Source organism: Arthrobacter sp. Leaf69 (genome assembly GCF_001422645.1).
Classification (GTDB): Bacteria; Actinomycetota; Actinomycetes; order Actinomycetales; family Micrococcaceae; genus Arthrobacter.
Map to the genome: position 1 here is coordinate 170,613 of NZ_LMLR01000001.1, position 55,643 is coordinate 226,255.

Annotated in this window: 54 protein-coding genes and 1 pseudogene (2 of these 55 cut by a window edge); 32 read left to right on the top strand and 23 right to left on the bottom strand. The window is 66.6% G+C overall.

Annotation, left to right across the window (positions count from 1 at the left end; genetic code table 11):
- Positions 1 to 1,243, top strand: partial view of an McrB family protein gene (locus tag ASE96_RS00800; RefSeq protein WP_056424667.1) — the 3' portion only. 989 nt of this gene lie to the left of the window's left edge; the window shows 1,243 of its 2,232 coding nt (coding positions 990-2,232); the start codon falls outside the window, past its left edge; the stop codon is at positions 1,241 to 1,243.
- Positions 1,230 to 2,498 (top strand): 5-methylcytosine restriction system specificity protein McrC, encoded by a 1,269-nt coding sequence (locus ASE96_RS00805; RefSeq protein WP_082492569.1) that lies wholly within the window; start codon positions 1,230 to 1,232, stop codon positions 2,496 to 2,498. The genes ASE96_RS00800 and ASE96_RS00805 overlap by 14 nt, the downstream gene beginning before the upstream one ends.
- A 22-nt stretch (positions 2,499 to 2,520) precedes the next feature.
- On the opposite strand, the gene ASE96_RS19425 is transcribed toward ASE96_RS00805, so the two are convergent.
- The 3 genes from ASE96_RS19425 to ASE96_RS00820 all read right to left on the bottom strand — a co-directional run bounded on the left by ASE96_RS19425 (position 2,521) and on the right by ASE96_RS00820 (position 3,857).
- A complete protein-coding gene (locus ASE96_RS19425) occupies positions 2,521 to 2,901 on the bottom strand; it encodes a hypothetical protein (RefSeq protein WP_235500060.1) in 381 nt (126 codons plus the stop codon).
- 27 nt (positions 2,902 to 2,928) lie between these two features.
- Positions 2,929 to 3,360: a very short patch repair endonuclease gene (locus tag ASE96_RS00815; protein WP_056424669.1), complete on the bottom strand. Its 432-nt coding sequence runs from the start codon at positions 3,358 to 3,360 to the stop codon at positions 2,929 to 2,931.
- Between the two features lie 62 nt (positions 3,361 to 3,422).
- Positions 3,423 to 3,857, bottom strand: coding sequence for a pyridoxamine 5'-phosphate oxidase family protein (locus ASE96_RS00820; protein ID WP_056424672.1), 435 nt, complete (start codon positions 3,855 to 3,857; stop codon positions 3,423 to 3,425).
- Positions 3,858 to 4,126: 269 nt separating this feature from the next.
- Between ASE96_RS00820 and ASE96_RS19040 the strand changes: the two genes are divergently transcribed.
- Both ASE96_RS19040 and ASE96_RS19045 read left to right on the top strand, forming a co-directional pair.
- Positions 4,127 to 4,717 carry a DUF6318 family protein gene (locus tag ASE96_RS19040; RefSeq protein ID WP_268753737.1) on the top strand — a complete coding sequence of 197 codons (591 nt, stop codon included), beginning with the start codon at positions 4,127 to 4,129 and terminating at the stop codon, positions 4,715 to 4,717.
- Positions 4,718 to 5,159: 442 nt separating this feature from the next.
- Entirely contained in the window at positions 5,160 to 5,660 is a 501-nt protein-coding gene (locus ASE96_RS19045; RefSeq protein WP_056424675.1) for a PKD domain-containing protein, read from the top strand.
- Between the two features lie 33 nt (positions 5,661 to 5,693).
- Here the strand turns inward: ASE96_RS19045 and ASE96_RS00830 are convergent, their stop codons facing one another.
- The gene (locus ASE96_RS00830) at positions 5,694 to 7,031 is read right to left on the bottom strand and encodes a GAF domain-containing protein (RefSeq protein ID WP_056426512.1); all 1,338 of its coding nucleotides are present in this window, start codon (positions 7,029 to 7,031) and stop codon (positions 5,694 to 5,696) included.
- A 203-nt stretch (positions 7,032 to 7,234) separates the two neighbouring features.
- Here ASE96_RS00830 and ASE96_RS00835 point away from each other — a divergent pair, with 203 nt between their 5' ends.
- From ASE96_RS00835 to ASE96_RS00845, 3 genes are all read left to right on the top strand, one after another.
- On the top strand, positions 7,235 to 9,025 hold the full coding sequence (locus ASE96_RS00835) for an NAD(P)/FAD-dependent oxidoreductase (RefSeq protein ID WP_056424678.1): 1,791 nt from the start codon (positions 7,235 to 7,237) through the stop codon (positions 9,023 to 9,025).
- A 136-nt stretch (positions 9,026 to 9,161) separates the two neighbouring features.
- Positions 9,162 to 10,217: a 2,3-butanediol dehydrogenase gene (locus tag ASE96_RS00840; protein WP_056424681.1), complete on the top strand. Its 1,056-nt coding sequence runs from the start codon at positions 9,162 to 9,164 to the stop codon at positions 10,215 to 10,217.
- 82 nt (positions 10,218 to 10,299) lie between these two features.
- A complete protein-coding gene (locus ASE96_RS00845; RefSeq protein WP_056424684.1) occupies positions 10,300 to 11,370 on the top strand; it encodes an alkene reductase in 1,071 nt (356 codons plus the stop codon).
- Between the two features lie 303 nt (positions 11,371 to 11,673).
- Here ASE96_RS00845 and ASE96_RS00850 read toward each other — a convergent pair whose 3' ends face one another.
- Entirely contained in the window at positions 11,674 to 12,111 is a 438-nt protein-coding gene (locus ASE96_RS00850; protein WP_056424687.1) for a hypothetical protein, read from the bottom strand.
- 312 nt (positions 12,112 to 12,423) lie between these two features.
- Here ASE96_RS00850 and ASE96_RS00855 point away from each other — a divergent pair, with 312 nt between their 5' ends.
- Positions 12,424 to 13,134: a GntR family transcriptional regulator gene (locus tag ASE96_RS00855; RefSeq protein WP_056424690.1), complete on the top strand. Its 711-nt coding sequence runs from the start codon at positions 12,424 to 12,426 to the stop codon at positions 13,132 to 13,134.
- 181 nt (positions 13,135 to 13,315) lie between these two features.
- On the opposite strand, the pseudogene ASE96_RS19430 reads toward ASE96_RS00855, so the two are convergent.
- Positions 13,316 to 13,480, bottom strand: a pseudogene (locus ASE96_RS19430) (DUF6480 family protein); the annotation flags it as partial.
- Between the two features lie 26 nt (positions 13,481 to 13,506).
- Positions 13,507 to 13,947, bottom strand: a complete 441-nt coding sequence (locus ASE96_RS00860) for an SRPBCC family protein (protein WP_056424693.1) — start codon at positions 13,945 to 13,947, stop codon at positions 13,507 to 13,509.
- A gap of 83 nt (positions 13,948 to 14,030) precedes the next feature.
- Here ASE96_RS00860 and ASE96_RS00865 point away from each other — a divergent pair, with 83 nt between their 5' ends.
- A complete protein-coding gene (locus tag ASE96_RS00865) occupies positions 14,031 to 14,639 on the top strand; it encodes a GNAT family N-acetyltransferase (RefSeq protein ID WP_056424695.1) in 609 nt (202 codons plus the stop codon).
- Here ASE96_RS00865 and ASE96_RS00870 read toward each other — a convergent pair.
- Positions 14,636 to 15,478: an SGNH/GDSL hydrolase family protein gene (locus ASE96_RS00870; RefSeq protein ID WP_082492506.1), complete on the bottom strand. Its 843-nt coding sequence runs from the start codon at positions 15,476 to 15,478 to the stop codon at positions 14,636 to 14,638. The genes ASE96_RS00865 and ASE96_RS00870 overlap by 4 nt on opposite strands.
- A gap of 211 nt (positions 15,479 to 15,689) precedes the next feature.
- On the opposite strand from ASE96_RS00870, the gene ASE96_RS00875 reads away from it, so the two are divergent.
- Positions 15,690 to 16,427, top strand: a complete 738-nt coding sequence (locus ASE96_RS00875; protein ID WP_235500062.1) for a tyrosine-protein phosphatase — start codon at positions 15,690 to 15,692, stop codon at positions 16,425 to 16,427.
- A 2,674-nt stretch (positions 16,428 to 19,101) separates the two neighbouring features.
- On the opposite strand, the gene ASE96_RS00880 is transcribed toward ASE96_RS00875, so the two are convergent.
- The 3 genes from ASE96_RS00880 to ASE96_RS00890 form a co-directional block, all read right to left on the bottom strand.
- Positions 19,102 to 20,310, bottom strand: coding sequence for a globin domain-containing protein (locus ASE96_RS00880; RefSeq protein ID WP_056424704.1), 1,209 nt, complete (start codon positions 20,308 to 20,310; stop codon positions 19,102 to 19,104).
- 200 nt (positions 20,311 to 20,510) lie between these two features.
- The gene (locus ASE96_RS00885) at positions 20,511 to 21,227 is read right to left on the bottom strand and encodes a DUF4397 domain-containing protein (protein ID WP_056424707.1); all 717 of its coding nucleotides are present in this window, start codon (positions 21,225 to 21,227) and stop codon (positions 20,511 to 20,513) included.
- Between the two features lie 148 nt (positions 21,228 to 21,375).
- On the bottom strand, positions 21,376 to 21,792 hold the full coding sequence (locus ASE96_RS00890) for a PaaI family thioesterase (RefSeq protein ID WP_056424710.1): 417 nt from the start codon (positions 21,790 to 21,792) through the stop codon (positions 21,376 to 21,378).
- A 162-nt stretch (positions 21,793 to 21,954) separates the two neighbouring features.
- Between ASE96_RS00890 and paaZ the strand changes: the two genes are divergently transcribed.
- A complete protein-coding gene (gene paaZ / locus ASE96_RS00895; RefSeq protein ID WP_056424712.1) occupies positions 21,955 to 24,066 on the top strand; it encodes a phenylacetic acid degradation bifunctional protein PaaZ in 2,112 nt (703 codons plus the stop codon).
- Positions 24,067 to 24,210: 144 nt separating this feature from the next.
- Positions 24,211 to 24,618, top strand: coding sequence for a VOC family protein (locus ASE96_RS00900; protein ID WP_056424715.1), 408 nt, complete (start codon positions 24,211 to 24,213; stop codon positions 24,616 to 24,618).
- A gap of 537 nt (positions 24,619 to 25,155) precedes the next feature.
- Here the strand turns inward: ASE96_RS00900 and ASE96_RS00905 are convergent.
- Genes ASE96_RS00905 through ASE96_RS00915 form a run of 3 tightly spaced genes read right to left on the bottom strand, consistent with a single transcriptional unit; the run spans position 25,156 to position 26,739 of the window.
- Positions 25,156 to 25,551 (bottom strand): Asp23/Gls24 family envelope stress response protein, encoded by a 396-nt coding sequence (locus ASE96_RS00905; protein ID WP_056424718.1) that lies wholly within the window; start codon positions 25,549 to 25,551, stop codon positions 25,156 to 25,158.
- Complete coding sequence (locus ASE96_RS18685) at positions 25,544 to 26,152, bottom strand: Asp23/Gls24 family envelope stress response protein (protein ID WP_082492508.1); 609 nt, start codon at positions 26,150 to 26,152, stop codon at positions 25,544 to 25,546. Before ASE96_RS18685 ends, ASE96_RS00905 begins: the two co-directional genes overlap by 8 nt.
- Complete coding sequence (locus ASE96_RS00915) at positions 26,143 to 26,739, bottom strand: RNA polymerase sigma factor (protein WP_056424723.1); 597 nt, start codon at positions 26,737 to 26,739, stop codon at positions 26,143 to 26,145. The genes ASE96_RS18685 and ASE96_RS00915 overlap by 10 nt, the downstream gene beginning before the upstream one ends.
- Positions 26,740 to 26,994: 255 nt before the next feature.
- Here ASE96_RS00915 and ASE96_RS00920 point away from each other — a divergent pair, with 255 nt between their 5' ends.
- The 5 genes from ASE96_RS00920 to ASE96_RS00940 are packed head-to-tail and all read left to right on the top strand — an operon-like array spanning position 26,995 to position 29,372.
- On the top strand, positions 26,995 to 27,435 hold the full coding sequence (locus ASE96_RS00920) for an Asp23/Gls24 family envelope stress response protein (protein ID WP_235500108.1): 441 nt from the start codon (positions 26,995 to 26,997) through the stop codon (positions 27,433 to 27,435).
- A gap of 58 nt (positions 27,436 to 27,493) precedes the next feature.
- Positions 27,494 to 27,673, top strand: a complete 180-nt coding sequence (locus ASE96_RS00925; RefSeq protein ID WP_056426515.1) for a hypothetical protein — start codon at positions 27,494 to 27,496, stop codon at positions 27,671 to 27,673.
- Positions 27,670 to 28,122 (top strand): Asp23/Gls24 family envelope stress response protein, encoded by a 453-nt coding sequence (locus ASE96_RS00930; protein WP_156367468.1) that lies wholly within the window; start codon positions 27,670 to 27,672, stop codon positions 28,120 to 28,122. The genes ASE96_RS00925 and ASE96_RS00930 overlap by 4 nt, the downstream gene beginning before the upstream one ends.
- Positions 28,119 to 28,706: a DUF6286 domain-containing protein gene (locus ASE96_RS00935; protein WP_056424728.1), complete on the top strand. Its 588-nt coding sequence runs from the start codon at positions 28,119 to 28,121 to the stop codon at positions 28,704 to 28,706. The genes ASE96_RS00930 and ASE96_RS00935 overlap by 4 nt, the downstream gene beginning before the upstream one ends.
- A gap of 48 nt (positions 28,707 to 28,754) precedes the next feature.
- On the top strand, positions 28,755 to 29,372 hold the full coding sequence (locus tag ASE96_RS00940; protein WP_056424731.1) for a hypothetical protein: 618 nt from the start codon (positions 28,755 to 28,757) through the stop codon (positions 29,370 to 29,372).
- Between the two features lie 161 nt (positions 29,373 to 29,533).
- Here the strand turns inward: ASE96_RS00940 and ASE96_RS00945 are convergent, their stop codons facing one another.
- The 3 genes from ASE96_RS00945 to ASE96_RS00955 all read right to left on the bottom strand — a co-directional run bounded on the left by ASE96_RS00945 (position 29,534) and on the right by ASE96_RS00955 (position 32,076).
- Positions 29,534 to 30,139: a TetR/AcrR family transcriptional regulator gene (locus tag ASE96_RS00945; RefSeq protein ID WP_056424734.1), complete on the bottom strand. Its 606-nt coding sequence runs from the start codon at positions 30,137 to 30,139 to the stop codon at positions 29,534 to 29,536.
- 85 nt (positions 30,140 to 30,224) lie between these two features.
- Complete coding sequence (paaK, locus tag ASE96_RS00950; RefSeq protein ID WP_056424737.1) at positions 30,225 to 31,553, bottom strand: phenylacetate--CoA ligase PaaK; 1,329 nt, start codon at positions 31,551 to 31,553, stop codon at positions 30,225 to 30,227.
- 16 nt (positions 31,554 to 31,569) lie between these two features.
- The gene (locus ASE96_RS00955) at positions 31,570 to 32,076 is read right to left on the bottom strand and encodes a hotdog fold thioesterase (protein WP_056424739.1); all 507 of its coding nucleotides are present in this window, start codon (positions 32,074 to 32,076) and stop codon (positions 31,570 to 31,572) included.
- Positions 32,077 to 32,297: 221 nt separating this feature from the next.
- Here ASE96_RS00955 and pta point away from each other — a divergent pair, with 221 nt between their 5' ends.
- A complete protein-coding gene (gene pta / locus ASE96_RS00960) occupies positions 32,298 to 34,409 on the top strand; it encodes a phosphate acetyltransferase (protein WP_056424742.1) in 2,112 nt (703 codons plus the stop codon).
- Between the two features lie 30 nt (positions 34,410 to 34,439).
- Here pta and ASE96_RS00965 read toward each other — a convergent pair whose 3' ends face one another.
- Positions 34,440 to 34,688, bottom strand: coding sequence for a hypothetical protein (locus tag ASE96_RS00965; protein ID WP_056424744.1), 249 nt, complete (start codon positions 34,686 to 34,688; stop codon positions 34,440 to 34,442).
- A 122-nt stretch (positions 34,689 to 34,810) separates the two neighbouring features.
- On the opposite strand from ASE96_RS00965, the gene ASE96_RS00970 reads away from it, so the two are divergent.
- Both ASE96_RS00970 and ASE96_RS00975 read left to right on the top strand, forming a co-directional pair.
- A complete protein-coding gene (locus ASE96_RS00970) occupies positions 34,811 to 35,980 on the top strand; it encodes an acetate kinase (protein WP_056424747.1) in 1,170 nt (389 codons plus the stop codon).
- Between the two features lie 60 nt (positions 35,981 to 36,040).
- The gene (locus tag ASE96_RS00975) at positions 36,041 to 36,601 is read left to right on the top strand and encodes a GNAT family N-acetyltransferase (protein WP_056424750.1); all 561 of its coding nucleotides are present in this window, start codon (positions 36,041 to 36,043) and stop codon (positions 36,599 to 36,601) included.
- Positions 36,602 to 36,688: 87 nt separating this feature from the next.
- On the opposite strand, the gene ASE96_RS00980 is transcribed toward ASE96_RS00975, so the two are convergent.
- From ASE96_RS00980 to ASE96_RS00995, 4 genes are all read right to left on the bottom strand, one after another.
- Complete coding sequence (locus tag ASE96_RS00980; RefSeq protein ID WP_082492509.1) at positions 36,689 to 39,109, bottom strand: hypothetical protein; 2,421 nt, start codon at positions 39,107 to 39,109, stop codon at positions 36,689 to 36,691.
- Positions 39,110 to 39,117: 8 nt separating this feature from the next.
- Complete coding sequence (locus tag ASE96_RS00985; protein WP_056426521.1) at positions 39,118 to 39,771, bottom strand: hypothetical protein; 654 nt, start codon at positions 39,769 to 39,771, stop codon at positions 39,118 to 39,120.
- Positions 39,772 to 40,014: 243 nt separating this feature from the next.
- Positions 40,015 to 42,231, bottom strand: a complete 2,217-nt coding sequence (locus tag ASE96_RS00990; RefSeq protein WP_056424752.1) for a S9 family peptidase — start codon at positions 42,229 to 42,231, stop codon at positions 40,015 to 40,017.
- Between the two features lie 81 nt (positions 42,232 to 42,312).
- The gene (locus ASE96_RS00995; RefSeq protein WP_235500063.1) at positions 42,313 to 43,380 is read right to left on the bottom strand and encodes an LCP family protein; all 1,068 of its coding nucleotides are present in this window, start codon (positions 43,378 to 43,380) and stop codon (positions 42,313 to 42,315) included.
- 186 nt (positions 43,381 to 43,566) lie between these two features.
- Here ASE96_RS00995 and paaA point away from each other — a divergent pair, with 186 nt between their 5' ends.
- From paaA to ASE96_RS01025, 6 genes are read left to right on the top strand one after another with little or no spacing between them, the layout of a single operon-like run.
- Complete coding sequence (gene paaA / locus ASE96_RS01000) at positions 43,567 to 44,598, top strand: 1,2-phenylacetyl-CoA epoxidase subunit PaaA (RefSeq protein WP_056424756.1); 1,032 nt, start codon at positions 43,567 to 43,569, stop codon at positions 44,596 to 44,598.
- Complete coding sequence (paaB, locus tag ASE96_RS01005) at positions 44,595 to 44,900, top strand: 1,2-phenylacetyl-CoA epoxidase subunit PaaB (protein WP_024367847.1); 306 nt, start codon at positions 44,595 to 44,597, stop codon at positions 44,898 to 44,900. The genes paaA and paaB overlap by 4 nt, the downstream gene beginning before the upstream one ends.
- Positions 44,897 to 45,832, top strand: coding sequence for a 1,2-phenylacetyl-CoA epoxidase subunit PaaC (gene paaC / locus ASE96_RS01010; protein ID WP_056424760.1), 936 nt, complete (start codon positions 44,897 to 44,899; stop codon positions 45,830 to 45,832). The genes paaB and paaC overlap by 4 nt, the downstream gene beginning before the upstream one ends.
- Positions 45,833 to 45,843: 11 nt before the next feature.
- A complete protein-coding gene (paaD, locus tag ASE96_RS01015; protein WP_056426524.1) occupies positions 45,844 to 46,413 on the top strand; it encodes a 1,2-phenylacetyl-CoA epoxidase subunit PaaD in 570 nt (189 codons plus the stop codon).
- A 15-nt stretch (positions 46,414 to 46,428) separates the two neighbouring features.
- Complete coding sequence (gene paaE, locus ASE96_RS01020; protein WP_056424763.1) at positions 46,429 to 47,661, top strand: 1,2-phenylacetyl-CoA epoxidase subunit PaaE; 1,233 nt, start codon at positions 46,429 to 46,431, stop codon at positions 47,659 to 47,661.
- Between the two features lie 39 nt (positions 47,662 to 47,700).
- Entirely contained in the window at positions 47,701 to 48,480 is a 780-nt protein-coding gene (locus ASE96_RS01025) for an enoyl-CoA hydratase/isomerase family protein (RefSeq protein ID WP_056424766.1), read from the top strand.
- 9 nt (positions 48,481 to 48,489) lie between these two features.
- Here ASE96_RS01025 and ASE96_RS01030 read toward each other — a convergent pair whose 3' ends face one another.
- The gene (locus ASE96_RS01030; protein ID WP_056424769.1) at positions 48,490 to 48,954 is read right to left on the bottom strand and encodes an Lrp/AsnC family transcriptional regulator; all 465 of its coding nucleotides are present in this window, start codon (positions 48,952 to 48,954) and stop codon (positions 48,490 to 48,492) included.
- Between the two features lie 159 nt (positions 48,955 to 49,113).
- Here ASE96_RS01030 and pdhA point away from each other — a divergent pair, with 159 nt between their 5' ends.
- From pdhA to ASE96_RS01060, 6 genes are all read left to right on the top strand, one after another.
- Complete coding sequence (gene pdhA / locus ASE96_RS01035) at positions 49,114 to 50,289, top strand: pyruvate dehydrogenase (acetyl-transferring) E1 component subunit alpha (RefSeq protein WP_056424771.1); 1,176 nt, start codon at positions 49,114 to 49,116, stop codon at positions 50,287 to 50,289.
- Entirely contained in the window at positions 50,286 to 51,398 is a 1,113-nt protein-coding gene (locus tag ASE96_RS01040) for an alpha-ketoacid dehydrogenase subunit beta (RefSeq protein WP_056424772.1), read from the top strand. Before pdhA ends, ASE96_RS01040 begins: the two co-directional genes overlap by 4 nt.
- 2 nt (positions 51,399 to 51,400) lie before the next feature.
- Positions 51,401 to 52,972, top strand: coding sequence for a dihydrolipoamide acetyltransferase family protein (locus ASE96_RS01045; RefSeq protein ID WP_056424774.1), 1,572 nt, complete (start codon positions 51,401 to 51,403; stop codon positions 52,970 to 52,972).
- A gap of 135 nt (positions 52,973 to 53,107) precedes the next feature.
- Entirely contained in the window at positions 53,108 to 53,923 is an 816-nt protein-coding gene (locus ASE96_RS01050; RefSeq protein ID WP_056424777.1) for an MBL fold metallo-hydrolase, read from the top strand.
- A 236-nt stretch (positions 53,924 to 54,159) separates the two neighbouring features.
- Positions 54,160 to 55,482, top strand: coding sequence for a MinD/ParA family ATP-binding protein (locus ASE96_RS01055; RefSeq protein WP_442853873.1), 1,323 nt, complete (start codon positions 54,160 to 54,162; stop codon positions 55,480 to 55,482).
- 79 nt (positions 55,483 to 55,561) lie between these two features.
- Positions 55,562 to 55,643, top strand: the start of a protein-coding gene (locus tag ASE96_RS01060) for a GAF and ANTAR domain-containing protein (protein ID WP_056424782.1). The gene runs 653 nt beyond the window's last position; 82 of the gene's 735 nt are visible here — the first part of the coding sequence; its start codon is at positions 55,562 to 55,564; the stop codon falls past the right edge of the window.

Sequence of the window (55,643 nt, forward strand, 5' to 3'; positions counted from 1 at the left end):
GCACCTCGGCTACGTGGAACGCGAGGACACCAAAACCGCCGTCTTCGCCTTCCTGACCGTGATGAAGCCCGGAGACCTGACCCTGTACCAGAGCTCGGGCACCGTCCGCGTGGGGGTGGTCCTCGGTGAGCCTGAGCACCACGAGGACAACCGCCGGCTGCGCCGCAAGGTCCGCTGGTTCGACGAAACCCACAACATGACCGAGCTGCCCCGCCACGTGCAGCGCCAGCTGGCCACCTCCGGCATCGTCGTGGACATCACCCGCGTCATCCAAGCCCTGGAAGCGCTTCTGCCCGCCGAGGCGGAAGCCGAGCCCGACGACGGTACGGAGCCGGCCGCCGTCGTCGCACCCGCCTGTGAAGGGTTCCGCCCGCTGACGCCGGAGTTCGCCGCGTCCCTGCACATGGACCTGGAACCGCTGCAGGAGATCGCCGAACTGCTGGAGGAGAACCGCCAGCTGGTGCTCTACGGCCCGCCCGGAACCGGCAAGACGTACCTGGCCAAGCACCTGGCGGCCCAGCTCGCCGGCGACACCACCGATGAACGCGTCAAGCTGGTGCAGTTCCACCCCTCCTACGCCTACGAGGACTTCTTCGAGGGTTTCCGGCCGGACAAGACTGAGGAAGGCCAGGTGTCCTTCAAGCTGGTCGCCGGGCCGCTGCGCCGGATCGCCGAGGAAGCCGCCAAGCCGGGGAACGAGAGCAAGCCGTACTTCCTGATCATCGATGAGATGAACCGGGCGAACCTCGCGAAGGTTTTCGGTGAGCTGTACTTCCTGCTCGAATACCGCGACGACCGGATCTACTTGCAGTACAGCCCCAACGAGCCGTTCACGCTGCCGGACAACCTCTACATCATCGGCACCATGAACACAGCTGACCGGTCCATTGCGATGATGGACGCCGCCATCCGCCGCCGCTTCTCCTTCATTGAGCTGCACCCCAAGACGGAACCGGTGAAGGGCTCGCTGCTGCGGTTCCTGCAGGCCCGGGACCTGGACACGACGCCGGCGCTGCTCATGGACGCACTCAACGACGCCATTGACGAGTGGGACCGCGACCTTATGATCGGCCCGTCCTACTTCATGAAGAAGTCCGCCCAGACGCCCAAGGGCCTGCGCCGGATCTGGAAGTACGAGCTGATGCCGCTCCTGGAGGAGCACTACCACGGCCAGCTGAACCGGGCCCAGCTGGAGGAGCGCTTCGGCCTGGACCAGCTCCTTGACCGCCTTGCGCGCGTCTAGCCAGCCGCGGCCGGCCGGCCACGGCGCACCGGGTTCGCCGCCGGTCCGCCGGATCGTCCTCGACGAGCTCTCCGGCGGCGTCGTCGACCGGCTCGACCCTGCCAGCGCCGCCTTTGTCAACGGCAGCGGCCTGGCCAACGCCTCGCCCATGGGCATGGGCCTGTACCGGATCGAGCCGGTGGGGAAGGTCGGCTCGGTGCGCACGCCGACCGTGCAGCTTGAGGTGCGGCCCAAGGAACGGCTGGGCCTGGGCCGGCTCCTGTTCCTGCTGGGCTACGCCGGCGACCAGGGCTTCCGGGAGGACTCCGTGGCCGCGGTGGAGGAAGCGGATCTGTGGAGCGCGCTGGCCGAGTCGCTGGCCCAGCTCGCGGACCGTGCCCTGAGCCGCGGTGTCCTGCAGGGCTACCTCAACGTCGACGAATCACTCCGGACGGTCAAGGGCCGGATCCGCATTTCCGACCAGATCTCGCGGCGGCCCGGCATGCTGGTGCCGCTGGAGGTCTCCTATGACGAGTTCACGGAGGACATTGCCGAGAACCGCGTCCTGCGGGCGGCGCTGGAACGGATGTCGCAGGTCCCGGGGGTGCGGCCGGAGGTGCTGAGCCGGCTCCGCCAGCTCAAGGGCAAGCTCGCCGCCGTGACCCGCCTGCAGCCCGGCGCGCCCTTGCCGGTGTGGCGGGCCAGCCGGATGAACACCCGTTACCAGGCGGCGCTGCGGCTCGCCGAGGTGATTCTGCGCCACGCCTCGGCGGAGGCCGGCGACGGCACGCAACAGTCGGCGTCGTTCGTGGTGGACATGTCCGTGGTGTTCGAGGACTTCGTGGGCACGGCGCTCCGCGAGGCCATGGCCGCCTACCCGGGGGAGATGCGGCTCCGGTACAACGCCCTGCTCAACGAGGCTGTGCGCGACTCGGACCGGATCGTGGTGCAGCCCGGCGCCGTCCACCTGCTGGGAGGGCGGCCGGTGATGGTCTACGACGCCAAGTACCAGGCAGCGGCCGACGCCGGTGCTTCACTCTCGGGGGACCACTACCGGATGCTGGCGTACTGCACGTCCCTGCGCGTGCCGACGGCCTGGCTGGTGTACCCGGGCGCGGGGGAGATCAAGCTGCGCCGGATCCTCAACACGGACATCGACGTGGTGGAGTTTCCGCTGGACCTGTCGCGGCCGCCGTCGGAGATCCTGGCCTCCGTGGCGGACCTCGCGCAACAGTCGTGGGGCGAAGTGGTGCGTCAGGCGACCATCAGCCGCTGACGCACCTCCTTCGGACGCGCCGCTAGCTGGCTTCCTGCTCCACGGAAACAGACAGGAGGTGGTTCAAGAGCGCCTTCTCAGGCTGGCCGGGGCAGTTGGCGAGATGCCACCGGAGTTGCTCCCGCACCTGCGCCTCTTCCGGCCTGGTGTCGGAGAGAATGGCATCAATGATCGCGGAAACCTGCAGGCGCAGGGGTTCCAGCTCCTCATCGACCTCGGGGGACCGCCGGAACTCCTGCGGCCGGTAATCGGGTGACGACTTCGAGGGCCGAGTTACGGTCCTCAGCGACGTGGTGGACCTCAGCAAGTGCGGCATCTGGCGCTCTCCCGTGGAGTAGAAAAGTTCGAGTAAGTGCGGACCGGTAGGGTCCTTGTCCCCGAGTTCGCATGTTACCTGAGACACATCGGTATGTCGCCTCTGGCGCGACGATCAATTTTGTGTCGTGTCCAGGAATTCGTCCAGTCGCTGCTCCAGCACGGACACATCTTTGAGCTCGCACTCCCAGACGGTGAGGACGTCCCAGCCCGAGTGCTCCAGCAGGCGGCGTTGCTCGGCGTCGCGGTTCCGCGTCCGGGTGCGTTTGGTTTCCCAGAACTCGGCGTTGGCCTTGGGGGCGTGCTGCCCCACCCGACAGTCGTGGAAGTGCCAGAAGCAACCGTTGACGAAGATGACTTTGTGGCGGCCGGCGAAGACCAGGTCCGGGTTACCCGGGAGACGTCCGCCGCGGGTGGTGCCGTGCAACCGGTAGCGGTAGCCCTTGGCGTGAAGCAGTCTTCGGACCAGCAGTTCGGGCTTGGTGTTCTTGCCGCGGATCCTGGACATGTTCCAGCTGCGCCGCTCGGGGGTCAGCTTGTCGGCCATGGATTAAAGTCTAGGCGGCAGGGACCGGCCGAGCCGGCGGCGTTGCCGACGTCGAACGGTTGCTAGATCTCCCGCTCCGGGTGCTCGCCAAACTGGAAGTGACGTCCGCTGACCTTGGTCGGCTCGATCTCGACGTAGAAGTCCTTCAGGGTGGGCACCCACGGCTTGAGCCCCAGCGCCTCAGCCGCCGCGATGTCGGCGGATTTGTCCAGCACTCGGGCCGTGCCGCGCAGGACAACCGACCAGGCCTCCTCGGAGAGGATGCCGTCCGTCTCGAACAGCACCTTGGCGTTGATGGTCAGTTCCGCGAGTTTGTTGCCAGGGGCCGTCCGGAGGTAAAGCTTCCGGCCGCTCACGGCGTAGTTGACCGGGAAGATATCGGGTTCGCCGCCCACGATCACCACCAGCCTGCCGTGCTTGGTGCCCTCAATCAGCTTCCAGCTCTGATCGTCGGTGAGTACGAGGATGGGGTTGTCGTCTGGATGTTCGAAGATCATGGGTTCATTGTTCTGGCCGGGGTACAAAAGCGCCAGAGGCTTGTGCGGGGAAATCGGTGTGACTCGAAGCACTTATGCGGTGGTGCGTGCGGTCAATCGGGCGGCTGTGGATAACCTTGATGCCCAAAATGTGATGTCGGTTACCCTTAAGGCATTGTTTGGCTGCACGCGTCTTGATTTTCTATCGGGGGGAATAGCTGACCATGACATCCCGCACTTCATCCTTCGGCCGCCGCAGGCAGATTTGCGCCGTCTTGGTTGCGCTCAGTATGTTGCCAGTCGCGGCCTGCACCGGCGGAGGAACCACGCCGGGTGCAACAGCCGCCCCCGTGACATCGAGCCCGACGCCGTCGGCGACGCCCACTGCCACCCCCACGCCGACGGCCAGCTACAAACCGGCGGACGCCTCAGGCAGGGCGCAGAACGTCCCCGTTCCAGTGCTGCCAGAAGCTGCGAAGGCGGAGACTAAAACAGGATTAGAGGCCTTCGCGCGGTACTGGTTCCAGTTGCTTAGCTACGGATATGAGACCGGCGACGTTTCGCGCTTGGTGGCTATCACAAGTCCTGCTTGCCGAGCATGCGATCGGGCGACGACAGTCATGAAGGGTTGGCATGAGGAAGGGCGGTGGATTGTTGGAGGAAAGACTAAAACTCCCTCGGTCAGCACGACATTCACCGTTGCGCCCGATGGGAATTATCAAGTTGCCATCCAAGTTTCGCAATCTTCCCTTTCGTACTACAACGCGGATGGGACTTTGCATCAAGCTGATCCAAAGCCCGAGGATACCGGCAATCTCATGCTTGCCGTGTTCCGCGACGGGGCCTGGTATGTGAACAATATTCAGCCAATAGTCGGCTAGCCAAGTGAGATCCTCGTGGTGGACCAGGGTGATTTTTGCGGTAGTCGTTGCCGCGCTTCTGGCTTTACAACCCTTCCCGGCGTTTGGCGAAAATGACTTGCCTCCAATAACCGGAGACTGGGGAGAAGACACCGTTGATGTCGGAGGCTGGGTGGTAGACGCAGGAACCGGCCAGTTCGTCTGGGCGGAGCCCGGCACTGTTGCCACTGATCCCTACCAATATAAGTACGAACTGCAATGCCACCTAGGCGGCGGCGACTTCGACACGGACTGCCTCGCTCTTGCTGTGGATTGCCAAAATGGCCCCGACGGCAAGGGCGGGATTCCAGTCGTGTGGCTAAAAGCCCCGGCCGGCATTCCGAATCCAACGTGGTCCTTTCACTCCGGACCCACGTGTTTATTCGATCCGAAACCGGAGGACCTACTACCCAGGATCGCCGCCATGATCCAAACGGAATTCCAGCGACTGCCGGTCGCCGCAGGATCAGTCACAGCCCAGCCGAGCCCGCACACACTCAGGGGCGCAGAGACCAACTTCTTCGCGGAAGCGGCCCAGCAGCAATTCGACATCACCATTCTGGCCCAGAAGGTCCACGTGGTCGCCAAACCCGTCCAGTACACCTGGAACTACGGCGACGGCAGCTCGCTTGGGCCGCAGACTGCGGCCGGGGGACCCCTCCCGCAGGACCGCTGGGGCGAAAAGACCGCCACCAGCCACGTCTACACCGCGACCGGCGATTTCCGAGTGGTGCTGACCACCCACTTCCAGGGGACCTATTCGGTCAACGGCGGCCCGCCGTTGCCCATCCCGGGCCAAGGGCAATTCAGCTCACCGCCGCAGACCGTCAGCGTCTGGCGCTCCATCACACGGAACTATGCTGACGACTGCCTCCGCAACCCGCAGGGTCAAGGTTGCCCCGGCGTCGCGCCCCGTGCACCTTAAACTTGAGCCGTCGGCCCCGAAAAGGCGTGGCAGTTAAGCCCGCAGCTCCCGGTCGAGCCGCTCCATCCGGGCGCTCACCAGCTGACAACGTGGATCCTGGGGTCCCATCAGTGTGGCCGCCGCTGCTGCGGCCGCTGTGTCCGAAGATCCCATGTCACTGGTGCACCACTGAAGCATCAACCCGGCGTCACCGCTGGCCCGAACAGAGGCGCCCATGGCTTCATTGAGCTCGTCGCGCATAAACCCGATCGCGAGGTTGCTCGAACGGTTGAGAAATTTGGCCCCATACGCGGCGAAGGCTTCGGCAACCCGGCCGTCCCGCAAATGGCCGGCCACCTCTGAGGCATCAGTGACCACCCGGACGGCGGACGAGAATCGGTAGGGGTTCGCTTCCACGACGTTGCCCAGGAGGCTGCGTATCCGGTGCATCTCGGTCCGGATCGCCGCAGCGGTGCCTGCGTCGCCGTGGATCTCGTAGGCAAGTTCATCGGCGCTCCAGCCCTGGGTCCGGGATGCCAGCAGGGCCAGGATCTCGGCGCGGCGCAGTGTCAGCGGGCGGCGGGCGCCGCCGTCGAGGGCCGCGGACGGAGCGTCCCCCAGCAGCCGGAGCGTCAGCTGTGACCGGACCCCTATCTCGGGGCGTCCCGCAGCGGCAGAGGCAGCAGGCAGTCCGGTCCTGGGGCCGGCCGTCACGGGCAGGGTGGCGGATTTCAACAGTTCCTCAGCCAGCCGCACTCCACAGCGCACCAGGCGCAGGCTGTCCGGCGTGACGGATTCGAACGGGCCGGAGACGTCCAGGACGCCGATGACTTCCCCCGTCAGAGGGTCGCGAATCGGGGAGGCCGTGCACGCCCAGTCGTGATGCGTCCGCACCAGGTGCTCGGCCGAGAAGAGCTGTGCGGGGGCCCCCGTCACCAGGGCTTCGCTGATGGCGTTGGTGCCAACCCCGGATTCGGACCAGTCGGCCCCCTCCACGAACTCCAGAGAGTCCGCGAGTTTCAACGCCTGTTTGCTGCCCACACGCCACAGCACTTCGCCCTCGTGGTCGGTCACGATCAGCAGGTGGCGCCCGGTCGCGGTCTCGTCGGCCAGCAATTGGGACAGCGCCGGCATCACGGCCGCCAGCCGGTGGCCGGCACCCAGCGAACGCGCCTCGGACACCTCATGCCGATGGATCGGACGGTGCTGGTCGGGATTGATGCCCAACGCGAGGGAGCGCTGCCAGGACTTGATGAGCGACGGCGAGAGATGCTGATTCGGATTGCCGGAGATAGTGGACTCGTGGGCCTTTCGCAGGGCGCGTGCATACTCCGCCGGCGCGGAAAACCTCAGGTCCGCGAGCTGCGTGATGGAACGGCTGCCCTGCCGCATGCTCATTGTTCCAACTCGCCCTCGAATCGTCGCACCCGGCCAGCTTCCGCCCACTTGGCCGCCAGTGGCGCGGGCCAAGAGCTTGAGAGCCCTGTGTAACCCGATTGTAACCCCCTGCGGAATTTACTTGTGATGCGGGTCACTGCGTGGACTGAATGCCACGCAACGGGGCCGGCCCCCAGTTAGCAACGGAAAGAGGAAACATGCCTGAGACTCCAAACGGCGTGGTCGGGGCGTGGCTGGCGCAGTTCGATGAGGCGCTGCGCAGCCACAACACAGACGACGTGCTTGAGCTTTTCGACGACGATTCGTACTGGCGCGACTTCGTCTCCTTCACCTGGAACCTCAAAACCCTTGAGGGCAAAGAGGACATCCGGCGCATGCTGGATGCGACCCTGGACGACGTACAGCCCAGCAACTGGACCCTGGCCGAGGACGCCACCGGGGATGCCGCCAACACCGAGGCCTGGGTCAATTTCGAGACCGCCCAGGCCCGGGGCTACGCCCACCTGCGGCTCCGGAACGGCAAGTGCTGGACCCTGCTCACCACGATGCAGGAGCTCAAGGGCTTCGAAGAAAAGAAGGGAGCCAACCGCGAGAAAGGGGTCGCCCACCAGATCACCAAGGGCCGCAAGTCGTGGCTGGAGCTGAAGGAAGAGCAGGAAGCCCGCCTGGGCTACGAAGACCAGCCGTACACCGTCATCATTGGCGGCGGCCAGGGCGGGATCGGGCTCGGCGCGCGGTTGCGCCGGCTCGGCGTGCCCACCATCATCATCGAGAAGAACGACCGCCCGGGCGACTCCTGGCGCAACCGCTACAAGTCCCTGCACCTCCACGACCCCGTCTGGTACGACCACCTGCCCTACATCAAGTTCCCCGACGACTGGCCGGTGTTCGCGGCCAAGGACAAGATCGGCGACTGGCTGGAGAACTACACGCGGATCATGGAGCTGAATTACTGGTCCAAGACCGAATGCACCAATGCGCGTTTCGACGAAGCGTCCCAGGAGTGGTTGGTGGAGGTAGTGCGCGACGGCGAACCGGTCACCTTGCGCCCCAAGCAGCTCGTTTTCGCCCTGGGCGTCTCGGGGTATCCCAGCGTTCCAGCGTTCGACGGCGCCGAATCCTTCCTGGGGGAGCAGTACCACTCGTCCAAGCACCCGGGCGGCGGAGACTGGACCGGGAAGAAGGCCGTGGTCATCGGCTCCAACAACTCGGCCCACGATATCTGTGCCGATCTCTGGGAACACGGCGCAGACGTCACCATGGTCCAGCGGTCCTCCACGCACATCGCGCGCAGCGAATCCCTCATGGACCTTGCCCTCGGCGGACTGTACTCCGAGGAAGCGTTGGCCAACGGGGTCACCACGGAGAAAGCCGACCTGCTGTTCGCGTCCCTGCCGTACCGGATCCTGCCCGAAGCCCAGATCCCGGTCTATGCGGAGATGGCCGAGCGCGACGCCGAGTTCTACTCCCAGCTGGAGGCCGCCGGCTTCGAACTGGACTTCGGCGTTGACGGCTCCGGACTGTTCCTCAAGTACCTGCGGCGCGGCTCCGGCTACTACATCGACGTCGGCGCCTCGCAGCTGATCATCGACGGCCGGGTCAAGCTCGCCAGCGGTGAGGTCGGCAAGATCAGCGGGAACGCCGTCGTGATGGCTAACGGAATGGAGCTGGAGGCGGACGCCATCATCTACGCCACCGGCTACGGGTCAATGAACGGCTGGCTGGCCGATCTGGTCTCACCCGAGGTGGCCGACGCCGTCGGGAAGTGCTGGGGCTTCGGTTCCGATACTCCCAAGGACCCGGGGCCGTGGGAAGGCGAACTTCGCAACATGTGGAAGCCCACCAACGTGGACAACCTGTGGATTCACGGCGGCAACCTGCACCAAAGCCGCCACTACTCCAACTATCTGGCGCTGCAGCTCAAGGCCAGGATGGAAGGGCTGCCGACACCGGTTTTCGAACGTCAGCCAACGCACCACACGCGCTGACCCGGACGGGCCGTGACAATGACAGCCCCGGGAACCACACTGGGGTTGACGGCCACTTTCCCTGACTATCCAACGACCCGCCGTGGATGCGCCTGACCGGGCGCATCCACGGCCCGTAACGCGAAGGAAAAACACCATGAAAGCAGCACGATTCCACGCCCGTGAGGACCTCCGGATCGAAGACGTTCAGGAGCCCGAGCTGCGCCCCGGAACGGTGAAAATCGCCGTCGCCTGGTGCGGGATCTGCGGCACGGACCTCCACGAGTTCCTGGAGGGGCCCATCTTCACCCCGCCGCCCGGAAGCCCCCACGTGCTGTCGCATGAGGCCGCCCCCGTCACCCTGGGGCACGAATTCTCCGGCACTGTCGAGGAACTGGGCGAGGGCGTGACCGGGCTCGCCGTCGGGGACAGCGTTGTGGTGGAGCCCTATATTGTCTGCAATGAGTGCGGCCCGTGCCTCAGCGGTCACTACAACCTGTGCACCAAGCTGGGCTTCATTGGCTTGGCCGGCGGCGGCGGGGGCCTGAGTGAGAAAGTCGTCGTCGACACCCGGTGGGTCCACCCCGTCGGCGACATCCCGCTGGACGAAGCCGCCCTCATCGAACCCCTCGCGGTGGCCTACCACGCCGTCGGCCGGAGCGACGTCAAAGCCGGCGACGTCGCCGTCGTCGGCGGTGCGGGACCCATCGGTCTGCTGACCGCAGCAGTCCTCAAGGGCCTCGGCGTCACCACGATCGTCACCGAGCTGTCGGCGGCCCGGAAGGACAAGGCGGTTTCCTCGGGAGTCGCGGACCATGTTCTGGATCCGAGCTCCGACGACGTCAAGGCGCGGGTGCTGGAGCTGACTGAGGGCGCGGGGGCAGATGCAGCGTTTGAATGTGCCGGTGTGAATGCCGTGCTGGACACCATGCTCGACGTCGTGAAACCGGCCGGCGTCGTCGTTAACGTCTCGATCTGGGGACACCCGGCCACCGTGGACATGCAGAAGGTCGTCCTGAAGGAGATCGACCTCCGCGGCACCATCGCCTACTGCGGTGATCACGCGGCCGCGATCAAGCTCGTCCAGGAGGGCAAAGTCGATCTGAAGCCCTTCATCACGGGACGAATCGCCCTGGACGATCTCGTGGACAAGGGCTTCGACACCCTGATCCACCACAACGACACCGCGGTCAAGATTATCGTCCACCCGTAGTGATCCGAGTCTCAGATGGAATAGTTGCAGGCGCCGGGCAGTTGCCGCCAGTGAACCCAATCCCTGGTGAAAGGAAATGCGCATGCTGTTTTCCCCGATGACTCTCGGCGAGCTGGAACTGCCCAACCGACTGGTGATGGCGCCGCTGACGCGCGTCCGCTCCGGCAAGGAAGGCATCCCCGGTCCTCTGCTGGTCGAGCACTATCGGCAGCGGGCGTCCCTCGGCCTGATCGTCAGCGAGGGCACGTACCCCAGCCGCGCCGGCCGGGGATTCCCCGGCCAGCCGGGCCTGGTGACCGAGGAGCAGCTCCAGGGCTGGTCGGAGGTTACGGCAGCGGTGCACGCCGAGGGCGGCCGGATCTTCGCCCAGGTGATGCACGCCGGACGCGTCACGCATGAAGACACGAACGGCGGCCACGAAGTTGTTGCGCCCAGCGCCATCGCGATCGGCGGCCTGACCCGCACTTACGAGGGCAAGAAGCCGTTCCCCGTTCCCCGCGCCCTGTCCACCACGGAGCTTCCGAGCATCGTCCAGGAATTCGTCACCGCGTCCCGCAACGCGATCCGTGCAGGGTTCGACGGCGTCGAGCTGCACTCCGCCAACGGCTACTTGCTGCACGAATTCCTGTCGCCGTCTGCCAACCACCGCGAGGACGTTTACGGCGGCTCGCCCGCAAACCGTGCACGCTTCGTGATTGAAGTGGCACAGGCCGTCGCGGACGCCATCGGTGCGGACCGGGTGGGCATCAGGATCTCGCCGGAACACAACGTCCAGGGAGCTCTTGAGGTCGACGCGGCTGACGTCAATGAGACCTACACTGCCCTGGTGGATGCCTTGGCTCCCCTGAAGCTCGCCTACCTGAGCGTGCTGCACAAGGAACCCACCAGCGAGCTGGTGCAGGATCTGCGCGCCCGCTTCGGCGGCACCTTCCTGCTGAACTCGGGCTTCGGCGTCATCACCACCCGCGAGGAGGCCGTAGCCATAATCGAGGATGGCCACGCTGACGCCGTCGTCGTCGGCCGCCCCGCGATCGCGAACCCGGACCTGGTCCGCCGCTGGCGCGAAGGACTTCCGACCAACGAGCCGGACCCGTCCACCTTCTACACCGACGGCGCCGAGGGCTACACGGACTACCCGGCGTACCAGAACTAAGGCGCACGCAGCCAGCATCGCGCGCGCCGCTGGACATGTCCCGCTCTGGTCACGACCAATGGACATGTCCCGCGGCAGCCAGGCTAACCGTTGGACATGTCCCGCGTAACCCACCAACAGTGGGCAGAATGCCATTCTGCCCACTGTTGGTGCTTAAGGCTGGGCATGTCCCGCGGCGACGTGGTTGAAGAGTGGACATGTCCCGTGTGTACGGGTGTTGCGAATGGGCATGTCCCGACATATTGCCGATCCTTTGCCAGGAATTGACGCCGTAGGGTGACCCGTTCCTGATGTCACTTCATTTCAAGGGTGCGGAATGTCCCCAAGAGTCATTATTTGCCCGTCGACATCTACACGAATGAAGCCGTCGTCTCGTGAGGGGCCGTCATAGTTCCAACCGAAGATAATCAGTGCCTCAGCAGCCACCAAGAGAAGTCTGCCTCTCGTCTCCTCATCAGGAAATTCGTATGACTCAATTTTCCCGAGGAGTTTGGCGGTGGGGCTAACCCCAAAGCTGTCAAAGCGCCGGAGAATGTACATTTTGCCGCTTTCAGGATCTGTCAGCTGATCGCCGGTGACCTCAAAGGGAATGACCGCCTCGCCGACAGTCAGCTTAAAGGCGCCTCCGGGGCGATTTGCCAGACCAGCGACCCTTTGCAGCCTGATCGTTCGTTCCGGGTCGCCAACATACCGGCTGCCGAGGAGTGGATCCTTGGACTCGAGTTGATAAATACCAAACACTGTTCCTCGTCTCACGGAAAGTTCGTTAGGGGGAGTTACACGCCGCCCTGTGATGGGCCAGGGCACGCTGCGGGACTAGCGACCCTTTAGCTCTGCTTGTGCCTGCTGTGGATTGTACTTTCAGGGCGGGAAATTATTCGTAGGCCTCGGCGGCAGCTCCGAATTGTGGATTGGCAGTGTGTGACACTAAATCCAGCAATTGGTTTTAGCCATACCGTCACCGCGGGTTGGCCGAGAGGCCACAACACCCCCGATCCGGCCTCAAAAGCACCGTAAAGACCCATGCAACGGCCGGTCCTATAGGATTTGACCATGCAACCAGCTTCGTCCGGGAGCGGGCCTGAGATCCGCCCCGCAGGCCGTCCCGTCAGCCGCCAGGTCCTCGCCGACCACGTGTATGAGGAACTCCTGGCGTCGCTGATGGACGGGAGGCTCGAGCCCGGGGCCGCGGTGAGCATCGACGGAACCGCCCGGGAGCTCGATGTTTCCCCGACGCCGGTCCGCGAAGCGCTTGCCAGGCTGGAACACACCGGTATGGTCCGCCGCGTGGCGCTCAAGGGGTACCGGGTTGCTCCCATGTTCACCAGGGAAGACTTCTCTGAGCTCATGGAGGCACGCCTAGCGATTGAGCCCGTCAATGCCCGCCTCGCCTGCGGCCGGTTGACGCCAGGGCGGCTCGCTGAACTGGGGCAGGCGGTTGCTGACCTCAAAACCGCGCCGCGAGGTCCGTCATTTGCCGAGTACCGCGACTATCTGGAAGCGGACGAGAGGTTCCACCGGCTGATAGCGGAATTTACCGGCAACCAGTTCATGGTCGCCGCCTATGGGGCCCTCGGTGGGCAAGTTCAGCGTTTCCGCCTCTTCGGGGGCGTGGGCATCACCGACGCTGAAAATGCCATCGCCGAGCACCAGGCCGTCCTGGACGCTTTCGTGTCCGGTGACCCGGAGAAAGCCTCGCTTGCGATGGCGGATCACGTGCAAAAGGTGCGTGGCCGCGCCATCGCCGACGCCCCGGCCGGCTGATCCAGGCTGATTCCGAGCTGAATTGAGCCTGATCCTGCCCTGATTCCGGCCGAGTTATCGTCCGTCTGACGCTCAAACCTTCCCTAATCGAACCCGCGACCTTTCCCTCCCGCGAGTTCAGGATCCCAACGATGTAACCGACAAAAAAGAGAAGCACCAAAAGGACCACCAGGGCGATCATCACGATCCAGAGGTATTGGACGAAGCCCCGGTCCTCCCGGAGTCGCGGCCCCTGCGGTCCCGTCGAGGTCCCCTCCGCCGGCGGTGTCTCACCGGGAGGCACGCCGCCGCCCGGCTCCAAACCGGTGAGGTTGTTCTCCAGCGGATCCGGATTCTGGGATGTCACGGTATGCTCCTGTCCCGGCCGGTCCGCTACTGCGACGCCCGTGAGTCGAGGGCTTTCTGGATTCCGGCCATCGCGGGGTCTGCCAGGGACTGGAAGGCCGGTTTCATAAATGGTTCGGCGACCTTGAGCAACCCCTTGAGGGTGAATTCGGCCGTGTACTTGACGAGGCAACCGGCATCCGCCGGCGTCACCTCGATCGTGTCCACCGAAACGACGGACTTGTTCTCCCCGCGCAGCTTGATATGCCGGGAGCTCAGTTCCAGCACTTTGTAGGTCAGTGCCTGGCGCTTGCCGCGGAACTCGGCTTCGGCATGGTATTCGTGGCCCACGGCAACCGGGCCGGCGGATAATTTGTTGACGACGGGGGTCCCGGGATCCCATTCCGGCGTGTGTTCAAATGCCGACAGGTAGTCAAACGCCGTTTTGGCATCAAGGGACGAGCGGACCGAGCGTTCTATGGTTATCACGGCAACAGCGTAGCCAGAACATCGTCGTTAGTCACCGGGGGTCGTATCGCAACCGCAGAAGCGGGCGCCCTTAGGATGGTGCCGTGACTTCGATCAACCCCATCACCCTGAGCGGGAAAAACGTCGTCCTGGAGCCGCTGAGTCCGGACCACCACGACGGCCTGGTCGAGGCAGCCCAAGATGGCGAACTCTGGAAGCTCTGGTACACCAGCGTGCCCGCACCTGACCAGATGGCCGCCGAGATCGAGCGACGTCTGGCCTTGCAGCGCAGGGGTTCCATGCTGCCGTTCACCACGCGGCTGCTTGATCCCGCCAGCGGCGAACCGGGCCGGGTCATCGGCATGACCACCTACATGAATATCGACGCCGCCACGCCCCGGGTGGAGATCGGCTCCACTTGGAACGCGGCGTCTGCCCATGGCAGCGGCAGCAACCCGGATTCCAAGCTTCTGCTGCTGCGGCACGCGTTCGAAACGCTGGGCTGCCCCGCCGTCGAGTTCCGCACGCACTGGCTCAACCACCAGTCCCGCGAGGCGATCGCGCGGCTGGGCGCCAAGCAGGACGGTGTGCTCCGTAGCCACACGCGCAGCAGCGATGGCGCGCTGCGGGACACCGTCGTGTATTCCATCCTGGAACACGAGTGGCCCATGGTCCGCAATGCCCTCGAATCCAGGCTGGCCAAACGGGGCTAGGGTGCCGAGTAGGCGTCGACTTCGCTCAGTGTTTCGAAGTACGCCGCATAGCCTTTGGCATTCGGGTGGAAGTTGTCGGGACTGCCCGGGTTAGCAAGGTCGAAGTTGATCCACGGGTCGTTGGACGTCGAGTTGATGCCGAGGCCGGCGAAAGCTCCCCGGACGTCGACAAAATCTACTTTGGTCTTCCAAGCGGCAGCGGCGATGGATCCGTTGAGACCGTCAGCCAGATCAGTGGCATGGTAGATGAACAGCGACGTCGGATCGGTCCGGCCGGGCGCGACCGGATCGTAGAGGTAGGGGTAGCCGGTCACCACAACCTTGGCGTTGGGCGCGGCGGCCTGCACGCTCTGAATCATCGCGATCACGTCGCCGGCGAGTTGTCCGCTGGCGATCATGGCCGTCGCGTCACTGCTGGCTTTGTAACAGCCGGGGGCCGCGGTGGGATCGTACATGGCGGTGACGCACTTCGTGACGATGTCCCCGAACCCGAGATTGTTGCCCCCGGCGGTGATGGTCACGAGCTCAGTGCTCTTGTTCAGCTGCCGCAACTGGGTGCTCATGACGTCCCTGGTCGTCTTGCCGCTGCAGGCCGCGTTCGTGACCAGCTTGATGGTCCTGGACGCAGCGGCGAGTTCGGCGTAGGCGTTCTCACTGCGGTAGCAAGCATCCAGATAGGGACCCGCTCCCTGGCCTGCGGCGTAGGAGTCCCCGAGGGCGATGTACTTGGTCTTGTTCACGGCCTGGGCCGGGGCTGCGGCCAGTCCGAGTGCCATGGCAAGCGTGGCGAGACCGGCCAGCAAAGCCGTGCGGCGGCGTCGAAGATTCAGAGTTCCCATGGTGGTTCCCCTCAATAGCACGCTGGTACAGCGCCCCGTGCCGTGACGAGGCGTCTGTGGCGGCCGGCGGGCTGAAGAGCCCGGGGGCTACCGGGTTCACCGCCACCCTACGCGGACGCGTGAACCCGCACCATATCCAAAGTCCCGTTGTGGAAATCTTGCGTGAAACCTGCCCGTGGATCGACACCGGGGGGTGTGCTTGACTTTCAGAATGACGATTCCTGACGCGCCAGTCGGCCGTTCCCAAGGGATGGCCGCGCCCGGAGCCATGAAATGGGACGGGGCGGTCAACGCCTGGCATATTGCCGGCGAGGTGTTCCGGATGGGGCGGCGCGAATGGCTTACCGAATCCGGCTGGCAGCAGGCATACGACGGCGGTATCCGGACGGTGATTGATCTCCGCAACCCGGACGAGATCCGGCGCCGCGCTACCGATCCCCGGGTGAGCGTGGAGACGCTGGCCGCGTTCGACGTCGTGCACGCCCCCACTGAAGACCCCGGCAACAGTGAGTTCCGCGAACTCTGCGATCCCTACCTCAACCATCCGGCGTCGTACGCGGACAATGCCCGGATCTTCCCCGAGAAGCTCGCTGCGGTCTTCAAAGCCGTGGCGGAGGCGCGCGGGGGCGTCGTGATCCATTGCTCTGCCGGCCGGGACCGCAGCGGGATGATCGCAGCCATGCTCCAGGACCTCGCCGGCGCGGGCGAAAGCGCCATCGCCATCGGCTACGAGCATGCCGTGCGGGGCATCAACGAACACCACCGGGTGTCCGGAGTGCCGCATCCGCATGAGCGCTATCTGCCTGAGGACGAGCTGGCGCCCCTGCTCGAATCGCGGCTGGAAAGCCTGCTCCGGTTCGTGCGCAGCGTGAAAGCCCTCGAATTTTTGCGCCACAATGGCGTAACGGACGCCGAGGTGACTGCCGTTCTGGCGAAATTGGGGCGCTAGAGTAACCGGGTGAAGACTCCCAGGTTTCAGCTGACAGTGCGGACGGTGGCGGCAGCTGCCCTCGCGCTCGCGGGTTCGTTCTACGCTGTTCCTGCGCTCGCCGAAGCGGGCGGATCGGATGCAGCTCCCGCAGCGACGCCTGCAGCGACGCCTGCAGTCTCGCCGTCGACGACCGGCGCCACTGCTCCGTCGACAGGTTCCGGCGCCACTACCGGGGTCGCCCCGGAGGTCAGCGACGCCGGTCTCGCGGAGGCCGTCCAGCGCGACCTGGGCATGACGCTCGAGGAGTTCAACGCAGCAGGTCAGCTGGCGAAGACCGCAGCCGATGCCGTTCCATCCCTCCGCCAGCTGCCCGGTTACCTGGGGATCAGCCTGCGGGACGGCAAGATTATCGTCGAAGGCAGCGGCGCGGGGCTCCAGGCCCGGGTGAATGAACTCAACGACTCCGGAACCGCGGCCGTGTTCGTGCTCGCGGCACCCTCGGCTGAACTGTCTGCAGAACCCCCGACGGAACCCTCGAGTGTTCCCTCAGCGGCTGTTCCCTCAGCGGTTCCCGCGAGTGTCCCCTCCGCTGCCGAGCTGGTGGCGTCCAGCACCGAGCAACTGTTCCAGGCTTACGTCCGCGAGGTGGGGCCCGCGGGACTTCAGGCCGTGGCTTACTCCGGAGGACGCTTCATTATCCGCACGGGCGGGACAAATACGGCCGAAGCCGCGCTGCCCGCACTCCAGGATCCGCAGACCGCACCGTCCACTGCCGACTCGGCGCCCGGGAAGATATCCCCGGCAGACTTTGTTGCGCGCTACGCCAACGTCCGGCTGGAACAGGGGTCGCCGGTGACAACCGAAGCGGACGTTTACGGCGGGGAAGGCTATGTCATTGACCGGATGACCATCTGCTCGACGGGGTTTGGCGCGTTCAGCGCGGCGGGACTGCCGGTAGTACTGACGGCGGGGCACTGCGCCGAAGACGGCACGGCACGGGTCGCCGAGATTGAACCCCCGACGTCGGCCACGGCGGGTGGTTCGGCCCCCCTGCCCGGCATCTTGGCCCCGCTGGGCACATTCGGATTCAGCCAGTTCGGCGGGCCGCTCAACTCCTGGATCACGGGCACCGAAGAAGCCCCCGGCAACGTGGGCACCGATATCGCCGTCATCGAGGCGCTCGACGGCGGACTCAGCGTCCAGGCGGCAGCGAGCACCTGGGCCAGCGCCGCGAACCCGGGACCCTCGGCCGTGAAAATCATCGGCATGGTTGCCCCGTTCCAAGGCCAGGAGGTGTGCCGCTCCGGACGGACGACGGGCTGGTCCTGCGGGCAGGTGGACGAAACCGGCATCTACGTCGTGGGCGGTCGAACAACAGACCCGGCGGACCTCCGCGCCTTCAAGGGCTTCCTCTCCAATGATGTCCAGTCCAGCGGCGGAGACTCCGGCGGACCCTGGATCAGCGGCAACTTCGCCGTGGGCACGCATTCGGCAGGCGAGACGTCCGGCGATAACTACGCCATTGCCACGACCCTCGAGGACGCCCTCACAAGGTTCCCCACCGCCGTCGAACTCCAGCTGTTCCTGAACAAACCCGAGCTCGTGGCACCGGAGAATCTGACCTTCACGGCGGGCCAACCCATCAGAGGCCGGGTGCCGGCCGCACCTGCATCGGCCGTGGCCGCCAACTCGAAAGTGCGCATCTCCGCGGGCAACCAGGCGCCGGTGGAGGTGCCGGTTGACGCTGCCGGCACCTGGACCTACCCCGCACCCGAGACCACCGGCCCGCTCACGCTGGCCGCGGAGACAGTCAATGGATTCAGCCGCTCGGGCGCGGCGTCCCTGGACTTCACGGTCTCGGAACTGGCCGCACCGGTGATCACCAGCCCGGCCGAGGGGGAGGCGCTGAAGAAAATCACCGGCATCGAAGGCACCGGAACACCCGGGCTGAAGGTACGGCTCACCGGCGATATTGACGGCACCGCGGATGTCGGGCCCGACGGGCATTGGAGCATTCCCGCCGAGGGTGCTGCTCCCGGCAGGCTCTCCGTGCGCGCCGTGCAGACGATGCCCGGCGCCGTGGACAGCCCCTCCGCCACGGCGAACTTCACCCTCGCCCCCGGCGCCCCGTCCGTATCGTCTCTCGCAGACGGCTCGCACCTCAGCCAGGACACGCTGCCCGGGACGATCACCGGAACAGGTGTCGACGGCGCCGACGTCGCAGTGCTGATCGACGGGGTCTCCGTTGGTGCCACGCGGGCCGGAACGCGCGGCGCTGCCGGCGGCCGGTGGAGCGTGCCGTTCCCGGAGAGCCTCGCCCCCGGGGCACACACGCTTTCCGTCACCCAAGCCGTCGACGGCGTCTCCTCGGACCCACGGCTGGTGGCGTTCACCATCGACGCGCCCGTCAGTGTCCCGGTGGACCCCAGTGTCCCGGCAGAGCCCGCTGCATCGGTAGAGCCCAATGTCCCGCCACAGCCCGCTGCTCCGGCAGGGCCCGCTGCGCCGGCAGCCGATTCCGCCGCTTCCTCCGTGCTTCCTGCGGGCTCCGACCAACTGCCGAACACCGGCGCGGGTTCACTCCTGCCGTTAGCGGGCCTGGCCGGTGGCGCGGTCCTGTTGGGCGTTGTCCTGCTGGGCGGCACTAAGCTGGCGGCCTCACGGCGCCGGGCAGTCAACTTACTGCCCGGCGCTACTGGAAGTCAGCCAGCCAGAGGTCCGGGCCGAACACCTCGTATTGGATGTCTTTGGCCGGTACGCCGCTGGCCACCAGTGCGCTCCGGACAGACTTTAGGAACGGCAGCGGACCGCAGAGATAGTACTCGGCGTCGTCGGGGAGTTCCACGGCACTCACGTCCATAAAGCCCGAGAACTCGGATCCGGACGCCGCCCCGCCCACTGTGGTGTTCAGGAACCACGACCTCAACGTCCCGTCCGGCAACGCGGCCAAATCCTCCCGGACCTGCCCCCGGAGCGGGAAGGACGCCTCGCTGTCGTCCGCATGCAGCACTATCACCTGCCGCTGGGAGCCGGACTTGACGAGGTGCGAGAGCATGCCGGCCATCGGGGTGATCCCGATCCCCGCGCTGGCCAGGACCAGGGGCCGGTCCGTGTACTCCATCACCACATCGCCGAAGGGCGCCGAGAGCACCACCTCGTCGCCCACCCTGACCTCGTCATGCAGCAGGGTGGACATCTCGCCGTCGGGGGTCCCGAGTCCGCGGACCCGCTTGACCGCGAACTGACGGTGCTGCCCGTCGTCGGCCTTTGTCAGGCTGTACTGCCTGGGCTGGTGGACGCCGTCATGCATGCGCATCTTGATCGTGACGTACTGCCCCGGCAGGGACGGCTTGACCTCGCGCTCATCAACCCGCTCGACGACGAACCGGACCACGTCGTCCGTCTCCTGGATCCGCTCGGCCACCCGCCAGGTCCGCCAGATCGTGTCCGGGGTCAGGTGCACCGCGTTGTACAGCCCGCGTTCCTTGTTGATGAGCATGTTCGCCATCAGCCAGTAGACCTCGTCCCAGGCCGCGGCGACCTCCGGCGTGACGGCCTCCCCCAGCACATCCACGATGGCCCACATCAGGTGGTCGTGGACAACCTGGTACTGGTCCGGGCTCAGCCCCAGCGAGACGTGCTTGTGGGCCACCCGCGAGAGGAGATGGTCCGGAACCTGGTCCACGTTGTCCACGAGCAGCACGGCGAACGCCGCGATGGAACCGGCGAGGGCCTGCTGCTGGCGGCCGTCCGCCTGGTTTCCCCGGTTGAAAAGTCCATCCAGGAGGTCCGGCCTCGCGTCGAACATGTGTTTGTAGAAGCGCTTGGCGATCTCTTCGATGTGCTCGCCCACCACAGGCAGCGTTGCCTTGATGACGGGAAGTGACGTGTCTGAGAGCATGGTGGATCCTTCCGGTGCAACCGGCCTCACCCGGCGGTGCCGGGCCAATCAGCACTTCCACGCTAGCAGTCCGGGCAGGAGGCCCTCCGGGTCCATCGGCCCTACGTCCCAGGGCGGGATCGGTGTAGGCCTGACCGGCAGCGCATCCCATGTGGAAGGTGCGCTGCCGTCAAGTCAGTCCCTCAGGCCGGGCCGCCGGCCTAGTGGTCGCGGCCGCCCCACTTGGCCGAGTCGACCACCTGGACGGCCACGCCCAGGGTGTCGTCGTCCAGGCTGCCCCAGGCATAGACAATCGTGTTCTTGCCCTTAGTCACCGGAACATCCGCCGGCCCGATCAGGGGTTTGGTGGTGCCGGCCGCTGCAACCGAGGCGGAGACCGTTCCGGCCTCCAGGGTCAGCACCTCCTGATCGGGGTTCTCCAGGTCCTCGATGACCGCGGTGTCGCCGGCAAGGACGTCGACGGCGGGCGCCGCGGCCACGTGCCGGACGGTCAGCTTGCCTTCGCCCCGGGGGCTGGCCGAGGTGTCGTTCTTGAAGAGGGTTGCGGTGGGCTCCCCGGAGGCATCCAGATGTGCCACCGCGGTGTAATTCCGGCCCTCCTTGAGATTGACCTTGACCGGACCGATCACCGGGTTGTCGGCGCTGGTGGCGTCCGAGGCCGTGATGGCGATCTTGTAGCGGCCTTCGTCGAGCTTGAGCGGGCCCGCCAGGGTTCCGGGTTTGAAGTTGTCCAGGGCGAGCTTGCCGTCCACCCAGACATCCACCGTGAGGCCGGGTACGCCGTGGAGGACGGACAGGAGGGCGTCGTCGCTGTGGTGCCCGCCGTCGTCGTGCTTCCCGCCGGCCTGGGCCGGGGCAGCGAACGTGAGCGCGGCCAGCATCGAGAGGGCGCTGGCGGCATAAACGGTTTTGCGCATTTCAAACTCCTCATTGAGTTGCCCGGATCCGGGCGGTGATTTGCTTACACCGTTACTACCGGCGGGGACCCCTCTTTGGATGCAGCCCGCGGGCCATTCGTGTTCGTTCGCCGATCCCGGCGGTAGGGCACCGGGTGCCGCGTCCCGCTCAGCCCTTGCGGTCCAGCAACAGGTTGGTGATCCGCAGGGTGCAGAGCCGCTGGCCGGCGTCGTTGGTAATGACCACTTCATGGGTGGTCACCGTTCCGCCGAGGTGGATGGGGGTGGCGGTGATCGTGATGAGCCCCTCGCGGGCCGACTTGTGGTGGGTGGCGGAGACGTCCACGCCGACGGCGGTCTTGCCCAGTGTGCTGGCGTGGATGACCGCGGCCCAGGAGCCCACCGCCTCCCCGACGGCAAGCGAGGCCCCGCCGTGCAGCAGCCCGAAGGACTGGCGGTTGCCCTCCACCGGCATGGTGGCCACCACGCGCTCGACGGATTCCTCAACGATCTTCACGCCCATCTTCTCGTCGAGTTCGCCGAGGGTGATCTTCCACAGCTCGGTATTCCGGGGCTCGGGCGTCATAGCGTCTCCTCTTTGGCCGGAAATCCAGGGGCTCAGGCCGGTCAGTGCTGCCACAGCTAGTGTGCGGCAGGCCTCATTCATGTACTGTAGACATATTACCGAACGGACGGTCAGTAATGCTGGCCGTGTTGATCTTGCCCCTGTTGGAAGGACCCGTCAACGATGACCACCACTGCAACTGCTCCGGAACCCACAGTAGACACTGTCGAGATCGTTCCCAGCTTCATCCGGGATTCCTGGTGGACCCCCGACGCCGGGTCCGCCGCCGGGGCGGCACCCGTCCTCGACGCCAGCACCGGCGAACTCCTCGCCCGGGTGAGCACCGCGGGCTTGGACCTCGCCGCCGTCGTGGACTACGGACGCAGCACCGGCCAGGCGGAACTCGGCAAGCTGACCTTCCACCAGCGTGCCCTCAAGCTCAAGGAGCTGGCGCAGTACCTGAATGGCCGCCGCGACGAGTTCTACGCGCTCTCTGCCCAGACCGGCGCCACCAAGATCGACTCGATGGTGGACATCGACGGCGGCATCGGCGTGCTCTTCACCTTCGGTTCCAAGGGCCGGCGCGAACTCCCCAATGCCCAGGTGATCGTGGACGGGCCCATGGAGGTCCTGTCCAAGGACGGCTCCTTCGCCGGCGAGCACATCTACACCCGCATTCCCGGCGTCGCCGTGCAGATCAACGCGTTCAACTTCCCGGTGTGGGGCATGCTCGAGAAGTTCGCGCCCGCCTTCATCGCCGGCGTGCCCACGATCGTGAAGCCCGCCACGCCCACCGGCTATGTCACCGCCGCTGTGGTCAAGGCAATGATCGAATCCGGCATCCTGCCCAAGGGTTCGCTGCAGCTGATTTCCGGCTCGGTCCGCACCATGCTGGACCACCTCGACTACCGCGACATCGTGGCCTTCACCGGCTCCGCCTCCACCGCCAACACGCTCAAGTCCCACGTCAACGTGGTCAAGGGAGGCGTCCGCTTCACCTCGGAAACCGACTCCCTGAACGCCTCCATTCTGGGCCCGGACGCCGTCAAGGGCACCCCGGAATTCGATGCCTTCATCAAGTCCCTCGTCACCGAGATGACCGCGAAGGCCGGCCAGAAGTGCACGTCGATCCGCCGGGCCATCGTGCCGCAGGAGCTGGTGCAGGACGTCATTGCAGCCGTCGGGGAACGGATCCAGGAGCGTGTTGTCCTGGGCGACCCGCGCGCCGAGGGTGTCAACATGGGCGCCCTGGCGTCCCTGGAACAGCTCGCCGATGTGCGCGCGGCCGTCCAGTCCATGCTCGACGCCGGCGGCGAGCTCGCCTACGGCACGCTCGATTCGCCGAAGGTCACCAGCGCGGACGGCAGCGTCGGCGTCGTCGACGACGGTGCGTTTATGTCCCCGGTGCTGCTGAGCTGGGCGGATCCGGAAGCTGAAGAGGTCCACTCGCTTGAGGCCTTCGGCCCCGTGTCGTCCGTGATCGGCTACACGGACCTGGCCGACGCCGTCCGCCTCGCCGCCCGCGGCGGAGGCTCGCTCGTCGCCTCGGTCTGCACCAACGACCCCGCGGTGGCCCGCGAACTCGTCACCGGCATCGCCGCCCACCACGGCCGGGTGCACATGCTCAACCGTGAGGACGCCCGCAGCTCCACCGGCCACGGTTCACCGGTCCCGCACCTGGTCCACGGCGGCCCCGGCCGCGCCGGCGGCGGCGAGGAACTCGGTGGCATCCGCTCCGTCCTGCACCACATGCAGCGCACCGCCATCCAGGGTTCGCCGAACATGCTGACCGCCGTCAGCGGCATCTGGCACACCGGGGCCGACCGCAACTTCACGCTCGAGACCGAGGGCCAGCACCCGTTCCGGAAGCACCTGAGCACGCTGCACATCGGTGACGCGATCCGCTCCGGGCTGCGCGAAGTGAGCCTGGAGGAGATCACCAAGTTCGCCAACTCCACCGGCGACACCTTCTACGCGCACACCAACCAGGAGGCCGCCGAGGCCAACCCGTTCTTCCCGGGCATCGTGGCGCACGGTTACCTCCTGCTGGCCTGGGGTGCCGGGCTGTTCGTGGAGCCTGCCCCGGGTCCCGTGCTGGCGAACTACGGCCTGGAGAACCTGCGGTTCATCACGCCGGTGGCCGCAGGCGACTCCATCCGGGTCACACTGACCGCGAAGAAGATCACCCCGCGCGAGACCGACGAGTACGGCGAGGTGGCCTGGGACGCCGTCCTGACCAACCAGAACGACGAAATCGTGGCCACGTACGACGTCCTCACCCTCGTGGAGAAGTAACCCCGGACCTGCACTGCCGCCGAGGTGAGATTTCGCGCCCATTGTCCCCGCTGAGATGGGCGCGAAGTCTCACCTCGGCGCGTATATCGGCGGGCTCTTTCTGCCCTGCTCCGGCGTAAAATTTTCAACGTAGGAGGTGGCGATATGACCCTAGTACTCAACAAAGCCACAACAGTCCTGCCCGTCGATGATGCAGAACGTGCCCGGCATTTTTATGCCGACACCCTGGGGCTCCCGCACCATGGAGTGGCAGACGACGGAAGTGAAATGTTCGGCAGCGAGGGCGGCCCCATGCTGCAGTTGATGCCCGTCAAGGACGGGAAGCATTCCGAGCACACGACTCTGAGTTTTGAGGTCTCGGAGATCGAGCGGACCGTCCAGGAGATGGAGTCCAAAGGCGTCCAGTTCCAGGACTACGACCTTCCGGATCTCAAGACCGAGAACCACATCTGTACAACGGACTCCGAGAAGTGCGCGTGGTTCATGGATACGGAGCACAACATCCTCTGCGTTCACGAGAACATCACGTTAGTCGCTGACTACCAGCTCTGACCAGACTCTCACCGGCGGAGAAGACCAGGCGTCCCGGCTCAGCGGGGCGCCTCTTTGTGTGTGGACAGGTCCGCCGGGCGGGGGCACATTGAAGCGGACACGCCGGTATCCGGCGGCGAAATGAGCGCCGGGGGCCTCCAAAGTGTCCCCGGACCGCTCGGGCGGGATCTGCGCCGGGCCCCAGCCGCGGTCAGGTGCCTAATGAGGGTACGGTTACGGGTCTCGGCGGTCTTCGTTGGGGTCCTGGGCCCCGGCGTCCCCATCAGTGGGCCGCTGTCTGTCATGTACGCGTTTCTCACCTCTGCGCCGGCCAAAAGACATCAGTGCGGACAGGACTCCCAGGACGACGAGGATTCCCGCAATGATCAGGATGAGCTGAACCGGTTCCATTGTTGTGCCTCTTCCCTTTCTAATCCGTGCTACCAGGACCGGCTGCCCTGCTGGCTTTGAATACAAAGATGGCAGCCCGGTGGGGTTGGCGGTGCCCGTTTTCCGGGCGTATGCGCATGCTGCGCGACCTTGTGGTTGCACCCGGGGCTACAGCATTGTTGCGCGGCGGTGGGGTTCTATGGCGACGATGGTGACGTCGATCGTGCCAGGGGTGAGTCCGGTGTGGCTGATGTTTTCACGCACGCGTCGTCGAACTGTTTCTGCGACATCGAGGGCTGTGTAGGCAATGTCAGTGGCGATATCGAGGTGGACGCGTGCGGTGCCGTCGCTGATTGTCGCCGGGACGCCGTTTTGCCGGTAGGTGCCGTCCTGACTGCCGGGTTTGCGGAGGTTTTGCAGGGCGGCGGGACCAAGCCGCGCCAGGAAGCCTTGGATCGTGGGTTCAAGTCTAAGGACTCCCGGTGTTTCCAGTGTGGTGCGTGTGGCGAGGGAGGCGATGAGCCGGCTGGTGATGAGGGAGCCCTTGAAGGATTGGTCAGACATCGTAAAGGTCTTCAACAGTGATGTTGACGGTTCCGGCGCTAATACCGACGCAGGCCGGAAGCGCGTTGCTGATCTTCTGTCGCAGCGCCTCCATTGTTCGAGGGATGATGATGCCCTGGGCGGCGGCCACCCAAAGATTGACGATGAGGCGAGGACGGGCAGTGGTGGTGGTACCGGTGGTTCCGGAGGGGCGGTCTTCACCGGGGAGACTGGCGGAGCGTATTTCGATCCGGCAGCGTCGTGAGTGGACGCCGGGGATAGCTGCTGCCGCGATCCGGATGAGGGAACTCAGGGCCTGTTCGCTGATCTCCGTGGTGCCGTTGTCTGCGCTGCGCAGGAGGATGCTGCTGCCGCGGCGGACTTCAGCGCGAGCCACATCCATGATGGCGTTTTTGATCCCGGGACGGGGTTTCAGTGCGGGATCGTGAAGGTCGCTTTGACGCAGTAAACGGGTTGCTTCGCCGAGTCTTTGCAGCCGGGTTCTGGCAGTTTGGCATTGTTCACAATGTTCTTCGTGTGCGGTGGGTGGCCGGTCGATGGTGGCCCAGATGCGGTCGATGCTTCGGCCGCAGCCGAGCCGGGGGATGTCTTCTAGCGCCATTCGCTCATCCCTTCTGCTATCTGGTGCCGTGCCCGGGCGAGTGTGCCGCGAACTGTCGTCGGGCTGATCTTCAGTGTGACACCAATCTCGGCGTAACTGCGTCCGTGCATTTCCCGCAGCAGCCAGCAGGCCCGCTGTGCGGGGGGAAGCGTGTTCAAGACTGCGGTCAGACGATCCTGTTCGGCGGACCATTCAGCCTCATGGGCCGGGTCCGAACCGCGCGGCACCGCGCGGGCGCAGGCTTCGGGAATGGTGTCCATGTCCTCAGGTTGGATGCAGTTCACGGCATGGGCGGACCGCTTACGCAGCAGATCTAGGCACTTGTTCGTCGCCAGCCGGTAGATCCAGCCACCGAATGCATCGACGTCAGCGAGCATGGGAAGACCGCGCCAGCTCGTTGTCAGAGTCTCCTGCACCATGTCTTCGGCTTCGCCGTGGTCGTTGAGCATCCGATACGCCAGCCGAAAGAGTCTGTACTGATAGGTGAGCACCAAGTGTTCGAATGCTGCCAAGTCGCCGTCCTGGGCACGGGCGACGATGCTCGCCTCATCCAGGTCCGGTTCGAAGCCGGGGCCATGATCACCCATGCGCTGTCCATCCAGTCCGGTGACTTACCGGTGTTTGGCCCCAATATGCCACAACCGGGCAACGCCGGGAACCATGCCGAGGTTCCGCTGCCCAGTGAGGAAAAAATTCTGCGCCATCACGTGACGATTCCTGTCGGTCTTCGTCTTTATCGGTGTACGTACGATCACCAGTCCCACGAGGAGATGTTTTCCATGACAGAGACACCCAAAACCCCCGGAACTGCCAGCGGCGTCATGGCCACACCCGACGAGCAGATGCGCGGCGGCGCGCTGGAACAAGTGAAGGCAAGGGACGCACTGCACACCGACCGCGGCGACACCACGATCGAGGAAACCGTGGTGCAGAAGCTGGCCGGCATAGCGACCCGCGAGGTTCCCGGTGTGTACGCCATGGGCAGTGCCGGCCGGCGGGCGTTCAGCGCACTGACGGAACGCATTCCCGGTTCCCAGACCAATGTCAGCGGCGGCGTCAGCGTGGAAAAGGGCGAACGTCAGACAGCCATCGATGTCTCCATCATCGTCGACTACGGGTTCTCCGTGGTGGAGGTCAGCCAGGCCATCCGCCGCAACATCATTCAGTCCGTTGAGCGCGCCACCGGGCTGGAAGTGCTCGAGGTGAACGTCAACGTTACCGATGTCCACCTGCCCGAAGAGGAACACGACGACCAGCAGGTCCAGAAGACCCAACTGCAGTAACCACCCGTCACAGAATCCTCCGCCAAGGGGAACGGGACGATGAGGAAAAAGGATGGCTATGTCTACTACACGTTGGTGCATGACGATCGGACTAGTACTGGGAATCGTTCTGGGCTTCGGCGGCTGGGTGGCGCTGCTGTCCGCGGTGATCCTCGGTTTTATCGGACTGCTGGTCGGCCGGGTCGCGGAAGGAAACCTCGACTTGCAGGCCCTGTTCGGTAGAGCCTCGAGCCGATGAACCCGCCAGGAGCCCACGCCCGGCCCTTGCCCGGCGGCGGGGCCGGGGGCGGGTCCTTGCCCGGGTCCGGGGACGCCGGCCCGGACTTCGTCGAGACGGGCACACGGGGGCAGACCGTACTGGCGGCAAGGGTGATAGAGAAAATCGCCGCCCAGGTGGCCAGCGACGAATCCTCCGCCGGCGGTTCCTCCGGCGGATTTCTGGGCGTCGGAACCCGCGCTGATCTCTCCACCCGGCCCAAGGCATCAGTCGTACTCAGCGGGAACATCGCGACTCTAAGCGTCGAGGTCGGGATGCCGTATCCGGTGCCGTTACGCCAGGCCACCGAGGCCCTGCGCGGCCGGATCAGGACCAGGGTGACGGAGTTGACCGGAGTTGACGTCCGACAGGTCGACATCAGGATCTCGTGGCTGACCACCGACACCAACGGACGAAGGAAGTTGCTATGAGCCGGGACGGCCAGCGGTCCTCGCGCCTGCGGCACCGGCCCAGCCGCGCCATCCCGTCAATCATCGCCGGAATCCTGCTCTTGGCCGCCGGCGTCGCCTTGGCCTGGTTGGCCATCACCCGGCTGGCCAACGGCACGTGGCCCCCCCTGCTGCAGGGACCACGCGACTGGCTCGCCGTGCTGGCGTGGAATGACCCCGCCATCCGGCAGATCGGGATAGCCGCGGTCGTGGCGGGGGTGGTCCTGTTGCTGTGCGCCTTCATTCCCGGAGGGTTCAATGCCCTTACAATCGATGATTCCCGCAGCGGCGCCGGGGCTGAGGAGCCGCCGGTGCAGGAGCGGGAAACAGTGATGACCCGCCGCGCCGTCGCCCGCCTGGCGAAAGCCCGATGCCTGCAGATCGACGGCGTCGGCTCGGCCGCAGCGACAGCCACCACCAGGCGCGTCCACCTTAACGTGACGACCTCCCTGCACGAGCCCGGGGACCTGCGTGCCAGGATCACCGACGCTGTCCGTGCCCGTCTGGAAGAAACCGGGCTCTCCCCGGTTCCGCAGGTTACGGCCACGGTCCGGTCCAGAGACTGAGACCATTCGCGCACCCGCCCGCAGCGACTATTTGAAGGATGGTTTCCGATGAGACAGACCGCAGGGACCCTGAACCGGACCTGGCTGGCCATTCTCGGCATCCTTGCCCTGGCCGCCGGCGCTGCGCTGCTCCTGCAGTCCAACGGGACGCTGCATGCTCTATTGAACACCGCCCGCTTTTGGGAGTTCGTCGTCACCGGTGACCTGCACGCGTTCTTCGCGCAGCCGTGGGTGGTGGCCGTCATACTGATCATCGGTGTGATCATGGGGGTGCTGGGGCTGCTATGGATAATCGCCCAGATCCCGAGGAAAAACAGGGCGGCCGCCTATCGCCTCCATGACGACGGCAGCCAAGGCTTCACCCTCTGCGACTCGTCCGTCCTCGCCACCGCCGTCGAAAGCCGGATCAACAACCTGCCCGGCGTCGTCACTTCCGCGGCCCTGCTGCGGGGAACAGCCAGAGCCGCCGACCTGAGCCTGAGGGTGACGGTCAATGACAGGGCCGACGTCCAGGACCTCATCCACCGCATTCAAACATCCACCCTGCCGGAACTCTCCTCCGCGCTGGAAGCGCCCCTGCAGCGCAGCCAGCTGCAGATCGACGTCAGCGGGCGAACCCAAAGCACCGGAACCGTGGTGCATTCCACGGGCACTGTCTTGCACTAGCAACGCGGGCAGGTGGGCCGCCGGTACGCCGGCCGGGCAGGGGCACATTGACGCGGACACACCGGAATTGGTCAGCGAAACACGTGTTGCGGCGGTCAAAGTGCCCCCGGGCCGCTCAATCGCGCGCCCGGGACGGCCGGTGGAGGCCGCGGTCGAACGGCCTACTGCGGGACGTGGAGGCCGTGGAAGGCCATGGTGATGACGTCGTCGGCCAGTTTCTCGGGGGAGAGGGAGCCGCCGGGTTTGTACCACTCGACGATGGAGTTGATGGTGCCGAAGAGCAGCCGGGTGACGGTGCGGGGGTCGATGTCCTGGCGGAGCGAGCCCTCGTCGCGGGCGGCGGAAATCAGGGCAGCGACCTTGTGGTCGAAGGTCCGCCGGCGTTCCATCGCGTCGCGTTCGATCTCGGTGTTGCCGCGCAGGCGCAGCAGCAGGGTGACGAACGGAAGCCGCTCCACGAGGACGGAGATGGTCTCGCGGAGGACGAACTCCAGCCGGGCCTCGGCCGTGCCGTTCTGGGCCTGCGGCTGATCCAGGATGGCCTCGAGACCGCCCAGGGCGTGGTCCAGCGCGAGCTTCAGGAGGTCGCCCTTGGACGGCACATGGTGGTAGATGGCGGACTTTGAGATGCCGAGGTTTTCGGCGAGGATGCCCATGGACGTGGCGTCGTAGCCGTGACGGTTGAAGACATCGACAGCGATCACCAGCACCGATTGCTGGTCATAACCGGGCCGGCCGCGTTTGGTAGTGGGTGCTGTTGTGGGCATAGTCGCTAGTTTCTCACGATCGGGAGATCAGTCAGCCCGCCGGGGCGGCCTTGGCGGGCCGTCCGGCGGGCTGAACGAGAGGTGGTCAGGCCCTGGGGCGCATGTCGTAGATCCGGCGGAGCTTGCCGTTGGACCGTTCCAGCGAGCCGGGCTCGACGACGTCGACTGCGCAGGAGGAACCGACGTGGATCTTGATCTGCTGCTGCAGGACCTTGGCGGCCGAGGCGACACCCTCGACCGTAACGGACTCTCGGCGTTCGATCCTGACGGTCAGCTGGTCCATCCGCTGGCCTTCGGGGCGGGTGAGCTCAAGCTGGAAGTGCGGGCTCAGCTCGGGGATCCGCAGCGCGATCTCCTCGATCTGCGAGGGGAACAGGTTCACGCCGCGCAGGATGATCATGTCGTCGCTGCGGCCGGTGATGCGCCCCATGCGGCGGTGCGCGGGGCGGGCGGTGCCGGGCAGCAGCCGGGTGAGGTCCTTGGTGCGGTACCGGATGATCGGCAGGGCTTCCTTGGTCAGGGAGGTGAACACCAGCTCGCCGTGTTCGCCGTCGTTCAGGACCACGGAAGGATCAAAGGCATCGATGATTTCGGGGCGGAAGTGGTCCTCCCAGATGTGGCTGCCGTCCTGGGTTTCCACGGCTTCGCCGGCGACGCCCGGGCCCATGACCTCGGAGAGCCCGTAGATGTCACAGGCCTTGATGTTCATGGTGGTCTCGAGTTCGTGGCGCATTTCCTCGGTCCACGGCTCGGCGCCCAGCACGGCGAACTTGAGCGAGGTCGAAGCCGGGTCGATGCCCTGCTTCATCATCGCGTCGGCGATGGTGAGCAGGTAGGTCGGGGTGGCCAGGATCGCGTCGGGTTTGAAGTCCTGGATGAGGGTGATCTGGCGTTCGGTCTGGCCGCCGGAGATGGGGATGACCGTGCAGCCGAGGGCCTCGGCGCCGGCGTGGGCGCCCATGCCGCCGGTGAACAGGCCGTAGCCGTAGGCGTTGTGGACCTTCATGCCGGGACGGACGCCGGAGGCGCGCAGCGAGCGTGCCACGAGCTTGGCCCAGTCGGCGAGGTCCTTTTTGGTGTAGCCGACCACCGTGGCGCGGCCGGTGGTGCCGGAGCTCGCGTGAATACGGGCCACCTCGTGCTGCGGCACGGCGAACATGCCGAACGGGTACTCCAGACGTAGGTCTTCCTTGGTGGTGAAGGGGAACTTGCCCAGGTCGGAGAGCTCGCGGAGATCCGTGGGGTGGACGCCGGCGTCGTCGAACTTGCGCTTATACAGGGGAACACGGTCGTAGGCGTAGGCCACGGTGTGCTGCAGGCGGCTGAGCTGCAAGGCCTCGAGCTCGTCGCGGGAGATGGTTTCTTCGCGGTCCAGGACAGCTTCACTGGTGGGGGCGACAGTTTCTTGGGTCATCTGGGGTTCCCTGTTTCTATTTCTTGGAGATGGTGCGGCTGCGGCCGCGGAACTCGGCGACGAGTTCGCCCGGGGCGATGTCGGTGGGGAGTTCGCCCGGAACCGTGGCGGCAGGCGCTGTGGGTCCCGCCGTCGGCGCGCCCGGATCGGCGGCGTAGATCTGGATGTCGTAGAGGCCGCTGCGTCCGGTGCTGGCGCGGCGGTTGGCGATGGCGGTCAGGACCTGGCCGCGGAAGGCCGGCTTGAGGAAATTGATGTCGACGCCGGCAGCCACGGTGATGTTTCCGTCGTCGCCGGGGCCAGGGTTCGCCGGGTTGCAGGCCAGTGCGAAAGCCGTGTCGCCGAAGGCGAAGATCATTCCGCCGTGGGCCATGCCGAAGCCGTTCAGCATTTCCTGCCGGAGGCTCATGCGGATGGTGGCGTGGCCCTCGTCCAGGGCCACGACTTCGATGCCCATCCATTCCGAGGCGTAGTCGTCTTTCAGGATGGGGTGGGTGCTCCCGGAAACCGTCAGTTCAGCCATGCGTCATTGCCTCCAGCTTTATTTACCGAATGTTCATTAGGTAATCCCATTTGGGGGCCACTGTCAAGAGCCGGCGGGCGTATGAAGCTCCCTCCGGAGCCCGCGGTGCAGCCCACAAGCCACAGCCCGAGGACCGCAGAATCGCAGCCCGGACGCCGGGTTGCGGCCAGAGAAAGTAGGCTGGGAGGGAAGCAGCACCACTTCACAGCAAAGGGCGGACCATGGCCAAAGGAATCTATGTCAGCGCGACCACCCCGGGCTCCGGCAAGTCGCTTATAGCCCTGGGCCTGGCGGACACCCTCCACCGGCATGCGGACCGGATCGGGTTCTTCAAACCCGTCGTCAACGGCCACGACGCCGCCTCGGACCCCATGGTGGCGCTGATGAAGGCCCGGTTCAACCTCGACGACGAGCGCTGCCGCGGCGGCCTGACATTCGCCGAAGTCCGCAGCCTGCTCGCCGAGGGCAAGCGCGAGGAGATCGATTCCCGCTGCGTGGAGATCTTCGCCGAGATGGCCCGGCACTGTGACGTCGTGATCGTGGAAGGGACCGACCTGACCGGCCAGGACGCCGCCGTCGAGTTTGACCTCAACGCCCGGCTGGCCAACAACCTCGCCGCCCCCGTCGTCGCCGTCGTCGGTGCGAAGGGCCGCACCGTCGCGGAGGCCGTCGACGCCGTCGAGGTGGCCCGCAAGGAACTCGTCGCCGAGCGGTGCACACTGCTGGCCATCATGGTCAACCGCGCCGACCCCGAGGACCTGGAGGCCATCGCCGCCGCGGTCCGTCCCGGCGCCTCCGGCCGTCCCGTATACGTCCTGCCCGAGCTGGAGGAGATCGCCCGGCCCACCACCGGCGAGGTGGCCTCGGCCATGGGGATCGGCCAGGTGGCCGGCCTGGCGGACCTGGAACGGGACGTGCGTTCGGTGAAGGTGGCCGCCATGAGCGTGGCCAACTTCCTGCACGTGCTCGACGACGGCGCGCTGGTGATCGTGCCCGGTGACCGCGCCGACGTGCTGGTCGCCTGCCTGGCCTCATCGTTCTCGCCGGAGTTCCCGGTGCCGTCCGCCCTGATCCTCACCGGGGGCCTGGCGCCGGACGCCACCATTTATTCGCTGCTGGCGCAGGCGCCGTTCCCGATTTTCACCGCCCCCGACGACACGTACGTGACGGCGAAGCGGGTCTCCGAGGTGCGCAGCGAGATCTGGTCCGGACACCGCCGCAAGGTGGCCTCCGCCCTCGGCCTCTGGGCCCGGCGGGTGGACGAGGCGGAGCTGCTGGAGCGGCTGCACCTGCCGCGGCTGGAGCGGATGACTCCACTGCGCTTCCTCCACGACCTGATCGAGAGGGCCCGCGCGGAGCGCCGCCATATCGTGCTCCCGGAGGGCAATGACGTCCGCATCCTGCGGGCCGCCGAGATCCTGCACCGCCGCGACGTCTGCGAACTGACCGTGCTGGGCCGCGAATCCGACGTCCGGGAGCTCGCTTCCACCCAGGGCATCGACCTCTCCGGCATCAACATCGTGGATCCCGCCACCTCGGAGCTGCGCCAGGAGTTCGCGCAGAAGTATGCGGAACTGCGCGCGCACAAGGGCGTGGACCTGGCCAAGGCCCTCGAGGTAATGCAGGACGAGAGTTACTTCGGCACCATGATGGTCCAGCTGGGCGTGGTGGACGGGATGGTCTCCGGCGCCGCCCACACCACGGCGCACACCATTCGGCCGGCGCTGGAGTTCGTCAAGACGCGCGACGGCGTCAAGATCGTCTCGTCCGTCTTCCTGATGCTGATGCCGGACCGGGTGCTGGTCTACGGCGACTGCGCCGTGAATCCGGAGCCCAACGTGGAGCAGCTCGCGGACATCGCGGTGGCTTCGGCGGAAACCGCGGCCCAGTTCGGCGTGGAGCCGCGGGTGGCCATGCTGTCCTACTCAACCGGCGGCTCGGGCGCCGGCGAGGCCGTGAACGCGGTCCGCCAGGCCACGGAACTCGTGCGCGAACGCCGCCCGGACCTCGCCGTGGAAGGGCCCATCCAGTACGACGCCGCCGTCGACGCCGCCATCGCTGAGTCGAAGATGCCGGGCTCGTCAGTTGCCGGTCAGGCGACCGTTTTCATCTTCCCGGACCTCAACACCGGCAACAACACGTACAAGGCGGTCCAGCAGTCCTCCGGGGCGGTCGCCGTCGGGCCGGTGCTGCAGGGCCTGCGCAAGCCGGTCAACGATCTCTCCCGCGGCTGCACCGTGGAGGACATCGTGAACACGGTGGCCATCACCGCCATCCAGGCCCAGTCCGCGGAGCCGGCCGCCGAGCCGGAACCCGCGGCCGCCCATGCCTAGCCAGCAGTTCTCCGGCTAGCTGTTCTCCGGCTAGCTGTTCTCCGGCTCTGCCGGGCTGTCCGGGTCCTCCTCCTTGGCGGGTTCATCGGCCAGGCCCGCCGGCGTCAGGTCCAGGTCCTCCACATTTTCGGGGGCCTCCGGGGCTTCTCCCGTCTCGGCGGCCTTGAAGTCCCCGGTGTCGTCCAGGGCCGGGTTCGCGCCTTCGACGCCGGTGGGATCGGCCTTCTTGGGCGCGGTGTCCGGCTCGTTGCTTTCCGGTTGAACAGTGCTGTCAGTCATGAAAAGCCCTCCGTACGGTGACCAATAGGTCCGCCGACTCTAGGCGCCCGCCGCGCCCGATGCAATGGCGCTACGATCGAACTTCCACCCACCACCGCAGCAGACAAGGCTTAGGAGGCCCAGTGCTCGTCCTCGTCATCAACTCAGGCTCGTCCTCACTGAAGTACCAGGTCCGCGACGTCGAAGCCGGCAGTGTGCTCGCCGAAGGGCTGGTCGAGAAGATCGGCATGGGCAGCGGCGGCGAGGGCGACGGCGAGATGGAGGGCCCCCGCGACCATGCGGAAGCCCTGGAGCTGGTGGACGCCGAGATCCACGCCGCGCTGGGCGACCGGGTGCTCGATGCCGTGGGGCACCGGGTAGTGCACGGCGGGGAGCGCTTCGCCGAGCCCGTCCTGGTCGACAATGAGATCACCCGCGCCATCGAGCGGCTCAACCCTCTGGCGCCCCTGCACAACCCGGCGAACGTGCTCGGCATCCGCGCGATCTCGAAAAAGTGGCCGCACATGCCGCAGGTGGCCGTGTTCGACACCGCGTTTCACCGCACCCTGCCCGAACATGCCTGGCGCTACGCGGTGCCGGAGGACCTCTACACCAACCACGGGATCCGCCGCTACGGCTTCCACGGCACCTCGCACGAATACGTCTCGCACCGGGCCGCGGCGCTGCTGGACGTCCCCGTGGAAGAGTTCGACGCCGTCATCGCCCACCTGGGCAACGGCGCCTCCGTCACGGCGATCCGCGGCGGACGGTCCGTGGACACCTCCATGGGCTTCACCCCGCTGGAGGGCCTCGTCATGGGTACCCGCTCGGGTGACCTGGACCCGTCCATCCTCGTCTTCCTCGGCCGGGCAGGCTGGTCCCCGGAGGACCTCGATTCCATGCTCAACCGCCAGTCCGGGCTCAAAGGCCTGGCCGGCAACAACGACATGCGCTCCGTGGTCGAGGCCGCGGACGCGGGCGACGCTAAAGCGGCCATGGCACTCGCTGTCGCCTCCTACCGGCTCGCGAAGTACATCGGCGGCTACCACGTGGCCGTCGGCGGCGCGAAGGCCCTCGTCTTCACGGCCGGAATCGGGGAAAACTCGCACCAGTTCCGCAGCCTCGTGGTGGAACGGCTGGGCGCCCTGGGCGTGCAGCTCGACGCCGGCCTGAACAGCGAACGGTCCAAGGAACCCCGTGTGATTTCCTCGCCCTCCTCGGCCATCCCGGTGCTCGTGGTGCCCACCGACGAAGAGCGGGCGATCGCCGAGGCCACGGCCGCCGTCGTCAGTCACGCGCCGGTTGCTCCGTAACCGCCGTTTTGACGGCTCAAAACGGCGCCTACGGAGCACTCGATGGGTAGCGTTGGGGGAATGACTGAACTGAACCTGCCCCTCCGCACGCGGCGGCTAGTGCTGCGCCGCTTCGAGGCCGGGGACTTGGACGCGTACCACGCCTACCATTCGCTGCCCGAGACCGCCCGCTTCCTGCCCGGCGAGGCGAAGAGCTACACCAAGTCCATGGAGTCCGTGGGCAAGTACGCCAACTTCGTCTTCGAGAAGGAGGGCGACTGGATTTGCCTGGCCGTCGAAGCGGCGGACTCGCCCGGCCTGCTCGGCGAGGTGGTGCTGAAGTGGCTGCCCGGCTGCGGCCAGGCTGAGATCGGCTGGAGCCTCGCTCCGGCGGCTCGCGGCCGGGGGATCGCGTCTGAGGCCGCGGCAGCCCTTCTGGACCTTGGCTTCGGGGAACTTGGCTTCCACCGGATCGACGCCAAACTGGATGCACTCAACACGGCCTCTGCGGCGCTGTGCGAACGACTCGGGATGCGGCTGGAATCCACCCAGGTGGACAAGTGGCATTACAAGGGGCAGTGGGCCACGGAGGTGGTCTACGCCATCCTCGCGGACGAATGGAAAGCCCGGCGGCCGGTCTAATACTCGGCGGATTGACGAAGATGGCCGCTATGGGAGGTCCCATAGCGGCCATCTTCGTCAAACTGCGCCCCGGCCTGAAAATACGGCCTAGGGTGCCGGTGGGGCCGTGGCCGTGGGATCCGGCGACGGCGTGGTCGAAACCGGTTCGGTGGCCGTGCCTCCGGATTGCGTGGGCTGCGGTTCCGCGGGTGCCGCAGACGTGGCCGCCGGAGCGGTGGCTGCGGGCTCGGTCCCGCCGGGCTCCGGCTCGGCTCCCGTGGCCGGAGTGGTGCCGGCGGTAGCTCCGGGCGTCGCCGACTCGGTGGGTCCCGGTGAGCTCCCTGTCGTGGCAGGAGCCGAGCCCGTCGAGGCAACCGGCGTGGCACTGGGGTCGTTCTTGATGACCTCCATAATCTGGACCTTGAAAGCGTCCAGGCGCCCCTGAATCTCCGAGAGCGGCACGTTCTGCAGGTTCCGCCCGTACTCGGCGATCTGCTGCCAGAGCTCGTTGAGCCGGGTCATGCCGTCGTCGCTCAGCGGTCCGTCCAGCGTAAGGACCAGTTGGCTCGCCAGTGCGTACGTCAGGCACTGCACGCAGTTGTAGTTCGCGGCGGCGGAGAGGTTTTCCGGGACCACGACGTCGGTCTGGCCCACGATCAGCACCACCTGGAAGCCCACCGCGACGGCGGCGCAATCGGCGCAGCTGGCGAAGGCGTAGGCCTCGTTACGGGTGGTAACGTCCTCGCCGTCGTCGGCCCAGACCAGCGCGAAGGCGACGTCGTAGACCACGGAACCGTCCGTCGTGTTGACCGCGAGAGACTGGTTGCCGTCCTCCTCCGGGGCGGCCGGCCGGTCGAAGGGGAACACCCAGGCGGGCGCCGCCGTCGTCCCGGAAGCCCCGGCCGTCCCGGAAGTTCCGGCATCTCGCGGCACCAGCACCATGCTGAGCTGCGGTTCCTCCCGGGTGGGCATCTGGGCGCCGGAGGGCCAGAGCGCCACGGTCCGGCCGGACTGGCCTTCGCGCATGCCGGTAGTGGCCCCCGCCGGGAAAATGGCGGTGGTGGCGTCGGCGAGGGTGCCGCGTTCGTAAGGCTGGACGGGGCGGTAGCTCTCGGCACCGGGCCACCACGCCCAGGCGAGTCCGGCCATCACAGCCGCGATCACGGCGACGGCCGCCCCGCGCTGGAGTACTTTGCCGCGGGTCTTCTGCCAGAGCGCGGTGAGGATTTGCCGTCCCAGCCGGAACAGGATGAAGAAGATGCCCACCACGGGAAGCGCGACGGCGGCGATCGCCAGGATCCGCACTGCGGCGTCGACCATGTCCCCGCCGGCGAGGCTGGTGTTGAACATGATGAACTGCTTCTGCCCGCTGTCCCACGCGGTTCCGAGGAGGCGCGGCAGGGACAGCACCATCATGACCAGGCTGAAGATCAGCAGGGGGACAGTGATGAGCACCCAGGCGGTGACCACGGCGCGGGCCCACGGTTTGAGCACCTGCGCCTCCGGATCTTTCCGGCGCCACGGCAGGAGGCTCAGCAGGGTGGGCTTGATCCGCTGGAACAGGTCGGGGACCCCGGTGGCGTCGGCGAGGATGTGGTACCCGTCGAAGCGGACCAGCGGCAGCAGCTGCCGGACCATCTGCAGCACTTGGGTCACCACCACCAGAAGCAGCGCATCGAAACCGGTGGCCCACCAGATCCCCATGATGGCGACGGCGACAATCGCGTTGAAGTACAGCCCGCCAAGGTCGGTGCGGATTCGGCCGGCGCGGCCCAGGCGGTAGGAATCGGTGACGTCGGTGAAGAACGCGGGCCAGATGATGTAGAGGCCGGTGCCCATGGCGCCCGGGGTCGCTCCGCCGCGGCGGGCCGCTGCCGCGTGCCCGAACTCGTGGAACCCGGCGGACAGGACGGTCACGGCCAGAATCAGCAGCACCAGCCCCGGGTTGGCAAAGGCCTCGTGCGTGGCGGAGGCCAGACCCTTCACCATCAGCACCCACCAGCAGCTGGCAAGGAAGGCCGCGGTGACAAGAACCACGATCAGCGGGTTGAAGAGGACGGCGAAGGGGGCGGTGATCCGGCGGGTGCGTTCCGGATCGGTAACGGTGTAACGGAACTTCATCCCCAGCAGCGGGTCGGCTTTGCGCACCTCGGGCTGTGAGCCGTCGGCGCGCTGCAGCAGCCCCAGCGGCAGCAGCTGCGAGTCGATGAGGGTCCGGACGTTGTCGGCGCTGACCAGCCGGCCGAACCCCGTGCTGGCGTGCTCGGCGATTTCCTCAACGCCGCGGGTGCCGTCCATCGCCTCGAGGACCAAGTACAGCAGCCGCGTGAGCTGCAGGGTCTGGCCGTCGGCGCGGCGGACCAGGGAGGGCGCCTCGCGGTAGCCGGAGCCGATGGTTTCGCCGAGCAGCTGGACGCCCTCGGCCCGGACCGGAACCTCCAGGGTGCCGGCGGCGGATGCAGGGGAAGCCGGCGCAGGGGAAGCAGGCGGGCCGTCCGCGATGGACGGCCCGCCGTGCGTGGTACTCATCCGGGGAACTACTGCCGGAGGTCGGACTGCTGGTCGGCGGTGGCGGTGGCTTCGCCCGTAATGTCCTGGTTGATGATGGCGTCCTGCTGGGACACGGCGAAGGCGTTGCTGTCGATGGACCCGATGTTCGCAGCGACGGCGGCGTCGATCGGGGCTGCAACGTTGGCGTTGGCGGCCACGGCACCGTTGATCGGGGCGGCGATGTCCGCGGCGGCGTCCAGGTCCACGTTCACGTTGAGCAGGTTGGAGTTCAGGGCACCGGCGACGTCGGTGGGCAGCGCGTCTTCCTCGGCCGTGACGTCGGTGGTGCCGGTGTCGCTGCCGTCGGTGCTGCCGGATTCCTGCTCGATCGTGCTGTCCTGCGCGGACTCGGCGGTGGCGTCGGCGTCGATGCCCTGGTTGATGATGACGCCCTGGTCCGAAAGGGCCTGCGCGTCGGAGCCGAAGGACAGGATGTTTGCCGAGGCCGCAGCGTCGATCGGGGCCGCGACGTTGGCGTTGGCCGCGACAGCGAGGTCGATCGGTGCAGCCGCGTTGAGGCCAAGGTCCAGATCGGCATTGAGGTCCAGGATGGACGCGACTTCCTTGTCCGGAAGTGCGGTGCCTGCCTCCGCCATCAGCTCGGCGTCGCTCAGCGGGGTCAGTCCCTGTTCAGTGCTCATGAGTAGCTCCAGTTCCGGCACGGTTCCTGCTGCCCCCAGTGAGCAGTTTCCAGACCGATGTGCCTGATGCGAGTCAATAGTAAGCATGATGAGCATTTATTCGGTAGGCAACTCCCGAAAAACCCGAGGCGGGCCCGGGAACGGCCTGTCCGGTGGACGCTAATTGGCACCACCCCGACCAGCGATTGCTCCGTAATGGCCCTTCTGAGGGTTCAAAAGGGCCGTTACGGAGCAACCGGTCACCTATTTCAGTCCGGCCCCCGGCAGCAGTTCCGTGGCGCCGAGGGAGTCGGCGACGAACGCGTAGTCCCAGGCCCGTTCCTTCCACTGCACGTAGCGGCCCGAGGCGCCGCCGTGGCCGCCCTCCATCTCGATTTTCATCACGATCGGCTCGCTGCCGGTGTTGAGCTCGCGCAGCCGCTGCACCCATTTGGCGGGCTCCACGTAGAGCACCCGCGTGTCGTTAAACGAGGTGACCGCCGCGATCTTGGGGTAGGCAGCGGCGCGGACGTTTTCGTACGGAGTGTACGACTTCATGTACTCGTAGACGTCGCGGTCGGTAATCGGGTTGCCCCATTCCTCCCACTCCAGCGCGGAGAGCGGCAGCTCAGGATCGAGGATGGTGGTCAGGGCGTCCACGAACGGTACGGCAGCCACGATGGCCGCGTACTTCTCCGGCGCCAGATTGGCGACCGCGCCCATCAGCAGTCCGCCGGCCGAACCTCCCATGGCCGCGATCCGCTCCGGGTCCACCCAGCCGGACTGCGCCAGCCAGTCGGTGGCCGCGATGAAGTCCGTGAAGGTGTTCTTCTTCTGCAGCTTCTTGCCGGTGTCGTACCAGTGCCGGCCCAGTTCCCCGCCGCCGCGGATGTGGGCGATCACAAACACGATGCCCCGGTCCAGCAGGGAAAGCCGGGGGATGCCGAAGCTCGGATCCATGCTCATCTCGTACGAGCCGTAGCCGTACACCAGGCCGGCCGCCGTCGAATCCTGCGCCACCGAGGCGTGGCGCAGCACCGAGAGCGGGATCCGTGTCCCGTCCGCGGCGACCGCCCACTCGCGGGTGGCCACGTAGTCTGCCGCGGAATAGCCGCCCAGCACCGGGCTTTCCTTGCGCAGGAGCAGTTCGCCGGCGGGCAGCTCCGCCGTCGGGAGCACAAAATCGTAGACCCGGGACGGCGTGAAGTAGGAGGTGTAGCCCATCCGGATCACGGGAGCCTCGTAGTCGGACCCGGCGACGCCTGCGGTGTAGAGCTCCTCTTCGAAGGCCGGCTCCACCGGCTCGCCCTGCTCCGGCGTCCCCAGGCCGGCCAGCGGCAGGACCTGCACGCGCTCGATCGTGTCCTTGCGGACGGACACCACCAAGTGCGTCGAGGTGACGCCGGCGCCATTGACGCGGACCTGGTCGGAGTGCTCGACGACGGTGGTCCAGTGTTGCTCGGCGAGCGGCTTGGCGAGCTCGGTCGGGTCCACGAGCGAGACCATGGAATTGATGGCGTCCTTGTTGTGGGTCACCAGGATGGCCTCGGTCTGGGCGCCCGCGGCGTCGGTCAGCAGGAACGGCTCCGCCTCGTAGAGGATGCGTTCCTCGCGGGAGATGACGGTGCTGAGCCCGGCGTCGAGCGCGTCAAAGCGCAGCAGCCGGGTCTCGCTGAATTCCGAGCAGCCGATGCTCAGGACGAGGTGGCGCCGGTCAGCGGAGAGCTCGAAGCCCAGCCACATTGCGACGTCATCCTCCTGGTAAATGACCTCATCCTCGCTGACAGGTGTGCCGAGCACGTGCGACTTCACCTGGTACGGCCGCCAGGAATCGTCCACCACGGTATAGAAGATCCGGCTGCCGTCGGGGGAGAAGGAGATGCCGTAGAAGACGTTCTCGATCACGTCCGGGAGGACGTCGCCGGTCCGCAGGTCCTTGATGCGGAGCGTGAACCGCTCGTCCCCGGCGTTGTCCACGGCATAGGCGTAGAGGTTTCCGTCGATGGTCACGGCGGCACCGCCGACGGCGAAGAACGGCTTGCCCGCCGCCTCGACGTTGCCGTCCAGCAGGATCTCCTCGCCCGGAATGTCTACGCCGACCTCGACGGCAGGGGGAGTCCAGTCGACAACGCGGTCCCCGGTATCTTCGGCCCGGACGCGGCACTGGATGCCGTATTCCTGGCCCTCCACCGAGCGGGTGTAGTACCACCAGCCGTCCTTGCGGTTGGGAACGGAGAGGTCCGTTTCCTGGGTGCGGCCCTTGATCTCCTGAAAGATGGCCTCGCGCAGCGGCCCCTGGTGGGCGGTCACTGCCTCCTGGTAGGCGTTCTCAGCCTTGAGCAGCTCCACGACCTCCGCGGACTCCTTGTTCCGGAGCCATTCGTAGTTGTCCTCGAAGGCATCGCCGTGGTGCGTGCGGAGGGCGGGGATTTTCTTGGCAACAGGGGGCTGGGGGGACAGCTGCGCGGGAGTCTGGGTCATTTCTCCAATCTACCGCCAGGGCAAGGGGCGCGCGCCGCCCGCCTGGCCGCAGCGGCCCGGCGGCTCTTGCGGCTTGGCCCGTCAGTTGCCGTTCTGCAACTTGTTCGCTGCGACGTACTTTCCCAGGGTGCCCGAAGCCAGCGCGGCGGAGACGGCGGCCGTGGCCGCAAGGTCCTGCAGGATGATGGATTGGCCGTCGAAGCTGGTCCCGAAGCCGCCGGTGGGGAGCGTGAAGAACACGCCTTTGCCCGGGGCCGTGTTGCGCAGGCTGAAGGCGAGGCGTTCCAGCGTCAGCACAGTGAGTCCCGGATTCACCGTGACGTGCGGAAGGACTTTCGCCACCACCTTCTTCACGGTGTCCCGGTTTTTCAGCCCGCCTTCAGCCGCCATCTTGGCCATCACGGCCTTGAGGAACGTCTGCTGGTTCCGGACCCGCTGGAAGTCGCCGTCGACGAAGGCATGGCGCTCGCGGACAAAGGCCAGCGCCTTTTGCCCGTTGAGCCTGTTCACACCCCGCGGAAAATGAACGAAGTTGTCGATGGTGCCGGTGAATGGCTCTTTGATGGTGACGTCGACGCCGCCGAGGGCGTCGGTCATGGCAGCGAAGCCCTGGAAGTCCAGCATCACGGTGTGGTTAATGCGCTGGCCCAGCAAAGCCTCCACAGTCCGTGTCATCAGGGGCACCCCGCCGAGCTCGAGTGCGGCGTTGACCTTGGCCGAGCGGTAGCCGGGGATGTCCACCCACAGGTCACGCATGATGGAGATGCCATAGGCGTTCCGGCGGTCTGCCGGTAGATGGATGAAGACGAGGGCGTCCGCACGCTGGTCGGAGACCTTGCCGGATGCCGCCGCGGCCCGGGCATTAACGCGGCTGTCGCTGCCGATCAGGAGGATGTTCAGCGCGACGGGAGGCGGATCCGGGGTCGGCGTCGGTGTGGGCTTGGGGGTGACCGCCGGGGTCGGGGCGGATGTCTCCACCGGGGCCGCGGTTTGGGCCCGCGGCCGGTTCAGCAGGAATGCGGCAGCGGCGACGGCGAGCACCACCAGCCCGGCGATGATGGCGATTGTCAGTGTCCGACGGCGGTGCATCCCGCCAGGTGCCGTGGCTGGGCCCGGCGCTGCTTCCTCTGGATCCGGCGACGTTCCCATGGCCGGACGTTACCACCGGGGTGGGGCAAAGGGGCGGAAACCGCGATAACGGGTCGATGACGGTCGTGAAGCCGGCCGTTGTCATGTGGGCCAGAGGAGGGCCGGGGTGCTTGACGCATCTCCCGCCTTCCGCATATCCTGAACGAACGGTCGGTAATTATTTATCGGAAATGCATAGGAGCAACCATGGCATCGCAGACCCTGCAGTCAGTGCCCGGAGAACCAACATCGGCACGGCACGAACAGAGCCCCGAAGATGTGGCCCGGCGCGACGCTGAAGGCCAGGCCTACTTCGACAAAGTCATGGCAGACGACTCGCGGATCGAACCCCGCGACTGGATGCCTCCGGCGTACCGCAAGACCCTCCTGCGCCAGATCTCGCAGCACGCGCACTCGGAGATTATCGGCATGCAGCCGGAAGCCAACTGGATCTCCCGCGCGCCCAGCCTCAAGCGCAAGGCCATCCTGATGGCCAAGGTCCAGGACGAGGCCGGCCACGGCCTGTACCTGTACTCCGCCGCCGAGACCCTCGGCCAGCCGCGCGACCAGATGATGCAGGACCTGATGGACGGCAAGGCCAAGTACTCCTCCATCTTCAACTACCCCGCGCGCACCTGGGCGGACATGGGCGCCATCGGCTGGATGGTCGACGGCGCCGCTATCGCCAACCAGGTGCCGCTGTGCCGCGCCTCCTTCGGCCCCTACGGCCGCGCCATGGTCCGGGTCTGCAAGGAAGAATCCTTCCACCAGCGCCAGGGCTTCGAAATCCTGCTGGAACTCTCCCACGGCACCCCGGAGCAGAAGCAGATGGCCCAGGACGCGGTGAACCGCTGGTACGCCCCGGCCCTGATGATGTTCGGCCCGCCGGATGACGATTCGCCCAACTCCAAGCAGTCCATGGCCTGGAACATCAAGCGCTTCAGCAACGACGAACTGCGCAACCGCTTCGTCGGCATGATGATGGAGCAGGTCAAGGTCCTGGAGCTCACTCTCCCGGACAAGGACATCCGCTTCAACGAGGACACCAAGAAATGGGAGCACGGCCCGCTGGACTGGGAGGAATTCCACGAAGTCCTCGCCGGCCGCGGACCCTGCAACGCCCAGCGCCTGGAACGGCGCCGCGAAGCCCACCACAACGGCGCTTGGGTGCGCGAAGCCGCCGCCGCCTACGCGGCCAAGCAGAGCCGCAAGCAAGCAGAGAAGGAATCCGCAGCATGACCACCCCCGAACCGCACGCAGGAAACGTCTGGCCCATCTGGGAAGTGTTTGTCCGTTCCAGCCGCGGCTTGTCCCACGTCCACGCCGGCTCCCTGCACGCGCCGGACGCCGCCATGGCCCTGCGCAACGCCCGCGACCTCTACACCCGCCGCAACGAGGGTGTCTCCATCTGGGTGGTCCCGGCCGACGCCATCGCCTCGAGCGACCCGGACGCCAAAGGCTCGTTCTTCGAGTCGCCCCAGGGCAAGGACTACCGTCACGCGACGTACTACACCAAGAGCGAGGGCGTGAAGCACCTGTGAGCACCTCACCCGAAACGGCAGCAGGAACATCCGGCCACGGCGACCTCAACGTCGGCGTCAAGGGAGCCAGCGGCAGCGGCGAGGCCACGGCCAGCGCCACCCGCATCACCCCCGGCAACGCCCTCCGTCCGGAAGACATCGCGCTGGCCGTCAGCCGCGGCACCGCGAAGCCGGACGAGGACGTCGCGGAGTTTGCCCTGCGCCTGGGCGACGACGCCCTGATCCTCGCGCAGCGCCTGGGCCACTGGATCTCCCGCGCCCCGGAGCTCGAAGAAGACATCGCCCTGGGCAACATCGCCCTGGACCAGCTGGGCCATGCCCGCTCCTTCCTCAGCTACGCCGGCGGGGCCCTCGGAGAGGACGGCACAGCCAAGAGCGAGGACGACCTCGCCTACTTCCGCCGCGAGCACGAATTCCGTTCCGCGGAGATCTTCGAGCAGCCGAACGGCGACTTTGCCGTCACCATCGCCCGCCAGTTCGTCGTCAGCTACTACCAGTTCGAGCTTTACCGCCGGCTGACGCAGTCCACCGACGCCACGCTGGCCGGAATCGCCGCCAAGGCTGTCAAAGAGGTGGATTACCACCGCGACCACAGCGCCCAGTGGGTGTTGCGCCTGGCCCTGGGCACGGACGAGTCCCGCGAGAAGATGATCCACGCATTCAAGGTCATCTGGCCGTATGTGGACGAGCTGTTCCGCGACGACGAGCTCACCGCCCGGCTGAGCGCGAGCGGCGCCGCCGCCGAACCGTCCAGCCTCCGCGCCGACTTCGACCGCCTCACCGGCGAGGTCCTCGCGGAAGCCGAACTGGACGTTCCCAAGGTCCAGCCCGCCCCCGGCGGCGGACGCAAGGGACTGCACTCCGAGCACCTCGGCTACATCCTCGCGGAAATGCAGGTGCTCGCCCGCGAGTACCCCGGAGCCAGCTGGTAACCACCATGGAAATGTACGTCAGCCACCCCACGGCCGCCGAGGCCAGGCCTGCGGAGCAGAAGACTCCCGAGCAGAAGGCTTGGGACCTCGCCGCCACGGTCTGCGACCCGGAAATTCCGGTGCTCACCATCGAGGATCTGGGGATCCTGCGCAACGTCCAGGTGACCAAGGAACCCAACGCGGATGACGGCGGAATGGTCCCCACAGTCCATATCACCATCACGCCCACCTACTCGGGCTGCCCGGCCATGGACGCCATCCGCGACGACCTCACGGCTGCCTTCAACCGCGAGGGCTACCCCAGCGTCAACGTGGACATGGTCCTCTCGCCGGCCTGGACCACGGACTGGATGAGCGAGGCCGGGAAGGCCAAGCTGCAGGAGTACGGCATCGCTCCGCCCTCCGGTCATTCCAACGCCGTGCGGCACGCCGGGCCGGTCCGCCTGTCCCTCGCCGTCAAATGCCCGCAGTGTTCATCGCTGAACACCAAGGAACTCACCCGCTTCGGCTCCACCTCCTGCAAGGCGCTGTACGTCTGCCAGGACTGCAAGGAACCGTTCGACTACTTCAAAGTTTTGTAAGGAACAGGTGCTCCTATGACTGTTGTCCGCCAGACCGCCGCTGAATCGGCTGCAGCCACCGGCCGCCGCCGCGCGTCCTTCCACCCGCTCACGGTCGATGAGGTCCGCCGGCTCACCGACGATGCCATCGAGGTGACCTTCGGTGTTCCGGCAGAGCTCGCTGGCCAGTTCGATTACCTCCCCGGCCAGTACGTTGCCCTGCGCACCACCCTGCCGGATGAATCGGGCGAGCCGAAGGAAATCCGGCGCAGCTACTCGATCTGCGCCGAGCCGCGCAGCTTCGCGGACGGCAGCAGCGAGATCCGCGTCGCGATCAAGAAGGACCTGGGCGGGCTGTTCTCCACCTGGGCGAACGCCGAGCTCAAGGCCGGCGACGTCCTGGACGTCATGAGCCCGATGGGCGCGTTCGTGTCCAAGCACGGCCGGGACGGCAAAGAGCAGAACCTGATGAACTCGATGAACCATCCGGACGAGATGGCGAACGCCCTGGCGGGGGAGTCCGGCTCTTTCGTGGCGATCGCCGCCGGTTCCGGCATCACCCCCGTGATCGCGATTGCCCGCACCCTGCTCGCGGCGCATCCGGACACGCGCTTCGACCTGGTCTACGCCAACAAGGCCGCCATGGACGTGATGTTCCTCGAGGAGCTCGCCGACCTGAAGGACAAGTACCCGTCCAGGCTCGCCCTGCACCATGTTCTCTCCCGTGAACAGCGCATCGCCCCGCTGCTCAGCGGCCGGATCGACGCGGAGAAGCTGCAGGCCCTGCTGGGGACCGCCATCCATGCCGACGACGTCGACGAGTGGTTCCTGTGCGGCCCGTTCGAGCTGGTCCAGCTGTGCCGGGACACCCTGGCCCAGCGCGGCGTCAACCCGGACCACATCCGCTTCGAACTGTTCACCACCGGCAAGCCGGACCGCCCCGAGGGCAACGCCGGGCGTCCGGTGATTGTGGACGAGTCCCAGGCCACGTACAAGATCACCTTCAAGCTGGACGGCCTCCAGGGCGAGGTGGCCAGCCCCACGCACGCCCGCGAATCGATCCTGAACGCGGCCCTGCGGGTCCGCCCGGACGTGCCGTTCGCGTGTGCCGGCGGCGTCTGCGGAACCTGCCGCGCCAAGGTCGTCACCGGTGCCGTCACGATGGATGAGAACTACGCACTCGAACAGGACGAACTGGACAAGGGCTACGTCCTCACCTGTCAGTCCCACCCCACGACGCCGGAAGTCACCGTCGACTTCGACGTCTAAACCGCCCGCCGCACCGCACCCACTCCACCGAGGAGCCCCATGATTTCCCTCTCCATCGCCGACGGCATCGCCGAGATCGTCCTGGACGCCCCCTACAAACTCAACTCCCTGGACGAGCAGGCGCTCAGGGATTTGTCCCGGGCGTACGACGACGCCGCTGCCGCCGCCTCGCGCGGTGAGGTGCGGGCGCTGCTGCTCAGGGGAGAGGGCCGCGCTTTCTGCGCGGGACGGGACATCGCCGGGGTCACCCCGGAAACGGACGACGTCCAGGGCTACCTGGGCGGGCTCCTGCAGCCGCTGCTGAAGAAGATGACGGCCTTTCCGGCCCCCACGTTCGCGGCGGCCCAGGGCGCCTGCCTGGGGGTGGGGCTGGGCCTGCTGCTGGCCACGGATGTGGTGTACGTGGCGGAAAACGCCAAGTTCGGGTCGCCCTTCGCAAACCTGGGTGCCACGCTCGATTCCGGCGGCCACTGGTACTTTACCGAGCGGCTCGGCATGCACCGGACGCTGGACCTGATCTACACGGCGGAGCTGATGACCGGCGCGGAAGCGGTGGCCCAGGGGATGTTCAGCCGGGCCATGCCGGCGGCCGACCTGCTGGAGAACACCCGCGCCATCGTGGCCAAGGCAGCCACCGGCGCCACGAGCGCGTTCAACGCGAGCAAGGAACTTGTGGCCCACATCCGGGACCAGCGGCTGGGCCTCTGGGAGTCCATGGAAGAGGAAAACGCCGAGCAGGCCCGTCTCTGCAAGACCGACGACTACTCGGAGGGGTTCCGGGCGTTCCAGGAGAAGCGGACGCCGGTTTTCAAGGGGTAAACGGCTCGGCTACCGGGTGTCCAGGTCCTCGAACACCAGGAACGTCTGGGTGTCCAGCACCCCGGGCATGGACTGCAGCTGGTCGAAGATCACCCGGCGCAGATCGACGTTGTCCACGGCGCGCACGAGCAGGATGACATCGAAGTCCCCGCCCACCAGGGCGATGTGGTGCACCTCCGGAATGGCCCGCAGCAGTTCCCGGAGCTCCCGCCAGGAATGCTGCCGGACCTTGAGGGTCACGTAGGCGGAGGACTTCAGGCCGGCCTTGATCGGATCCACCAGCGCCGTGAACTTGGTCAGGACGCCCTCGCCGGTCAGCCGGGAGATGCGCGTGTAGGCATGGGCGCGGGAGATGTGGACATTCTCCGCAACCTGCGTGACGGACATCCGGCCGTCCCTCGTGAGTTCCGCAATGATGTTCCGGTCCACGTCATCCAGCGGTACCGCCGACTGTTCCGCATCGGGCTCTGCCATTTGTCCACAACCCCCACCGGTAATCCAGCTCACACTTACAGTTTGTCTTCCAGAATAGGCCAATTTTCTGGACTTCTCCACGATTTAAGCTGGAGCTGGATACGAAACATCGTCCGGCGGCATACTGGGAGTGAATAGTGGCTACAGAAGGACGGACCAATGACGATCTCCGCAGAAGCGCCGGAAGACGCCGCCAGCGAGGCGGTACGCAAGTTCGGCATCACAGTCGAGGACTACATGCTGCCGGCACGGCACCAGATCCAGATGGTGGGACCGGACGGCACGCTGAACCCGCACACCGAGCAGGGCACCCAGCCGGGCCACGAGTACGCCCTCCCCGGCGACGAGGAACTGCTGGCCGCTTACGAGCAGCTGGTGGTCGGCCGCCGGGTCAATGACCAGAACTCCGCCCTGGTCCGGCAGGGCCGGATGGCCGTCTACCCGTCCAGCCACGGCCAGGAAGCCTGCCAGGTTGCCGCCGCCCTCTGCCTGTCCGACGGCGACTGGATGTTCCCCACCTACCGCGACTCCGTGGCCGTGATGGCCCGCGGCGTCGATCCCGTCCAGACCATGACGCTCTTCCGCGGCGACTGGCACGGCGGCTACGACCCCACCAAGCACAAGGTCGGCATCCAGTGCACCCCGCTGACCACCCAGTTGCTGCACGGCGTCGGCGTGGCCCACGCGGCCAAGCTGCGCGGCGAGGACACCGTGGTCCTGGCCATGTGCGGCGACGGTGCCACAAGCGAAGGCGACTTCCACGAGGCACTGAACTTCGCGGCGGTCTTCCACCTGCCGGTGGTGTTCCTCGTCCAGAACAACCAGTACGCAATCTCCGTGCCGCTCGCGCACCAGTCCGTCGCGCCGTCGCTGGCGCACAAGGCCGTGGGCTACGGCATGGCTGGCGAACGCGTGGACGGCAACGACATCGTCGCCCTCCTGGCCGTGCTGGGCCGGGCCGTCCGGCTCGCCCGTGAAGGCTCCGGCCCGCTGCTCGTGGAAGCCCACACCTACCGCATGCAGGCCCACACCAACGCCGACGACGCCACCCGGTACCGCCAGGACAGTGAGGTGGCGCAGTGGGTGGCCAAGGATCCGCTGAGCCGGATGGAGACCTATTTGACGGACCGCGGACTGCTCGACGACGAGCGTGCCGCCGGGATCGCCGAGAAGGCCGAAGCCGTAGCCACCCAGCTCCGCGAAGGCCTGAGCGAGGAAGTCCCCGTGGAACCGCAGGATCTCTTCAAGTACGTCTTCTCCACCCCCACGCCCCAGCTAAAGGAACAGTCCGCCTTGCTTGCCGACGAACTCTCCCGGGAAGAGGCCGCAAAATGAGCCCCACCATCACCACCTCGTCCGAGGCGAACGGCAACGTCAGTGCCGCCACAGCCCGTGCCGCTGCGAAGGCGGCGGTTGTGGCCGAACAGGCCGGCCCGCAGACCATCACCCTGGCCAAGGCCCTGAACTCTGCCATGGCGGACGCCATGCACACGGATCCCTCGGTCCTGGTCTTCGGCGAGGACGTCGGCATGCTCGGCGGCGTCTTCCGGATCACCGACGGGCTCACCAAGACCTTCGGCAAGGACCGCTGCTTCGATACCCCGCTGGCCGAGTCCGGCATCGTCGGCATGGCGGTCGGCATGGCCATGAACGGCATGCGCCCGGTCATCGAAATGCAGTTCGACGCCTTCGCCTACCCGGCGTTCGAGCAGATCGTCAGCCACGTCGCCAAGATGCACAACCGCACCAAGGGCGCCGTCAAACTGCCCATGGTCATCCGGGTCCCCTACGCCGGCGGCATCGGAGGAGTGGAGCACCACTGCGATTCCTCCGAGGCCTACTACGCCCACACCGCCGGGCTCAAGGTGTTCACCCCGGCCACCGTCGCCGACGGCTACCGGATGCTCCGCGAGGCCATCGACTCCGATGACCCCGTGATGTTCATGGAGCCGAAAAAGCTCTACTGGTCCAAGGACCAAGTGGACCTGGACGCCCTCCGCGCCGAACACGCCGAGAACACCGCACGCGGCACGTCCTCCGAGGGCCGTGCCGCCGTCGCCCGCCCCGGCACCGACGCGACACTGATCGCCTACGGACCGTCCGTCCCGACGGCGCTTGCCGCCGCAGCAGCGGCCGCCGAGGAGGGACGCTCGCTCGAGGTGATCGACGTCCGCTCGATCGTGCCCTTCGACGACGAGACGGTCTGTGCCTCGGTCCGCAAGACCGGCCGCGCCGTGGTCATCGCCGAGGCTCACGGCTTCGCGTCCGTGTCCTCCGAGATCGTGGCCAGGGTCCAGGAACGCTGTTTCCACCACCTGGCTGCGCCGATCCGCCGTGTCACGGGCTTCGATGTCCCGTACCCGGCGCCCAAGCTCGAGCACTACTACCTGCCCGGCGTGGACCGCATCCTCGACGCCGTTGACGACCTCCAGTGGGAAGACTGACCATGAGCGAACCGAAAGTATTCCTCCTCCCGGACCTCGGCGAAGGCCTCACCGAAGCCGAGCTCGTTAACTGGCTCGTGGCCGTGGGCGACGAGATCCGCGTCGACCAGCCGATCGCCGAGGTCGAGACGGCCAAGTCCATGGTCGAAGTGCCCTCCCCGTATGCCGGCACCGTTGCCGTGCTGCACGGCGAGCCCGGCCAGACGCTCGACGTCGGGAAGCCGCTGATTTCGGTGACTCCTGTTGGTGCGGCCGCGTCCGGTGCAGTCGCCGCCACAGGCAATGCCGCCCCCGCCCCTTCGCCGGACAGCATTCGTCCTGCGGACGATGCTGCCGGCTCCGGAGGGCCCGATGCCACTCCCGGGGCGGCATTGCCTGCGTCGGCTGGTGCCGTTGCTGGCTCGCCGTCCGTTTCTGCTGCCGCTGTTGCGGCGGAGGTGTATCGCGAGGAGGAGAAGGCCGGGTCTGGCAACGTCCTGATCGGTTATGGGACTCCTGGCGGGCATGGGGTTGCTCGGCGGACTCGGGCTCCTAGGCGGGCTGCCGTGTCTGCCGTGGCTGAGCCGGTGGCCCAGGTTTCTGCGGCTGAGAAGGCCGCCGATGACCTGGTGCTGATGCGGACCCGGGTTCCCGGGAAGTTGGGGGCTGTTATTTCTCCGCTTGTCCGGCGGATGGCGCGGGACCATGGGGTTGATTTGGGGGAACTCCAAGGTTCGGGGGCCAGCGGGCTCATCATGCGGCGCGACGTCGAGGCTGTCATCAAGCCCGCTGCGGGTGAGCGGCCGGCGGCGCCTGCGGAGACGCCGGCGGCACCTGCGGCTTCGGCTGCCGGCGACACCGATGCCCGCACCGGGCTGGGCGTTACCGGGCGGACGGCCGTCCGCGGCGTGCGGAAGGCCGTGGCGGCGAACATGACCCGCAGCCGTTCCGAGATTCCGGAAGCGACGGTCTGGGTGGATGTTGACGCCACCGCGCTGGTGGACATGCGGGCCGCGCTCAAGAAAGCGGATCCGCACCACACCCCGGGCCTGCTGGCGTTCATCGCGCGGTTCGTCACCGCCGGGCTGAAGAAGTTCCCGGAGCTGAACACCCGGATCGTGACCACCGAGGACACCGCCGGCGGAGCGTCGCAGGAAATTGTGGCGTTCGACGGCGTCAATCTCGGCTTCGCGGCCCAGACCGATCGCGGCCTGATGGTGCCGTCGGTGCGCAACGCGGACAAACTCAGCGCCCGCGAACTGGACGCCGAGATCCGCCGGCTCACCGCCGTCGTGCGCGACGGCAAGGCGACCCCGGCGGAACTGGGCAGCGGCACGTTCACGCTGAACAATTACGGGGTCTTCGGGGTGGACGGTTCCGCCGCGATCATCAACCACCCCGAGGTGGGAATCCTCGGTGTGGGGCGCATTATCGACAAACCCTGGGTGGTCAACGGCGAACTCGCCGTGCGTAAGGTCACCGAGCTGACCCTCACCTTCGACCACCGTGTCTGCGACGGCGGAACCGCCGGCGGCTTCCTGCGCTACGTGGCCGACGCGATCGAGAACCCGGGCTCGGTGCTCGCGGACCTGTAGCCGGGCACGGACGCGCGGGCGGATAGACCGCCCGCGCGGTCCGGCTTCCAGCTTCCGGCCAGCTCCGGTGGGTACAATCGAGGGCAGAAACATCGCACCAACGACGCCGGATCAACGCCGGAATACGGAGATTTAATGTCACGATGGCTCGAGGTTGGCCCGGACAACTACGTCCTGACCACCCAAGGTTCCCTGCTCAACACCGGCCTGGTTGTCGGCTCCGAACGCGCACTGGTGATCGACACCGGCAGCGGACCCCGGCAGGGACGCGAGATCCTGGACGCCGTGCGGGAAAAGACGCAGCTGCCGCTGGTCGTCGTTAACACCCACGCCCACTACGACCACTTCTTCGGCAACGCGGTGTTCGCCGACGCCGGAGTGACCGAGTTCTGGGCGCACGAGAACTGCGCCGCCGAGATTGACGAGAACGGCGACAGCCAGCGCCCCGCCGTCGCGGCCGATGAGCCGGAAATGGCGGCCGGCGAGGGAGACAACACCGAACTCGTGGTCCCGAACGCCATCGTGAAAGACCAGCCGGTCCTCGTGGACCTCGGCGGCCAGACCGTCACCTTCTTCTACCTCGGCCACGGACACACCGACGGCGACCTCCTCGTGGGAACGGCCACCACCCTCTACGCCGGGGACCTGGTGGAGCAGGGCTCACACCCGTCCTTTGAGGATTCCTACCCCGAAGAGTGGGCAGACGTCCTCCGGCACGTCTCCGCATTGCGGCACCGCTACGAATTCCTGGTTCCAGGCCACGGGGAGCCGTGCAGCGACCAGTTCGTGAAGACCATGGCCAACACCATGACGACGGCGGTGCGGCAGGCCACCCAAGCCACCCGGGAAACCCCGGACGACGCCACCAAAGCCGTCCCGATCCTGCCCTACGGGCCGGAGCAGTCCCGCTGGTTCATCAGGCGCCTGCAGGAGACCCGCGCACACCACTGAGTCCGCGGCTTGGGGGCGCCGATGGTAAGGGTACGCACGACTGCCCCTAGAATTGCAGTTTGGACCAAATCAAACGAGCACCGCAGCCGCCTGCGCTGTGAGTCCCAGGGGGGACCAATATGCCCGATCCGGTGGACAACAACACAGTTAACGCTGCCGCAGAGGCAGAGCAACCCGAACTCCGGCGCCGGCGTGACCGCCGCCGGGGTGAGGACTCCGACGCCCCGACAGGAACCATGCCGATCACACCCTCCGACGCCGTCGACACCCAGGCGGCGCGTCCGCCGCGCCGCAATTCCTGGGCCGAGGCCGCTGAAGCAGCCGACGAACGAAACGCCGCGACAGGCGCCGTCCCGCTGATCCGGCAGGTCCCTGCCGCACCGCAGCCGCCGGCCACCCCGCCGGCGTCGGCCACGCAGGGCGCCGGCCCGGCGGCCGGCGTGGACGTGCAGACGTCCGACGAGGAGGCGCTCGAGGGCTCCGAGACGGAGTCGGCCGCCTTCGAAATGGCCGCGCCCCTGTCGCGCCGTTCGGCTGTGCCGGCGGCGCCCGGCGGCGCCCCCGCCGTGCCTGCCCCGCCGGCGCGGGCCACCCGCTCCGCCAGCCGGGCCGCGGCCCTGACCGCCCCGGCCCCCGATTTCATCAGCTCCCCGGGTCTGTTCGTCCGCGAGCAGAAGCCCAGGCCCGTCGGAGGCTTCCGGGGAGCCCTCTACTCCCTGACCGGCGGCGGACTGAACCTGGGTCCCAGCGCCCGGCAGCGTGAAGAGGACGAGCTGGCGCGGCGCATTTCCCGCCAGCTCCAGGGAAGCTACAACACCGCCGTCCTGAGCCTCAAGGGCGGCATCGGCAAGACCTCCACGACGGTGGGCGTCGGCCTGACCCTGGCGGAGTTCCGCGGTGACCCGCCGTGCGCCATCGACGCGAACCCGGATTCCGGCGACCTCGTCGAGCGGGCCCTCGGCGAGGGCATCTACCAGCAGCAGAGCCCCCGCACCATCACGGACCTGCTGAAGAACATCGAATCCATCGATTCCCTCACCGCGCTGGCCCGGTACATGCACCACGCCGGCCGCCTGCACCTGATCGCCGGCGAACAGGATCCCGAGGTCTCCGATTCGCTGACCGCCGAGGAATACCTGCGGATCCGCAAGCTCATCTCCGGCTACTATTCGGTGGCCCTGACCGACTGCGGCACCGGCGTCACGCACAACGCCATGAAGGGCATCCTGCAGTCCGCGGACAACCTGATTATCGCGGCGGGCTACGCGGTCAGCGGTGCCAAGCGCGCCCGCAGCACCCTGCACTGGCTGGCCAGCCATGGCTACGAGGAACTCGCCCGGAACGCCGTTGTGGTCATCACGGACAAGGACGAGGTGTCCTCGCGCGTGGACAAGGACGCGATCGAGGACCACCTGTCCGGCATCTGCCGCCAGCTGATCGCCGTGCCGCACGACCGCGGCGTGGCCGACGGCGACCTGGTCACCCTCGATGTCCTCCGCCCGGAAACCCGGCGCGCCTACCGCGAGATCGCCGCCGCGATCGTGGACGGCTACGTCTAGGCACTTGGGTTCGCGGGCAGGACCGGTAACGACACGGGGCGAAGTTGTGCCGGGCGGGGGTCCGCCCTACATTTTAGGGATGATCAACAACGCCGGGGACGAAGCCGCCCTGCAGCTGCAGGACCTCCTGATGGGGACGGAGAACGTCGAGGACTTCCTCG

Bases quoted from the DNA above. Each gene is read 5' to 3' on its own strand.
- ASE96_RS00815 (WP_056424669.1), bottom strand. From the start codon at position 3,360: ATGGCCGACAAGCTGACCCCCGAGCGGCGCAGCTGGAACATGTCCAGG.
- ASE96_RS00820 (WP_056424672.1), bottom strand. From the start codon at position 3,857: ATGATCTTCGAACATCCAGACGACAACCCCATCCTCGTACTCACCGAC.
- ASE96_RS19040 (WP_268753737.1), top strand. From the start codon at position 4,127: ATGTTGCCAGTCGCGGCCTGCACCGGCGGAGGAACCACGCCGGGTGCA.
- ASE96_RS19045 (WP_056424675.1), top strand. From the start codon at position 5,160: ATGATCCAAACGGAATTCCAGCGACTGCCGGTCGCCGCAGGATCAGTC.
- ASE96_RS00830 (WP_056426512.1), bottom strand. From the start codon at position 7,031: ATGCGGCAGGGCAGCCGTTCCATCACGCAGCTCGCGGACCTGAGGTTT.
- ASE96_RS00835 (WP_056424678.1), top strand. From the start codon at position 7,235: ATGCCTGAGACTCCAAACGGCGTGGTCGGGGCGTGGCTGGCGCAGTTC.
- ASE96_RS00840 (WP_056424681.1), top strand. From the start codon at position 9,162: ATGAAAGCAGCACGATTCCACGCCCGTGAGGACCTCCGGATCGAAGAC.
- ASE96_RS00845 (WP_056424684.1), top strand. From the start codon at position 10,300: ATGCTGTTTTCCCCGATGACTCTCGGCGAGCTGGAACTGCCCAACCGA.
- ASE96_RS00855 (WP_056424690.1), top strand. From the start codon at position 12,424: ATGCAACCAGCTTCGTCCGGGAGCGGGCCTGAGATCCGCCCCGCAGGC.
- ASE96_RS00870 (WP_082492506.1), bottom strand. From the start codon at position 15,478: ATGGGAACTCTGAATCTTCGACGCCGCCGCACGGCTTTGCTGGCCGGT.
- ASE96_RS00875 (WP_235500062.1), top strand. From the start codon at position 15,690: ATGACGATTCCTGACGCGCCAGTCGGCCGTTCCCAAGGGATGGCCGCG.
- ASE96_RS00880 (WP_056424704.1), bottom strand. From the start codon at position 20,310: ATGCTCTCAGACACGTCACTTCCCGTCATCAAGGCAACGCTGCCTGTG.
- ASE96_RS00885 (WP_056424707.1), bottom strand. From the start codon at position 21,227: ATGCGCAAAACCGTTTATGCCGCCAGCGCCCTCTCGATGCTGGCCGCG.
- ASE96_RS00890 (WP_056424710.1), bottom strand. From the start codon at position 21,792: ATGACGCCCGAGCCCCGGAATACCGAGCTGTGGAAGATCACCCTCGGC.
- paaZ (WP_056424712.1), top strand. From the start codon at position 21,955: ATGACCACCACTGCAACTGCTCCGGAACCCACAGTAGACACTGTCGAG.
- ASE96_RS00900 (WP_056424715.1), top strand. From the start codon at position 24,211: ATGACCCTAGTACTCAACAAAGCCACAACAGTCCTGCCCGTCGATGAT.
- ASE96_RS00905 (WP_056424718.1), bottom strand. From the start codon at position 25,551: ATGTCTGACCAATCCTTCAAGGGCTCCCTCATCACCAGCCGGCTCATC.
- ASE96_RS18685 (WP_082492508.1), bottom strand. From the start codon at position 26,152: ATGGCGCTAGAAGACATCCCCCGGCTCGGCTGCGGCCGAAGCATCGAC.
- ASE96_RS00915 (WP_056424723.1), bottom strand. From the start codon at position 26,739: ATGGGTGATCATGGCCCCGGCTTCGAACCGGACCTGGATGAGGCGAGC.
- ASE96_RS00920 (WP_235500108.1), top strand. From the start codon at position 26,995: ATGCGCGGCGGCGCGCTGGAACAAGTGAAGGCAAGGGACGCACTGCAC.
- ASE96_RS00925 (WP_056426515.1), top strand. From the start codon at position 27,494: ATGTCTACTACACGTTGGTGCATGACGATCGGACTAGTACTGGGAATC.
- ASE96_RS00930 (WP_156367468.1), top strand. From the start codon at position 27,670: ATGAACCCGCCAGGAGCCCACGCCCGGCCCTTGCCCGGCGGCGGGGCC.
- ASE96_RS00935 (WP_056424728.1), top strand. From the start codon at position 28,119: ATGAGCCGGGACGGCCAGCGGTCCTCGCGCCTGCGGCACCGGCCCAGC.
- ASE96_RS00940 (WP_056424731.1), top strand. From the start codon at position 28,755: ATGAGACAGACCGCAGGGACCCTGAACCGGACCTGGCTGGCCATTCTC.
- ASE96_RS00945 (WP_056424734.1), bottom strand. From the start codon at position 30,139: ATGCCCACAACAGCACCCACTACCAAACGCGGCCGGCCCGGTTATGAC.
- paaK (WP_056424737.1), bottom strand. From the start codon at position 31,553: ATGACCCAAGAAACTGTCGCCCCCACCAGTGAAGCTGTCCTGGACCGC.
- ASE96_RS00955 (WP_056424739.1), bottom strand. From the start codon at position 32,076: ATGGCTGAACTGACGGTTTCCGGGAGCACCCACCCCATCCTGAAAGAC.
- pta (WP_056424742.1), top strand. From the start codon at position 32,298: ATGGCCAAAGGAATCTATGTCAGCGCGACCACCCCGGGCTCCGGCAAG.
- ASE96_RS00965 (WP_056424744.1), bottom strand. From the start codon at position 34,688: ATGACTGACAGCACTGTTCAACCGGAAAGCAACGAGCCGGACACCGCG.
- ASE96_RS00975 (WP_056424750.1), top strand. From the start codon at position 36,041: ATGACTGAACTGAACCTGCCCCTCCGCACGCGGCGGCTAGTGCTGCGC.
- ASE96_RS00980 (WP_082492509.1), bottom strand. From the start codon at position 39,109: ATGAGTACCACGCACGGCGGGCCGTCCATCGCGGACGGCCCGCCTGCT.
- ASE96_RS00985 (WP_056426521.1), bottom strand. From the start codon at position 39,771: ATGAGCACTGAACAGGGACTGACCCCGCTGAGCGACGCCGAGCTGATG.
- ASE96_RS00990 (WP_056424752.1), bottom strand. From the start codon at position 42,231: ATGACCCAGACTCCCGCGCAGCTGTCCCCCCAGCCCCCTGTTGCCAAG.
- ASE96_RS00995 (WP_235500063.1), bottom strand. From the start codon at position 43,380: ATGGGAACGTCGCCGGATCCAGAGGAAGCAGCGCCGGGCCCAGCCACG.
- paaA (WP_056424756.1), top strand. From the start codon at position 43,567: ATGGCATCGCAGACCCTGCAGTCAGTGCCCGGAGAACCAACATCGGCA.
- paaB (WP_024367847.1), top strand. From the start codon at position 44,595: ATGACCACCCCCGAACCGCACGCAGGAAACGTCTGGCCCATCTGGGAA.
- paaD (WP_056426524.1), top strand. From the start codon at position 45,844: ATGTACGTCAGCCACCCCACGGCCGCCGAGGCCAGGCCTGCGGAGCAG.
- paaE (WP_056424763.1), top strand. From the start codon at position 46,429: ATGACTGTTGTCCGCCAGACCGCCGCTGAATCGGCTGCAGCCACCGGC.
- ASE96_RS01025 (WP_056424766.1), top strand. From the start codon at position 47,701: ATGATTTCCCTCTCCATCGCCGACGGCATCGCCGAGATCGTCCTGGAC.
- ASE96_RS01030 (WP_056424769.1), bottom strand. From the start codon at position 48,954: ATGGCAGAGCCCGATGCGGAACAGTCGGCGGTACCGCTGGATGACGTG.
- pdhA (WP_056424771.1), top strand. From the start codon at position 49,114: ATGACGATCTCCGCAGAAGCGCCGGAAGACGCCGCCAGCGAGGCGGTA.
- ASE96_RS01040 (WP_056424772.1), top strand. From the start codon at position 50,286: ATGAGCCCCACCATCACCACCTCGTCCGAGGCGAACGGCAACGTCAGT.
- ASE96_RS01045 (WP_056424774.1), top strand. From the start codon at position 51,401: ATGAGCGAACCGAAAGTATTCCTCCTCCCGGACCTCGGCGAAGGCCTC.
- ASE96_RS01050 (WP_056424777.1), top strand. From the start codon at position 53,108: ATGTCACGATGGCTCGAGGTTGGCCCGGACAACTACGTCCTGACCACC.
- ASE96_RS01055 (WP_442853873.1), top strand. From the start codon at position 54,160: ATGCCGATCACACCCTCCGACGCCGTCGACACCCAGGCGGCGCGTCCG.